Source organism: Acidovorax sp. 56 (assembly GCF_002749705.1).
Classification (GTDB): domain Bacteria; phylum Pseudomonadota; class Gammaproteobacteria; order Burkholderiales; family Burkholderiaceae_C; genus Acidovorax.
Genome location: NZ_PEEV01000001.1, coordinates 912372 through 968967, shown reverse-complemented (window position 1 = coordinate 968967; position 56596 = coordinate 912372). Strand labels below are relative to the sequence as shown.

51 protein-coding genes and 3 pseudogenes (2 of these 54 only partly in view) are annotated in these 56596 nt (G+C 60.4%); 33 read left to right on the top strand and 21 right to left on the bottom strand.

Going from position 1 to position 56596, the window contains the following annotated elements; translation table 11 throughout:
• Both CLU88_RS04185 and CLU88_RS04180 read left to right on the top strand, forming a co-directional pair.
• Nucleotides 1-40, top strand: partial view of a VOC family protein gene (locus CLU88_RS04185; RefSeq protein ID WP_099655514.1) — the end only. 431 nt of this gene lie to the left of the window's left edge; only the last 40 of its 471 coding nucleotides appear in the window; the start codon falls outside the window, past its left edge; its stop codon occupies nucleotides 38-40.
• A gap of 184 nt (nucleotides 41-224) precedes the next feature.
• Nucleotides 225-731, top strand: coding sequence for a YegJ family protein (locus CLU88_RS04180; RefSeq protein WP_158235578.1), 507 nt, complete (start codon nucleotides 225-227; stop codon nucleotides 729-731).
• 124 nt (nucleotides 732-855) lie between these two features.
• On the opposite strand, the gene CLU88_RS22680 is transcribed toward CLU88_RS04180, so the two are convergent.
• A complete protein-coding gene (locus tag CLU88_RS22680; RefSeq protein ID WP_143225943.1) occupies nucleotides 856-1113 on the bottom strand; it encodes a hypothetical protein in 258 nt (85 codons plus the stop codon).
• A 122-nt stretch (nucleotides 1114-1235) separates the two neighbouring features.
• Here CLU88_RS22680 and bioB point away from each other — a divergent pair, with 122 nt between their 5' ends.
• Complete coding sequence (bioB, locus tag CLU88_RS04175; protein WP_369827593.1) at nucleotides 1236-2336, top strand: biotin synthase BioB; 1101 nt, start codon at nucleotides 1236-1238, stop codon at nucleotides 2334-2336.
• Between the two features lie 36 nt (nucleotides 2337-2372).
• Here the strand turns inward: bioB and CLU88_RS04170 are convergent, their stop codons facing one another.
• The 6 genes from CLU88_RS04170 to CLU88_RS04145 form a co-directional block, all read right to left on the bottom strand.
• Nucleotides 2373-3563 carry a two-component system response regulator gene (locus tag CLU88_RS04170; protein ID WP_099655512.1) on the bottom strand — a complete coding sequence of 397 codons (1191 nt, stop codon included), beginning with the start codon at nucleotides 3561-3563 and terminating at the stop codon, nucleotides 2373-2375.
• Nucleotides 3564-3615: 52 nt separating this feature from the next.
• Entirely contained in the window at nucleotides 3616-6654 is a 3039-nt protein-coding gene (locus CLU88_RS04165; protein WP_099655511.1) for a hybrid sensor histidine kinase/response regulator, read from the bottom strand.
• An 18-nt stretch (nucleotides 6655-6672) separates the two neighbouring features.
• The gene (locus CLU88_RS04160) at nucleotides 6673-7209 is read right to left on the bottom strand and encodes a molybdopterin-dependent oxidoreductase (protein WP_099655510.1); all 537 of its coding nucleotides are present in this window, start codon (nucleotides 7207-7209) and stop codon (nucleotides 6673-6675) included.
• A gap of 241 nt (nucleotides 7210-7450) precedes the next feature.
• Nucleotides 7451-7804, bottom strand: a complete 354-nt coding sequence (locus CLU88_RS04155) for a carboxymuconolactone decarboxylase family protein (protein ID WP_099655509.1) — start codon at nucleotides 7802-7804, stop codon at nucleotides 7451-7453.
• A 29-nt stretch (nucleotides 7805-7833) separates the two neighbouring features.
• Complete coding sequence (locus tag CLU88_RS04150) at nucleotides 7834-8025, bottom strand: DUF2892 domain-containing protein (RefSeq protein ID WP_099655508.1); 192 nt, start codon at nucleotides 8023-8025, stop codon at nucleotides 7834-7836.
• A gap of 96 nt (nucleotides 8026-8121) precedes the next feature.
• On the bottom strand, nucleotides 8122-8982 hold the full coding sequence (locus tag CLU88_RS04145) for an MBL fold metallo-hydrolase (RefSeq protein ID WP_099655507.1): 861 nt from the start codon (nucleotides 8980-8982) through the stop codon (nucleotides 8122-8124).
• A 105-nt stretch (nucleotides 8983-9087) separates the two neighbouring features.
• On the opposite strand from CLU88_RS04145, the gene CLU88_RS04140 reads away from it, so the two are divergent.
• The 4 genes from CLU88_RS04140 to CLU88_RS04125 are packed head-to-tail and all read left to right on the top strand — an operon-like array spanning nucleotide 9088 to nucleotide 10692.
• Nucleotides 9088-9438 (top strand): helix-turn-helix transcriptional regulator, encoded by a 351-nt coding sequence (locus tag CLU88_RS04140; protein ID WP_099658638.1) that lies wholly within the window; start codon nucleotides 9088-9090, stop codon nucleotides 9436-9438.
• 2 nt (nucleotides 9439-9440) lie between these two features.
• Entirely contained in the window at nucleotides 9441-9872 is a 432-nt protein-coding gene (locus CLU88_RS04135; protein WP_099655506.1) for a YeeE/YedE family protein, read from the top strand.
• Between the two features lie 33 nt (nucleotides 9873-9905).
• Nucleotides 9906-10346 carry a YeeE/YedE family protein gene (locus CLU88_RS04130; protein WP_099655505.1) on the top strand — a complete coding sequence of 147 codons (441 nt, stop codon included), beginning with the start codon at nucleotides 9906-9908 and terminating at the stop codon, nucleotides 10344-10346.
• 1 nt (nucleotide 10347) lies between these two features.
• Entirely contained in the window at nucleotides 10348-10692 is a 345-nt protein-coding gene (locus tag CLU88_RS04125; RefSeq protein ID WP_099655504.1) for a TIGR01244 family sulfur transferase, read from the top strand.
• Between the two features lie 30 nt (nucleotides 10693-10722).
• Here CLU88_RS04125 and CLU88_RS23490 read toward each other — a convergent pair whose 3' ends face one another.
• Complete coding sequence (locus CLU88_RS23490) at nucleotides 10723-10980, bottom strand: hypothetical protein (RefSeq protein ID WP_199173418.1); 258 nt, start codon at nucleotides 10978-10980, stop codon at nucleotides 10723-10725.
• A 36-nt stretch (nucleotides 10981-11016) separates the two neighbouring features.
• Nucleotides 11017-11178: a hypothetical protein gene (locus CLU88_RS23485; protein WP_199173417.1), complete on the bottom strand. Its 162-nt coding sequence runs from the start codon at nucleotides 11176-11178 to the stop codon at nucleotides 11017-11019.
• Nucleotides 11179-11270: 92 nt separating this feature from the next.
• Here CLU88_RS23485 and CLU88_RS04115 point away from each other — a divergent pair, with 92 nt between their 5' ends.
• The 7 genes from CLU88_RS04115 (at nucleotide 11271) to CLU88_RS04085 (ending at nucleotide 17725) form a co-directional block, all read left to right on the top strand.
• Nucleotides 11271-11888: a TetR/AcrR family transcriptional regulator gene (locus CLU88_RS04115; RefSeq protein WP_099655503.1), complete on the top strand. Its 618-nt coding sequence runs from the start codon at nucleotides 11271-11273 to the stop codon at nucleotides 11886-11888.
• Between the two features lie 97 nt (nucleotides 11889-11985).
• Nucleotides 11986-12987, top strand: a complete 1002-nt coding sequence (locus CLU88_RS04110) for an NADP-dependent oxidoreductase (RefSeq protein ID WP_099655502.1) — start codon at nucleotides 11986-11988, stop codon at nucleotides 12985-12987.
• An 86-nt stretch (nucleotides 12988-13073) separates the two neighbouring features.
• The gene (locus CLU88_RS04105; RefSeq protein ID WP_099655501.1) at nucleotides 13074-13778 is read left to right on the top strand and encodes an SDR family oxidoreductase; all 705 of its coding nucleotides are present in this window, start codon (nucleotides 13074-13076) and stop codon (nucleotides 13776-13778) included.
• Nucleotides 13779-13798: 20 nt separating this feature from the next.
• On the top strand, nucleotides 13799-14782 hold the full coding sequence (locus CLU88_RS04100) for an alpha/beta fold hydrolase (RefSeq protein ID WP_233205367.1): 984 nt from the start codon (nucleotides 13799-13801) through the stop codon (nucleotides 14780-14782).
• A 52-nt stretch (nucleotides 14783-14834) separates the two neighbouring features.
• Nucleotides 14835-15635, top strand: a complete 801-nt coding sequence (locus CLU88_RS04095; RefSeq protein ID WP_099655500.1) for an SDR family oxidoreductase — start codon at nucleotides 14835-14837, stop codon at nucleotides 15633-15635.
• Between the two features lie 63 nt (nucleotides 15636-15698).
• The gene (locus tag CLU88_RS04090; protein WP_099655499.1) at nucleotides 15699-16775 is read left to right on the top strand and encodes an alkene reductase; all 1077 of its coding nucleotides are present in this window, start codon (nucleotides 15699-15701) and stop codon (nucleotides 16773-16775) included.
• A gap of 92 nt (nucleotides 16776-16867) precedes the next feature.
• Complete coding sequence (locus CLU88_RS04085) at nucleotides 16868-17725, top strand: alpha/beta fold hydrolase (protein WP_099655498.1); 858 nt, start codon at nucleotides 16868-16870, stop codon at nucleotides 17723-17725.
• A 277-nt stretch (nucleotides 17726-18002) separates the two neighbouring features.
• Here CLU88_RS04085 and CLU88_RS04080 read toward each other — a convergent pair whose 3' ends face one another.
• Nucleotides 18003-18599 (bottom strand): NADPH-dependent FMN reductase, encoded by a 597-nt coding sequence (locus CLU88_RS04080; RefSeq protein WP_099655497.1) that lies wholly within the window; start codon nucleotides 18597-18599, stop codon nucleotides 18003-18005.
• Nucleotides 18600-18627: 28 nt separating this feature from the next.
• On the opposite strand from CLU88_RS04080, the gene CLU88_RS04075 reads away from it, so the two are divergent.
• The 8 genes from CLU88_RS04075 to CLU88_RS04035 all read left to right on the top strand — a co-directional run bounded on the left by CLU88_RS04075 (nucleotide 18628) and on the right by CLU88_RS04035 (nucleotide 28275).
• On the top strand, nucleotides 18628-19347 hold the full coding sequence (locus CLU88_RS04075) for a GntR family transcriptional regulator (protein ID WP_099655496.1): 720 nt from the start codon (nucleotides 18628-18630) through the stop codon (nucleotides 19345-19347).
• Between the two features lie 349 nt (nucleotides 19348-19696).
• Nucleotides 19697-20557, top strand: a complete 861-nt coding sequence (locus tag CLU88_RS04070; protein ID WP_099655495.1) for a fumarylacetoacetate hydrolase family protein — start codon at nucleotides 19697-19699, stop codon at nucleotides 20555-20557.
• A gap of 96 nt (nucleotides 20558-20653) precedes the next feature.
• Nucleotides 20654-21625: a tripartite tricarboxylate transporter substrate binding protein gene (locus CLU88_RS04065; RefSeq protein ID WP_099658636.1), complete on the top strand. Its 972-nt coding sequence runs from the start codon at nucleotides 20654-20656 to the stop codon at nucleotides 21623-21625.
• A gap of 30 nt (nucleotides 21626-21655) precedes the next feature.
• The gene (locus CLU88_RS04060; RefSeq protein ID WP_099655494.1) at nucleotides 21656-22234 is read left to right on the top strand and encodes an amino acid synthesis family protein; all 579 of its coding nucleotides are present in this window, start codon (nucleotides 21656-21658) and stop codon (nucleotides 22232-22234) included.
• Nucleotides 22235-22266: 32 nt separating this feature from the next.
• Nucleotides 22267-23256 carry a zinc-dependent alcohol dehydrogenase family protein gene (locus tag CLU88_RS04055; RefSeq protein ID WP_233205365.1) on the top strand — a complete coding sequence of 330 codons (990 nt, stop codon included), beginning with the start codon at nucleotides 22267-22269 and terminating at the stop codon, nucleotides 23254-23256.
• Between the two features lie 19 nt (nucleotides 23257-23275).
• Nucleotides 23276-23839, top strand: coding sequence for a VOC family protein (locus tag CLU88_RS04050; protein ID WP_099658634.1), 564 nt, complete (start codon nucleotides 23276-23278; stop codon nucleotides 23837-23839).
• A gap of 253 nt (nucleotides 23840-24092) precedes the next feature.
• Nucleotides 24093-24835, top strand: a protein-coding gene (locus tag CLU88_RS04045) for an IS5 family transposase (RefSeq protein WP_233205570.1) whose coding sequence is annotated in 2 segments (ribosomal slippage) — nucleotides 24093-24405 and nucleotides 24405-24835 — 744 coding nt in all. Because the reading frame shifts where the segments join, the coding sequence is not laid out codon by codon here.
• Between the two features lie 485 nt (nucleotides 24836-25320).
• On the top strand, nucleotides 25321-28275 hold the full coding sequence (locus CLU88_RS04035; protein WP_099655493.1) for a Tn3 family transposase: 2955 nt from the start codon (nucleotides 25321-25323) through the stop codon (nucleotides 28273-28275).
• Nucleotides 28276-28747: 472 nt separating this feature from the next.
• Here the strand turns inward: CLU88_RS04035 and CLU88_RS04030 are convergent, their stop codons facing one another.
• The 3 genes from CLU88_RS04030 to CLU88_RS04020 all read right to left on the bottom strand — a co-directional run bounded on the left by CLU88_RS04030 (nucleotide 28748) and on the right by CLU88_RS04020 (nucleotide 33438).
• Nucleotides 28748-31273 (bottom strand): heavy metal translocating P-type ATPase, encoded by a 2526-nt coding sequence (locus CLU88_RS04030; protein ID WP_369827592.1) that lies wholly within the window; start codon nucleotides 31271-31273, stop codon nucleotides 28748-28750.
• A 144-nt stretch (nucleotides 31274-31417) separates the two neighbouring features.
• Entirely contained in the window at nucleotides 31418-32755 is a 1338-nt protein-coding gene (locus CLU88_RS04025) for a heavy metal sensor histidine kinase (protein ID WP_099655491.1), read from the bottom strand.
• Entirely contained in the window at nucleotides 32752-33438 is a 687-nt protein-coding gene (locus tag CLU88_RS04020; protein ID WP_099655490.1) for a heavy metal response regulator transcription factor, read from the bottom strand. Before CLU88_RS04020 ends, CLU88_RS04025 begins: the two co-directional genes overlap by 4 nt.
• Before the next feature lie 158 nt (nucleotides 33439-33596).
• On the opposite strand from CLU88_RS04020, the gene CLU88_RS04015 reads away from it, so the two are divergent.
• The 8 genes from CLU88_RS04015 (at nucleotide 33597) to CLU88_RS03980 (ending at nucleotide 42157) form a co-directional block, all read left to right on the top strand.
• Nucleotides 33597-33935 carry a DUF4148 domain-containing protein gene (locus CLU88_RS04015; protein WP_099655489.1) on the top strand — a complete coding sequence of 113 codons (339 nt, stop codon included), beginning with the start codon at nucleotides 33597-33599 and terminating at the stop codon, nucleotides 33933-33935.
• Nucleotides 33936-34013: 78 nt separating this feature from the next.
• Nucleotides 34014-34373, top strand: coding sequence for a cation efflux protein, CzcI family (czcI, locus tag CLU88_RS23480; RefSeq protein ID WP_099655488.1), 360 nt, complete (start codon nucleotides 34014-34016; stop codon nucleotides 34371-34373).
• Between the two features lie 156 nt (nucleotides 34374-34529).
• Entirely contained in the window at nucleotides 34530-35885 is a 1356-nt protein-coding gene (locus tag CLU88_RS04005; RefSeq protein WP_099655487.1) for a TolC family protein, read from the top strand.
• A 2-nt stretch (nucleotides 35886-35887) separates the two neighbouring features.
• Nucleotides 35888-37504: an efflux RND transporter periplasmic adaptor subunit gene (locus tag CLU88_RS04000; RefSeq protein WP_099655486.1), complete on the top strand. Its 1617-nt coding sequence runs from the start codon at nucleotides 35888-35890 to the stop codon at nucleotides 37502-37504.
• A gap of 15 nt (nucleotides 37505-37519) precedes the next feature.
• Nucleotides 37520-40708, top strand: a complete 3189-nt coding sequence (locus tag CLU88_RS03995) for a CusA/CzcA family heavy metal efflux RND transporter (protein WP_099655485.1) — start codon at nucleotides 37520-37522, stop codon at nucleotides 40706-40708.
• Between the two features lie 63 nt (nucleotides 40709-40771).
• Nucleotides 40772-41152 carry a hypothetical protein gene (locus tag CLU88_RS03990; RefSeq protein ID WP_099655484.1) on the top strand — a complete coding sequence of 127 codons (381 nt, stop codon included), beginning with the start codon at nucleotides 40772-40774 and terminating at the stop codon, nucleotides 41150-41152.
• A 91-nt stretch (nucleotides 41153-41243) separates the two neighbouring features.
• Nucleotides 41244-41600, top strand: coding sequence for a hypothetical protein (locus CLU88_RS03985; RefSeq protein WP_158235577.1), 357 nt, complete (start codon nucleotides 41244-41246; stop codon nucleotides 41598-41600).
• The gene (locus CLU88_RS03980; protein WP_099655482.1) at nucleotides 41597-42157 is read left to right on the top strand and encodes a hypothetical protein; all 561 of its coding nucleotides are present in this window, start codon (nucleotides 41597-41599) and stop codon (nucleotides 42155-42157) included. Before CLU88_RS03985 ends, CLU88_RS03980 begins: the two co-directional genes overlap by 4 nt.
• A gap of 32 nt (nucleotides 42158-42189) precedes the next feature.
• On the opposite strand, the pseudogene CLU88_RS23205 reads toward CLU88_RS03980, so the two are convergent.
• The 5 genes and pseudogenes from CLU88_RS23205 to CLU88_RS03955 all read right to left on the bottom strand — a co-directional run.
• Nucleotides 42190-42600 (bottom strand): annotated as a pseudogene (locus CLU88_RS23205) (EamA/RhaT family transporter); the annotation flags it as partial.
• A gap of 29 nt (nucleotides 42601-42629) precedes the next feature.
• Nucleotides 42630-45607: pseudogene (locus CLU88_RS03970) on the bottom strand (Tn3 family transposase).
• Nucleotides 45608-45609: 2 nt separating this feature from the next.
• Nucleotides 45610-46167 carry a recombinase family protein gene (locus CLU88_RS03965; RefSeq protein ID WP_004213590.1) on the bottom strand — a complete coding sequence of 186 codons (558 nt, stop codon included), beginning with the start codon at nucleotides 46165-46167 and terminating at the stop codon, nucleotides 45610-45612.
• A 129-nt stretch (nucleotides 46168-46296) separates the two neighbouring features.
• Nucleotides 46297-47376 (bottom strand): signal peptidase II, encoded by a 1080-nt coding sequence (lspA, locus tag CLU88_RS03960; RefSeq protein ID WP_075149163.1) that lies wholly within the window; start codon nucleotides 47374-47376, stop codon nucleotides 46297-46299.
• Nucleotides 47373-49778 (bottom strand): heavy metal translocating P-type ATPase, encoded by a 2406-nt coding sequence (locus CLU88_RS03955; protein ID WP_034375348.1) that lies wholly within the window; start codon nucleotides 49776-49778, stop codon nucleotides 47373-47375. Before CLU88_RS03955 ends, lspA begins: the two co-directional genes overlap by 4 nt.
• Nucleotides 49779-49863: 85 nt before the next feature.
• On the opposite strand from CLU88_RS03955, the gene cadR reads away from it, so the two are divergent.
• The 3 genes from cadR (at nucleotide 49864) to CLU88_RS03940 (ending at nucleotide 51426) form a co-directional block, all read left to right on the top strand.
• The gene (gene cadR / locus CLU88_RS03950) at nucleotides 49864-50304 is read left to right on the top strand and encodes a Cd(II)/Pb(II)-responsive transcriptional regulator (RefSeq protein ID WP_003804130.1); all 441 of its coding nucleotides are present in this window, start codon (nucleotides 49864-49866) and stop codon (nucleotides 50302-50304) included.
• A 284-nt stretch (nucleotides 50305-50588) separates the two neighbouring features.
• Nucleotides 50589-50912 carry a heavy-metal-associated domain-containing protein gene (locus CLU88_RS03945; protein WP_099655481.1) on the top strand — a complete coding sequence of 108 codons (324 nt, stop codon included), beginning with the start codon at nucleotides 50589-50591 and terminating at the stop codon, nucleotides 50910-50912.
• Nucleotides 50913-50931: 19 nt separating this feature from the next.
• Nucleotides 50932-51426: a hypothetical protein gene (locus CLU88_RS03940; protein ID WP_099655480.1), complete on the top strand. Its 495-nt coding sequence runs from the start codon at nucleotides 50932-50934 to the stop codon at nucleotides 51424-51426.
• A gap of 390 nt (nucleotides 51427-51816) precedes the next feature.
• Here CLU88_RS03940 and CLU88_RS03935 read toward each other — a convergent pair whose 3' ends face one another.
• The 3 genes and pseudogenes from CLU88_RS03935 to CLU88_RS03925 all read right to left on the bottom strand — a co-directional run.
• Entirely contained in the window at nucleotides 51817-54966 is a 3150-nt protein-coding gene (locus tag CLU88_RS03935; RefSeq protein ID WP_099655479.1) for an efflux RND transporter permease subunit, read from the bottom strand.
• Nucleotides 54963-56480 (bottom strand): efflux RND transporter periplasmic adaptor subunit, encoded by a 1518-nt coding sequence (locus CLU88_RS03930; protein ID WP_099655478.1) that lies wholly within the window; start codon nucleotides 56478-56480, stop codon nucleotides 54963-54965. The genes CLU88_RS03935 and CLU88_RS03930 overlap by 4 nt, the downstream gene beginning before the upstream one ends.
• Before the next feature lie 12 nt (nucleotides 56481-56492).
• Nucleotides 56493-56596: pseudogene (locus CLU88_RS03925) on the bottom strand (TolC family protein); it runs 1221 nt beyond the window's last position.

Genomic DNA, 56596 nt, shown 5'->3' with positions numbered 1-56596 from the left:
GGTACAGGCGCCTGCGGATGTGATTGCCGCATTGGGCTGAGCCGCTGCGCTGACGGCGCCAAAGCCAACGCCTTGCTGCCTCGCGCAGCAAGGCGTTTTGTTTTGGCGCGCCATCGTGTGCAGTTTTTCACCCTTGGGACCAGGCCGTTCGTGCAGCCCGGGGCACGGCGCTTTGCACCGTTTTACATTCGCAGCTTCTTTGTTCAAGCCTTGTGCGAATGCCCATGAAACTCTCTTTGCTGGCCGTCGGTGCGGTCTCGGTGTTGATGACCTTCTCTTTGCCCACCCAGGCACAAAGCCAGGGGCAGGGGGGCAAGATCAAGGACAAGGTCTACAACATTTCTTCGCAAGACGCGGAAATGGAAGAAGCGATTGGCAAGGCCCGCGCCACGCTGGATGACTTTTTGAAGATCCACGCCAAGCCGCCCGCAGGCGCTGACGGCTTCAAGATCAAGGTGAAGTTCTCAGGGGGCGGCAACGACGAGCACATCTGGGTCACGCCGTTCCAGGTCACTTCCAAAGGCTTCACTGGCACCCTGGCGGGCCAGCCCCGCTATGTCACGCACCTGGAGAACGGGCAGAGCGTGCAGTTCACCCGGGCCGATGTGTCGGACTGGGGCTATGTGCAGGGCGGCAAGCAAAAGGGCAGCTACACCGTGTGCGTCATGTTCAAACACATGCCAGCCGCCGACGCTCAGCGCTACCGCCGCGACTACGGTTTTGAGTGCTGAGCCTGGGCAGAGGGCTGTGTGAGGGGGCATGAGGCCGCTGGGTACAGCCTCTGCCATCTTTTCGCTGCGGTTTTCGCCAATGGGCGGCCATCACGCAGGCATCGCAGGCCAAATCCACCCAACTTCACGTGCAAACCTGCGCTATCTCCCAGTGCTTGCCCTGCGTGTTAACCGCAGTTGGCGCAGGGATGTCTGCAGTTACCGCTGGGTCTTGCAAAGCGGAGCAAGCTGCGTATTCAATTGCATCGAAGTTGGCGTCAACGGCTGTCTTTGTGTTCAGAAAAATCACTGAAATTGCCTGCTGATAAAGCGCCATTTTTCTTGGCACTTTTTGTGACCCTGTGGCGCGCTGCTGCACCTTTTTTCGTTTGAGAATCCGCACTTCATCGCGATGCGTGGCCCAAGCCGTAACCCCCCGCTGGGGCCGCTGACATCGCATCACCCTCATTGCCCGCGTGCCGCTTTGTGCGGCAGGTGCAGGCAGATGCATTGAAGGAGCACCCCATGTCCGGATTCACCCCCCCTACTGCCGCCACGCCACAGGCTGTGCAGTTGCACCGCCGCCCCGCAGCCATGCCGCAGCCTGCAGGCCCCTGGTCGGTCGAGGCCATCCAGGCGCTGCTCGACAAGCCTTTGATGGACCTGCTGTTTGAAGCGCAGACCGTGCACCGCCAGCACTGGCCCGCTGGCGACATTGAGCTGGCCACGCTGCTGTCGGTCAAGACTGGGGGCTGCCCTGAAAACTGCGGCTACTGCCCGCAGGCCGCCGAGTTCGACACCGGCGTGAAGGCCGACAAGCTGATGGAGGTGGATGAGGTGGTGCGCGCCGCCCAGGCCGCCAAGGACGCCGGGGCCACACGCTTTTGCATGGGAGCCGCCTGGCGCGCGCCCAAGGACCGCGACATTGAAAAAGTCAGCGCCCTGATTGGCGCGGTGAAGGGCCTGGGCCTGCAGACCTGCGCCACGCTGGGCATGCTCGAATCGCACCAGGCGCAGGCGCTGAAAGACGCGGGGCTGGATTACTACAACCACAACCTGGACACGGCCCCCGAGTACTACACCGACGTGGTCAGCACCCGTGCCTACCAGGACCGGCTGGACACGCTGCAGAACGTGCGCAGCGCAGGCATCAGCGTGTGCTGCGGCGGCATTGTGGGCATGGGCGAGGCACCCGTGCACCGCGCGGGCCTGATTGCGCAGCTGGCCAACCTGCAGCCGTACCCCGAATCCGTGCCCATCAACAGCCTGGTGCGCGTGCCGGGCACGCCCCTGGCCGACAGTGACCCCATCGACCCGTTTGACTTTGTGCGCGTGATTGCCGTGGCCCGCATCACCATGCCCAAGGCGCGCGTGCGCTTGTCGGCTGGGCGCCAGCAAATGGGCGAAGCCGTGCAGGCGCTGTGCTTCATGGCCGGTGCCAACTCCATCTTTTATGGCGACAAGCTGCTGGTGACGGGCAACCCCGATGTGGATGCCGACGTGCAGCTGCTGGCTAAGCTGGGGCTGAACGGGCACCGCACCCAGGCCCAAGAGGACTGCGTGACGGGCGGCGTGAAGGACGGCGCAGCACACCACGCTGTGCCGTGCGATAGCACCTGCGGCTGAGACACGGCGCGGGGCGGGTGAGACGGCCCGGGCAGACTACTTGCGGGTGTCCAGCACGATGGTTTCGATGGCCTCGGCGGGCAGATCGGCCGCCATGCGGTCGACTTCCTGGTGCAGTGCGGGCTCGCCATCGGCAAAGCGCAAGGCGATGCGCCGAAACTCCTCAGACAGCGTCAAAAAAGCGTCCACCATGTCAGGGTCGAAGTGGCTGCCGCGCCCGTCCTGGATGATCTGCACCGCTTGCTCATGGCTGTAGGCCGGCTTGTACACGCGCACCGAGATCAGTGCGTCGTACACATCGGCCACGGCCATGAGGCGGGCAGACAGTGGAATGGTGTTGCCCACCAGGCCCAGGGGGTAGCCTGAGCCGTCCCATTTTTCCTGGTGGCTGTAGGTGATCTCTTTGGCGTAGCGAAAAAACGGGTTGTCTTGTGTGGTCTCGCGCTCGGCCGACAAGATGGCTTCCAGCCCCAGCGTCGTGTGCGTCTTCATCACTTCAAACTCTTCGGGGGTGAGTGGGCCGGGCTTGAGCAGGATGCGGTCTGGAATGCCCACTTTGCCAATGTCGTGCAGCGGGGCGGACTTGAAGATCATGGCGATGGCCGCTTCGCTCAGCTCTTCTGCAAAGCGCGGGTGGTTTTGCAGCTTGCGCGCCAGCGCCTCTACATAGTGCTGGGTGCGGCGGATGTGGTTGCCGGTTTCGTTGTCGCGGGTTTCGGCCAGTGAGGCCATGGCACGGATGGTCACGTCCTGCAGCTCGGCCACCTGGCGGGTACGGCGGGCCACCTCTTGCTCCAGGTAGTGGTTGTGGTGGGCCAGCAGGTCGCGGGCGCGCTTGAGCTGCAGGTGGTTGCGCACCCGCGCCAGCGTGATGGCGGGGTTGATGGGCTTGGTGATGTAGTCCACCGCGCCCAGTTCCAGACCGGTGGTTTCGTCGTCTGACGCGCTCATGGCGGTGAGGAAGATGACGGGAATGTCTTCGGTCTCGGGGTTGAACTGCAGTCGCCGCAGCACCTCATAGCCGTCCATGTCCGGCATCATGATGTCCAGCAGGATCAGATCGGGCTTGCTCTCGCCCGCCACAATTTGCAGGGCCCGCTCGCCACTGGGGGCCAGTTTGACCTTGTAGTCCGCGCGCAGCAGGCCGCTCATCAGCGAGAGGTTGTCGGGCGTGTCGTCCACGACCAGCACGGTGCATTTGCCGTTGGGTTCGAGTGGGCTGTTCATGGCGGACCTCCTTGTGCGTTGTGGTTATCTATCGTTCAGGCGTTCAGGGTGTTCAAGCAATAGCCTTGGCATCTGCATGGGGCACGGTGCGCAGGGCGGCCAGGGCTTCGACCAGTTGGTAGTTGTCCAGCGCCCGCTCCATCTCGGCATACACGGGCCCCAGGGCCGCGCGCAGGGCGGGGGCCGATTCCTTGAACAGCTCGATGGCGTCTGAGTCGTCGTCGGCCAGCAGTGCGTCCAGCCGCTCCAGCAGCTGCGAGGTGGCTGCGCTGGAGGTTGGTGCTTCTGGCACATCGGCTGGCTCAGCAGCCTCCCGGGGCAGGGCGCTTTGCAAGGCCGCCACCAAAGTGTTGCAGGCGGTTTCGGCTGACTGCAGCAGCGCTTCGATGGTGCTATCGGGCTGGCCCTGGGCCAAGGCCTGTTCGGCTGCCTCGGCCAGTGTTGCCAGTGGGCTGGCTCCGATGGTGCCTGCCGTGCCTTTGAGCGTGTGCATGCTGCGCTGCGCGGCATCGCGCTGCCCCGCCGCCAGTTGGCTGCGCGTGGTGGCAATGGCCGATGCCTGCCCCGCCACAAACTTGCGCAGCAGCGCCACGTAGGCGACCCGTTTATCGAGCACGCGCCGCAGGCCTGCGGCGGTGTCCAGCCCGTGGATGCGCTCTAACGGGTCGTCCGCGGGCGGCTCGGTGGCATCGGTGCTGGGCGGTGCGGGTGTGCCATGTCCTGCGGCCGGGGCTGCAGGTGGCGCTTCGATGGTGCGCGGTGCAATCCAGCGCAGCAGGGTGGCAAACAGCTCGTCTGGGTCGATGGGTTTGGCGATGTGGCCGTTCATGCCCGCCTGCAGGCATTTTTCGCGGTCGGTGCTCATGGCGTTGGCCGTCATGGCCAGCACGGGCAACTGGGCCCAGGCGGGGTTTTCGCGCAGAAGGCGGGTGGCGGTCAGCCCGTCCATCACGGGCATCTGCATGTCCATCAGCACGGCGTCGTAAGCGGTGTGGGCGAGCTTGTCGAGCGCCACCTGGCCGTTGTCTGCCACGTCCACCACGAGGCCTGCGTCGGTCAGCAGGTCTGCCCCCACTTGCTGGTTGAGGTCGTTGTCGTCCACCAGCAAAACCCGGGCGCCCTGGATGGCCTGCAGCACCGACGCACTGCTGTGCGAATGCGGTGCCTGGCGCACCTCGGTGCGCAGGCCGCCCAGGGCCTGCATGGCCGCATCCAGCAACTGCGAGGGGCTGACAGGCTTGGTGAGCATGAGTGCAATGCCGCTGCGCTCCAGCTCTTTGCGGGCCTCTTCGCGCCCATGGGCGGTGACGATGACGGGCACCGGCGGCTGGGGCAGCTGCGCGAGCTGCTGGTGGGTCTCGAACCCGTCCATGCCCGGCATCTTCCAGTCGAGAAAGGCAATTTCAAACGGAGCGCCTGCGGCTGCAGCGCTGCGGGCCAGGGCCACGGCCTCCTGGCCGCTGCGGGCGGTGGTGACGACGAAGCTCATGCGCCCCAGCAGCACCGACAGGATGTGGCGGGCCTGGTCGCTGTCGTCGGCCACCAGAACCCTGCGCCCGCGCAGGTCGGGCGAGGGCAGCAGGGGTTGCTGGCGGGCCTCGCTCAGCCCCAGGCGGGCGGTGAACCAGAAGGTGCTGCCTTGCCCGGGGGCGCTGGTGACGCCCACGGCGCCGCCCATGAGCTCTGCCAGGCTTTTGGAGATGGCCAGCCCCAGGCCGGTGCCGCCGTATTTGCGGGTGGTGGACGAGTCGGCCTGCTCAAACGAGCGAAACAGGCGGGACTGCTGCTCGGGGGTGAGCCCGATGCCGGTGTCTTGCACCTCAAAGCGCAGCACCAGGGTGTTGTCGTCCGCGCTGTCTTGGCGCACGCGCACCACGATCTCGCCCTGGTCGGTGAACTTGACGGCGTTGTTGGCGTAGTTCACCAAGATTTGCCCCAGCCGCAGCGGATCGCCGCGCAGGTTGTCGGGCAGGTCGGGGTCCACGTCAAATATCAACTCCAGCCCTTTGGCGGCGCATTTGTCGCCAATCAGGTTGGCCACGTTGTCCAGCACACCGCGCAGGTCAAAGTCCAGCACTTCCACTTCCAGCTTGCCCGCCTCGATCTTGCTGAAGTCGAGGATGTCGTTGATCAGCCCCAGCAGGTGGTGGCCGGAGCGCTGGATTTTTTGCACGTAGTCGCGCTGGCGCGCCGTCAGCTCGGTGCCCAGCACCAGGTGGCTCATGCCGATGACGGCGTTCATGGGGGTGCGGATTTCATGGCTCATGTTGGCCAGAAAGTCCGACTTCATCTGCGAGGCGTCTTCGGCCTTGGCGCGGGCGATGACCAGCTCTTCCTCGTGCTCGCGCAGGGCTTCGTTGGCCTGCTGCAGTTCGGTGGTGCGCTGGGCCACGCGTGCTTCCAGTGCCTCTTCGTTGCGCTTGAGGGCTTCGACCAACTCGGCCTGTGCCAGCATGGCCTGGGATTTGGCCCGCTCACGCGCCACAAACTGGCCTGCCATGGCAAACGCCAGCAAAAACGTGAGCAGCGCCTGAAAGCTGGTCAGCCCGGTGGTCATCAGCGTCTGGTTCTGCACTTCTTCATTGCGCTGGTCGCCCAGCAGGGCCGACAGGCGCGAGGCATTCAAGGCCAGCTCTTGCACCGTCTCGCGCAGCTCGGCCAGCTGGGTGCGCAACAGGCGCATGTTCTTTTGGCCCGATGGCACGTCCACGCTCTGGCCAAAGTAGTCATCGCCCGCAGCGACGAACTGTTGCAGCGCCCGCAGCGCTTGCCCGTAGATGGGCTCGTTTTGCATCAAGATGCGGGCGCTGCCGCTTTCGAGCGCACTGAAGCGGCTGAGGAACAGGTCGTAGCGCAGTGCCACGGCGTCCAGCGAGGTGCTTTCAGGGTCCAGCACAAACTGGTGCAGCGCGTGGTCCAGGCGCTCGTATTCCACATTGAGCTGCAAAAACGACCACAGCGCATTCACGTCGCCACGGCGCATCACGGCTTCCACGCTGCGGTACTGCTGGTATTGCACCGCCGCAATGGCCACGTAGGCCAGCACCAGGCTGGCGATGATGAGTTTCAGGAAGTGCTTGCTGCGCAGCATGCGGGCCTCCTGATGGCGTTAACGGATGCGCAGCGCGTTGAGCTGCCAGGCGGCGCGGTTGTAGTACAGCTCGGTGCGCAACTCGGCCTTCGTGTCAAAGGGGTAGATGATGAACAGCGGGCCTTTCTCGCGCACGGGCATGGGGCGGTTGTTCATCAGCCGGGCCACGATCACCTCATGCCGATGCACATCGTCCATCGGGATTTCCGTCTTGTAGTCATTGAGCGCCACTGCCGTGATGGCATTGCCCTTGCTGCCCGCAGCGGCCAGCACATCGCGCAGCAGAGGGCCAGTGAAGGTGACGGCGTCGGGGTACCACGGGGTGCGGGTGGTGAAGGTGTGCTGGGGCAGCTTCTCCAGCATGGGCATATCGAACTGCGCTTTGGCCCCCAGGTTGGGCGCGCTGATGTTGCCCTCTACCGTGAGCACCACGGGGCCGGTGGGCTTGTCCAGCGCCTGGGCCACATGGCTTAGCAGCAACAGTGGCGCAGCGCATAACAAAGCGCGCAAGGCCCAGGTGCGCAGCGCGCTGCGTTTGCGGTGGTCGGCAGCCATATGACTCTCTCCCTGTACGTAGCGGCCTTGCTGCCGGGGTGGTGCAAGCTTCTTGGCAATATGTAAGTTATATCAGCCAATTGTTAAACACGTAAGGGGAATTTGCGCGATGGGCCCGTGCGTGGCATCCGGCGCAGGCTCCGCAGCCAGCCACTACCTGGGCGGCGCTAGTGGGGAGATTTGCTGTAAAAATGGTAGCTTCTCACGCTTTATTATCAAGCGCTAGCGCCCATTTTTATGCTCAATGGCTGGCGACTGCGAGCTTGTCCCAAGCCGCCAGGGCTTCGGCGGTGTACATGAGCGAGGGGCCGCCGCCCATGTACACGCACACGCCCAGCATCTCTTCCACCTCTTGGCGGGTGGCACCCAGTTTGAGCAAGGCCTTGACGTGAAAGCCGATGCACCCTGAGCAGCGCTGGCTGACGCCAATGGCCAGTGCAATCAGCTCTTTGTGCTTGGCGCCCAGCGCGCCCTCGGCCATGGCGGCCTGCGCCAGCTGCGAAAAGCCCCGCATGGTGTCGGGCTGGGTCTTGCGGAAGGTGGACAGGCTTTCATTGATGCCTTGCATCAGGCCTGCGTGGTCAAACGTGCTCATGGATGGGCCTTTTCTGTGCTTTTTATGGGTTATTTGTTCAGAGGGCAGGTGTTGATGCCCAGCAGGGTGTACGCCGGGCAAAAGCGGAACAGCCCGGTGGCCAAGGGAATCACGCCCAGCCAGCCCCACCAGCCCACCACCCCCGTTGCGGCCAGCGCAATCAGCACCAGGCCTGCCACGATGCGCAGCGCGCGGTCCACGGTTCCTACATTGAATTTCATGGTTTCTTTCCTCCGGGTTGTCGGGGCGCCTTGGAGGGCGCCCTGGTGATGCCTTTGCAGCACGGCGCTGCAAAGGGTTGCGTGGGGCTGGCGGCGTTACAGGGCGTTCAGCGGAATCTTCAGATAGGCCACGCCGTTGTCCTCGGCCGGGGGCAGGGCGCCCGCGCGGATGTTGACTTGCACGGCTGGCAGGATCAGCGCTGGCATCTCCAGCGAGGCGTCGCGGCGGGTGCGCAGGCTGACAAATTCAGCTTCTGTGACACCGTCGTGCAGGTGGATGTTGTGCGCCCGCTGGTCGGCCACGGTGCATTGCCAGGTAGGCTGACGGCCAGGCGGCGGGTAGTCGTGGCACATGAACAGGCGCGTGTCTGGTGGCAGGCTTAGCAGCTTGCGCACGGATTGGTACAGGTGGTGCGCATTGCCGCCCGGGAAGTCGCAGCGCGCGGTGCCCACATCGGGCATGAACAGGGTGTCGCCCACAAACACCGAATCCCCCACCTGGAAGGCCATGCAGGCCGGGGTGTGCCCGGGCACCGACAGGGCCTGGGCTTGCAGTTTGCCGATGGCAAACACTTCACCGTCCTGGAGCAAGTGGTCGAACTGGCGGCCGTCGGGCTGGAATGCAGGCTCCAGGTGAAAGATGCCTTTGAACACCTTTTGCACCTGTGTGATGGCGGCGCCGATGGCCATTTTTCCGCCCACTTTTCCCCGCAGGTAGTGGGCGGCAGAGAGGTGGTCGGCATGGGCATGGGTTTCCAGAATCCACTGCACCGTGAGCGACTGCTGCGCCACAAAGGCCAGCAGCGCATCGGCTGAGCGGGTGCTGGTGCGGCCCGACTTGGCATCGTAGTCCAGTACCGAATCCACCAGGGCACAGTGGCCGCCGGGTTGGTCGTAGACCACGTAACTCACCGTCCAGGTGGCTGCGTCAAAGAATGCTTTCACGGTGGGGTTCACGTTGAATGCCTCACGTCTTCAATTAAGTTAAAGATAGTATGTTGACTGATATATTGTTTGTCAATAGACTATCGTCAATGAAATTAAAAACCGGAGCCGATGCCCATGACCGCTGAAACCCACGCCACCATGGACCTGGAGACCCTGCGTAGCTCGGCAGATGCCGCTTGCCGCCTGATGAAAGCTCTCTCTAACCCCGACCGCCTGCTGCTGCTGTGCCAATTGACCGAAGGCGAAAAGCGCGTGGGCGAGCTCGAGGCATTGGTGGGCATTGGCCAGCCCACGCTGTCTCAGCAACTGGGGGTGCTGCGGGAAGAGGGCCTTGTCAGCACCCGGCGCGAGGGAAAGAACATTTACTACGCCATTGCCAGCCCCCAGGCGCTGGCGGTGATGGGGGTGCTGTTTGAACAGTTTTGCGCCCCCGCTGCAGCGGCCGCAACCAACGAGGAGGATTGAACATGACCATCGATTGGAGCCATTTCACGCCCTGGATGTCGCTGGCTGGCGGGCTGATGCTGGGCGTGGCCGCCGCCGTGTTCGTGCTCGTCAACGGGCGCATTCTGGGCATCAGCGGCATTGTGGGTGGGCTGCTGCGGCCCCGTGCGGGCGATGTGGGCTGGCGGCTGTCGTTTGTGCTGGGCATGGTGGCCGCACCAGCCTTGTGGTTTGCGCTGGCGGGCTCCGTTGCTGTGCGGGTGGATGCCAGCTGGGCCATGGTGCTGGTTGCGGGTTTGCTGGTGGGCATGGGCACCCGCTACGGGTCGGGCTGCACCAGTGGGCATGGGGTGTGTGGCCTGTCGCGCCTGTCGCCGCGCTCTTTGGTGGCGACCGTGTCGTTCATGGGCGCAGGGTTTGTGGCTGTGTATGTGGTGCGCCATTGGCTGGGCTGATGTCCAGCAGCGCCAAGTTTTGAAAGACTTGAAATGAAAAACCGTCTGTCTGAGTTTTTGGTGGGCCTGCTCTTTGGCCTGGGCTTGATCCTGTCGGGCATGACCGACCCCGGCAAGGTGCTGGGCTTTCTTGATCTGGCGGGGCTGTGGGACCCTTCGTTGGCCTTTGTCATGGGCGGGGCCATTGCCGTAGGTGCTTTTGCATTTGCCGTGGCCAAAAAACGCACCCGCAGCTTTTTGGGAGGGGCCATGCATGTGCCCACCGCGCGGGATATAGACAAGCGCCTGGTGCTGGGCAGCCTGGTGTTTGGCGTGGGCTGGGGGCTGGCGGGCTTTTGCCCGGGCCCAGCCATCGTCTCGGCTGCCGCAGGCCAGCCCAAGGCCATGGCCTTTGTCGCGGCCATGCTGGCAGGCATGTGGCTTTTTGAGGTGTTGGAGCGCCAAGCCCAACGCACTTCCACCAAGGGACATTGAAATGGCGCCTTCCTTCATCGCTGTGACGCAAGACTTTGCCGTGTCACCCCAATTGCAGGCGCAAGACATGGCGCAGGTTGCATCGCAAGGCTACAAAACCGTGGTGAACAATCGCCCGGACGAAGAGGGCGGCCCCGCCCAGCCGCGCAGCGCAGACCTGGCCGGGGCCGCACAAGCAGCGGGCTTGCAATATGTTTATCTGCCTGTGGTGGGCGGGGCCATCACGGCCGAGCAAGCCCAGGCCATGGGTGAGGTGCTGCGCACCATGCCCAGTCCCGTCCTGGCGTTTTGCCGATCCGGGGCGCGGTCCGCCCAGCTGTTCAGCCTGGCGCAGGCCGCGTTTTGAGGGTTTGGTTTGAGTGCGTTGTGGGTGTTTTCAGGCGGTATCATCCTGACGCTCCAACAGCGACGCTGCGGGGTTGCTGCCTGACGCCCTGAAGTAGCCCAGCACGCTCGCCACACTCCGGTGGCCCGTCATGGCAATGGTGTCTGCGAGGGGAATGTTTTGCGTGGTGGCTTCCGTCACAAAGCCCGAGCGCAAAGAATGTGCTGAGTACACATCAGGCAAACCAGCGGCTGTGGCGCGTCGGCGAACAATGTCCCGCACGGACGCTGCGGACAGCGGTGCGCCCACGCTACCGCCTTTCTTGGCCTGCCTGAAGATGGCGCCTTATTGAATGCCCGATGCCTTCAGCCATGCCTGCAGGGCTTCAGCGGCCAGGCCTTCCAGGGGCTTGTAGTTCTCGGGCCGGTCTGCCGCGCTCTGGTTGGTCTTGGAGTGGGTGAGGGCGTAAGTGAACGATGCGGGCCTCGTCTTGCGCAGGCTTTTCATATCGGCTGCCGCCACTTCAGAGCGCCGCCGCCCACCCGTGGATTAGGTTTATATAGAAATCAACAATTTTGCGGATTGTCTTTGTATGATGTATGATGGTCGTCATGCGAAATTCATCCGTTAATTTGCGAGCAGCTGCCAAGGAAGCCTCCCGCGAGCGCATAGTGAATGCTGCCGCCAAAGCCATTCGCCGCAGTGGCTATGACGGAACGGGCGTGGCCGACATCATGAAAGAAGCGGGACTGACGCATGGTGCCTTTTATGCTCACTTTGAGTCCCGTGAAGCCATGCTGGCTGAAGCGGCAGACCGAGCAGGTGCTGAAGCCAACGCTCTCGCCGCGAGCATTGTTGGGGCGGTTCCGTATGATCAGGCACTGCAGGCTCTGATACAGGTGTATCTCTCCAAAGAGCATTTGGTGAACATTGAGACGGGCTGCCCCAATTCAGCTTTGTGCTCTGAAATGCCGCGCCAATCTCCCGAAGTGCGTCTTGCCGCCACGCGCCGCATCAAAGAGATGGTTGATTTGATCGCTCGCCAGTTTCCGGACTGGGGGCAGCCAAGTGCCCACGAACGTGCGCTGGTGACCATGGCTACTTTGGTTGGCACCTTGGTGCTGGCCCGTGCTGTCGATGACGCTGCCTTGTCAGACGCGTGGTGTAACGCCACGCTGAAAAGCTTGGCTTCTGGCAAAACTCAAGTCGAGGGCTGATTTTTTTTGCCATGATATATGATAATCATCATGTGAAATTGCGAGCGGCACACGCCGCCATTTCATACCACTCCCCATTTTGAGAACGGGAAAAACCATGCAAGCATTCATCGTCGAGCGTTATGGAAAAAAGAGCGCATTGAAGCAGGCAGACATGCCAACCCCTGAGTTGCGCGATGACGAGGTTTTGGTTGAGGTGCATGCCGCCGGCGTCAACCTGATCGACTCCAAAATCCGTGGCGGGGAATTCAAGCTCATCCTGCCTTACCGCACGCCTTTTGTCCTGGGCCACGATGTGGCTGGCGTGGTGGCCCGGATTGGTCCCCGTGTACGGCAATTCAAAGTGGGCGACGAGGTGTACTCCAGGCCTGATGACTTGCGCATCGGTACCTTCGCAGAGTTTGTCGCGGTCAAGGAAAGTTCCCTCGCGCTCAAGCCCAAGAATCTCACCATGGAAGAAGCCGCCTCCGTACCCCTTGTGGGATTGACGGTCTGGCAGGCGCTCGTCGAAAAGGCCAAGCTCAAGAAGGGCCAGAAGGTCTTTATCCAAGCGGGATCGGGTGGTGTGGGCACTTTTGCCATCCAATTGGCCAAACAACTGGGCGCTACTGTGGCCACCACCACCAGCACAAGCAACGTGGCTTGGGTGCAAGACCTCGGTGCTGATGTCGTCATCGACTACAAGAAAGAGGATTTCGAAAAGATCCTGAGCGGCTATGACGTCGTCCTGAACAGTCAGGATGGCAAGACACTCGCCAAGTCTTTGAATGTGCTCAGGCCCGGCGGGAAACTCATCACTATTTCCGGCCCCGCTGATCCCGCGTTTGCCGAAGAGATCAAAGCCCCCTGGTTTGTGAAGCAGGTGATAAGTCTTTTGAGCATGGGGGCCCGAAGAATGGCGAAACGTCTCGGTGTGGACTTCTCATTCCTTTTCATGCAGGCCAACGGGAGTCAACTCAAGCAAATCACATCGCTCATCGAATCGGGTGCCATTCGTCCGGTTGTTGACAAGGTGTTTGCGTTTGCCGCCACCAACGATGCCTTGGCCTATGTCGAAAGTGGACGGGCCAAAGGCAAGGTCGTGATCAAAGTTCGTTAAGCCGTGGCTGCTGCCAATCGCAGCGGCTCGCTTTTTTGTATGACGACCATCATATGAACTACCCATACAACCCCAGGAGTTTCCCCATGAAGATCGAAAATTCAGTTGTTCTTGTCACCGGTGCCAACCGCGGAATCGGTTTGGCCTTTGCACAAGCGTTGCTCGCCCGTGGTGCGCGCAAGGTCTACGCTGGCGCACGCAATCCAGCGACCGTGACACAGGCAGGTGTCACAGCATTGCAACTCGACGTCACCAACCCCGCTGACATCGCTGCTGCCGCCAAAAAAACATCTGACGTCACGCTGGTGATCAACAACGCGGGTGTTGCCCAACCCGGCGGTTTTCTGGCGCACGACAGTGAAGCCGTGACACGTCGCATCTTTGAGACCAATGTGTTTGGCATGCTGAACATGAGCAAGGCCTTTGCGCCGGTGCTCAAGGCCAACGGCGGTGGAGCCTTGCTCAACGTGCTGTCCGTTGCATCGTGGGTCAACGATGGGGGCCTAGCTGCCTACTCGGCAAGCAAGTCGGCTGCTTGGTCCATGACCAACGCACTGCGCCACGAACTGGCAAGCCAGCACACCCAGGTATTGGGCTTGCACATGGCCTACGTGGACACCGACCTCACGCGTGGTTTTGACGTACCCAAGACCAGCCCTGAGGACATCGTGCAGCGTGCATTGGACGGCTTGGAAGCAGGTGCAGACGAAGTGCTGGCGGACGCCCTGACCCAGCAAGTTCACCAAGCCCTGACGGCACCGCGCCCGTTCTACCTGCCCCAGTCCCATTGAGCGAGCCAAGGAATCCGATCATGAAAATGGATGCAATCCACCCGATGTGGAGGGCCGCGCTTGCTGGCCTCGCCATGGCGTCAGCCCTCCTTTCAGGCGCAGTTGCCGCAGCAGAGGAGGTTCCCCTGCAAACGCCCCAGTCCCTTCAGGCACCAGCCCTAACGCCCGGTGTTACCTGGAAGACGGTGCCCACGCAAACCATCAGCGCCAACGGCATCAGCTTCGCATACCGGGAGCTGGGTCAGCACAACGGCGGAACACCGGTGGTGTTTTTGGTCCATCTCGCAGCCGTGCTGGACAACTGGGATCCCCGGATCATGGACGGCATTGCGGCGAAGCGCCATGTGATCGCCTTTGACAACCGGGGTGTTGGTGCCTCCGCGGGCTCACCATCAAATTCCATTGAGCAAATGGCAGACGACGCCATCACCTTCATACAAGCCAAAGGGCTCGATCAGGTGGACCTCTTCGGCTTCTCGATGGGCGGCATGATCGCCCAGGAAATGGTGCTGAAGCAGCCGCAACTGATCCGCAAAATGATTCTTGCAGGCACAGGCCCTGCCGGCGGTGAAGGCATCAGCACGGTGGCTGGCGTTGCCAACTACGACATTCTTCGGGGCCTGCTGACGGGTCAAGACCCGAAGCAATACCTTTTCTTTACCCGCACTCCCAATGGCATCGAAGCAGGCAAAGCCTTTTTGACGCGATTGAATGAACGCACTGACAACCGGGACACGGAAATCAGCGTAGCGGCCTACATCGCGCAATTGCAGGCCCTGAGTGCGTGGGGCCAAAAGCAGCCCGCTGACCTGTCTGTGGTCAAGCAAGCTGTGCTGGTGGTCAACGGAGACCATGACCGGATGGTGCCGACCACCAACACACACGACCTGGCTCGGCGGCTTCCGCACAGCACCGCAATCATTTATCCCGATGCGGGCCATGGCGGCATCTTCCAGTTCCATACCGACTTTGTTCCAAGCGCGCTGGCGTTCCTTGCCCAGTAATTCAGCCAAGCGCATCCCTCAAACCAATCACCTCACTTCATCAGAGAGCTATATGACAAATTCCCAATCCTCAAAAACCGCCCTCATCACGGGTGCCTCTTCTGGCATCGGCGCCGTCTACGCAGACCGCCTGGCGGCGCGTGGCTACAACCTCATCCTGGTCGCCCGACGCGCAGACCGCCTGGAAGCCCTGTGTGCGCAGCTGTCAAATGCGCACGGCGTCAAGGCCGAACCCGTCGTGGCAGATTTGACCCTCGATCAGGATGTGGCGCGCATCGAGACACTGCTGGCCAGCCGTAGAGACATACAAGTCCTGGTGAACAACGCCGGTATTGCACGCCTGGCCCCTGCTGCCCAGACATCTGCGAACGACGCGCAGGCCCAGATTGCCCTGAACATCACCGCTCTGACGCGCCTGACCCAAGCGGCCGTGCCAGCCTTTGTGGCAAGAAAGCAGGGCTTGATCATCAACATCGCGTCCGTCCTTGCCATCCACTCGATGGCCATCAGCGCCATCTACAGCGGTACCAAGGCCTTTGTATTGCAATACAGCCGAGGCCTGCAACAAGAACTGGCCGACACCGGGGTAAAAGTTCAACTGGTGTTGCCCGCATCCACGGCCACCGAGCTCTGGGATCTGTCGGGCGTCCCGCTGGCAGCCCTCAACAAGAGCACCTTGATGACGACCGAAAACATGGTGGGTGCGGCGCTGGCGGGCCTGGACCAGGGCGAAACGATCACTTGGCCATCGGTCGCCGATGCCAGTCTCTGGGACAAGTACGACGCCGCGCGTTCCGAACTGTTCGCAAGCACACAAGCGGGGATGCCGGCGCCTCGTTACCAGATCGCTTGATTCCAGCCAGCTCGAACTGAGCGTTACTGTGCGCCCCCTTTTCCATCTCCCCCAAGACAACCTATGCTTTTCGAATCCTTCCAACTTCGTTCCATTCCGCTGAAAAATCGCGTTGTGATGTCGCCATTGACGCGCAGCCGTGCTGGCAGTGACAACACGCCCAGTGACCTGATGGCCGCCTACTACGCCCAGCGTGCGAGTTCCGGTCTCATCATCACGGAAGGAACCTCACCATCGCCCAATGGCTTGGGTTATGTCCGCATACCCGGTCTGTTCAATGATGCCCAGGTACAAGGCTGGAAGCTGGTGACCGACGCGGTGCATGCCAAGGGCGGCAAGATCGTCGTGCAGTTGATGCATACCGGCCGGGTGTCCCACCAAGCCAACCTGCCTGCTGGTGCGGAGGTGCTTGGACCTTCGCCAGAAACCTGCCCGGGCGAAATGTGGACTGATACCCAAGGTGTCCAGCCGCACACGCCGCCTCGCGCCATGACAGAAGAGGACATCCGCAAGGTCATTGGCGAGTACGCTCGCGCCGCGCGCCTGGCGATCCAAGCCGGTTTTGACGGCGTTGAGTTGCACGCTGCCAATGGCTATTTCCTCGAACAATTCCTGAACGCCAACATCAACCATCGCACCGATGGCTACGGTGGCACGGCTGAAGGGCGCAACCGTCTGGTGCTTGAAGTTGCGAGCGCGGCTGTGAACGAGATTGGCGCTGAGCGTGTCGGAATCCGCTTGTCGCCCCACGGCGTGGTCAATAGCGCCGGTGCATTCGATGGTGTGGACGAGCAGTACTTGGCGCTGGTGAAGCAACTCTCCACACTCGGTCTCATGTACGTTCACGTCCTTGACCATTCCGCCATGGGCGCCCCGCCCGTGCCAGCGAAGCTGAAGGCCGATCTGCGGGCAGCGTTTAACGGCCCCTTCATTCTCGCTGGTGGGTTCAACAAAGCCAGCGCAGAACAGGCGTTGAGCCAAGGCCTTGCGGACCTGATCGCCATGGGCAGGCCATTCATTGCCAACCCTGATCTGGTCGAGCGCATGCTCCAGGATGCTCCGTTGAATGCTCCGAGCCCAGACACGTTCTACACGCCAGGCGCCAAGGGTTACACGGACTATCCGACGCTCGCGGCTTGAGCATCAGGCATCCCCAACCAGGCTCGCGGGCTCCGTTGCTCTGGGGCCTTTGCTGATGTGAAGGAGAACGATGTGAACCTCTGGGAGTCGTCATGAGCAATTTGAGCCCAGATGTCTCTTCGCAAGCATCCTATGCACAGACCGAGACCCGATGGATTGATGTGGGAGGAACCACCTTCGCCTATCGCGATTTTGGTTCGCGTAACGGCACTCCATTGATCTTGCTGAATCGCTGGGGGGCTGTGCTGGACGACTTCAATTCCACCATTGTCCAGGGGCTAGCCCGGTTCCATCGAGTCGTCGCACTTGACTACCGTGGAGTCGGTGCATCGGGCGGGATTGCCAGGGTGAGCGTAGACAAAATGGCCGATGACGCCATTTTGCTCATCCGTGCTATGGGCTTCGATCGAGTCGATCTGCTTGGATTTTCGCTTGGTGGTTTTGTAGCGCAGGACATTGCGCTGAAAGCTCCAACCCTGGTGCGCAAACTTGTGCTCTCTGATACTGCACCTGCTGGTGGCCAGGGGAGTGATCGCGTGGGCGCCATCTCTTGGCCCTTGATATTGAAGGGGTTCCTGGCCTTGCGCGATCCAACGCCTCAACTCTTCTCGCCTGCCAATGGCCGCCAAGCCGCAAGCGTCTTCCTCAGAAGACTAAAAGAGCGAAAAGCTGGTCTCGACAAAGAGCCAAGGCCTCGTGCAATTTTTCGCCAAATTAAAGCGATGAAGGCCTGGGGCCAGCAAGCATCGCAAGACCTCTCCAGACTGAGGATGCCCGTGCTGATTGTCAAATGCGAGAACGACATCTTGGTGCCGATTGCACTGAGTTACGAAATGGCCCGCCGTATTCCCCATGCGCAACTCATAAGCTGCCGAGATGTCGGGCATGGGAGCCCAATTCAGCACCATGAATACTTTGTGCGCAAAACTCTAGCATTCCTTGGGTCATGAGCTATTGGTGGATAACTCTGCAGTAAAGCATCTTTAACTATGAAATTGCTCTGGCTGTTGGCGAGTGCCAGACTAACCAACCTTGTTCAAGTCTGCTGACCGATACCTGGACGCGCCAGGTTCAAAGAGCGGTGTGTCTATCCACGGTGACTAAAGCCCATGCGCACCGCCAGGGACGGATTCCTTTGCCGACGCGGGGCTAGGCAAACACCACATCGCTCCCCTTAACTTTTTGCCTTGACGCCGGTTGTCGCCACACCCCTTATTTGCGATTCAACTACTCAACTTTGTGCAAGCGTGCAGCGATCCAACGGATCTCCTCAACCAGCTCTTGCAACGCAGTCTGAATGATGTCCAAGGTAGGCTTGTCTATGAGCTGGCCGTCCTGCATACGCGTAGCCACTCCGGCGATGGCAATATGCTGGCGCACCAAGGGGCGCGCCAGCGTGGCCGTCAAAGCATCACGAATCTGAGCCTGCGCGCGTACACCGCCCGCCGTACCTGGTGACGCAGTCATGATGAGCGCTGGCTTGCCTTTGAGAGGAGATGCGAATCCCGGGCGCGAAGCCCAGTCAATTGCGTTCTTCAGTACCCCGGGCATGCCGTAGTTGTACTCAGGCGAGCATAGAACCAAACCATCTGCACCCCCAATTGCACTTTTGAGTCGCGCTACCGCTGGAGGTGGTTGCTCCCCATCCAGATCAGCGTTGTACATAGGGACCTCGTCGAGAGGGAATAACTCCAGCGTGACTTCGGGCGGGAGCAGTGGTTTTAGGCTGTGCAAGACCGCCGTGCAATGCGATGCGCGGCGGATGCTGCCTGAGATTGCCAAGAGGCGAATTGGACGTGTCGTTTGATGGGCGTTCACTGACATTGACTCCTTCTTTCAATGTCTGTAGTTTATGCATAAAATTAAAAACATGTACAAAATTGATGCATCCCCCCGCACCCCGCCCTTGGTGGATCAGGCCTTCGCACAGCTGCGCAGGGATGTGCTGAATGGCACCTACGGCCCAGGTGCCAAGCTCAAGCTCGATGAGCTACAAACTGCTTACGGCTTTTCTAGCAGCCCTTTGCGGGAGGCACTGAGCCGCCTTGCACAAGAGGGGCTGATACGGGCTGACGAGCGCCGAGGCTTTCGTGTGACGGTGATTTCAGCGGAGGACTTGGCTGACATCACGCGCATGCGTGTCATGCTCGACTTGCAGGCGCTGCGCGAATCCATCGTTCATGGTGACGATGCATGGGAGGCACATGTTGTGGGCGCTTTTCACCGCTTAGAAAAGGTGGAAGGGCGACTCAGCGGAGGACCTGTCGTGCTGGACCAGGAGTGGACAGATGTGCACACGGCTTTTCATATGGCGTTGATCTCCGCCAGTCCATCAGATCGCCTGCGCACATGGAGTGCCAGCCTCTTTGATCAGGCGGAACGCTATCGGCGGTTTTCTGCACGCTTTCGCAAGACCTTTAAGCACAAATCCAGCGAGCACCGCAAACTCATGGATGCCACTTTACGGCGCGATGCTGACACCGCCTGTACTTTGTTGGAAGAGCACATCTTGAGCACGGAGCGCAATGTGCTGGCCGTGTTGAGCAAAGTAGAGGTTGAGCAAGGAAGCTGAGTGTTGCCACGCTCGTGCAACCCATTTTTTTCAAGGCATGGTGATTCTCCCTCGCTGAGGCTCACCTATCGTCTCATTCATTAACGCGCGCGCCTCGCGCAGTGCATAGCCCGCCAGCCTCGCGCCTGCGGGCTTTTTTGTTTCTAGGCGGCTCCTTTGTTTAGCCGTACTGGCACGGTCTGTAGGCCACAGCACAAGTTCCCTAAATCTGCTCGGTACAAACCACTATGCATGAAATATATTTTGTGCATAAAAATAACTTCACGCATTAATTTCAATGCTGTGGATTGGCAGATTCCAGCCTCCCGCTTTCATCAACGCTTCTTTCCATCCCTCTCCAAGGAAACCCATGAAACTGATGTCCTACTCGATTGCTGGCCGTGAAACCTGGGGCGTCGTCCTCGGCGACGGCGTCGCGGAACTGGCCGCTCGCACCGGCTATGTCACGCTGACCGATTTCATTGCCAGCAGGGACTTTGCGCGCCGCGATGCTTTGGTTGCAGGGCTTAAGGTCGATGCGCACCTGGCTGAAGTGACGTTCCTGCCGGTGATTCCCCGGCCCGAGAAGATCGTCTGTGCGGTGCGCAACTACATGGATCACCACCAAGAAGTCCTCGCAGCTGGCATGCAGCGCGAGCTGTCCGAGCAACCCCCTATCTTTTTGCGTGTGTGGCGTTCGCAGATCCCCCATCAAGGCCCCATCGTCCGCCCACGCGTTTCGGAATCGCTGGACTGGGAAGGCGAGCTGGCCGTGGTGATCGGCAAGGAAGGCCGCGATATCAGCGAGGCCGATGCGTGGGCGCACATAGCAGGTTACAGCTGCTACAACGATGCCAGCGTGCGCGAGTGGCAGTTCCATGCCAAGCAGATCGCGTCCGGTAAAAACTTTGAATCTACCGGCGCCTTCGGCCCTTGGATGGTGACTGCAGACGAGATCACGCCAGGCCGGGAGCTCAAGCTGGAAACACGTTTGAATGGTGTCGTGGTGCAGTCCAGCCACACGGGGCACATGATCTTCTCCATCCCTCGCCTGATCGCCTATGCCTCCACTATCTTTACGCTGGTTCCCGGCGACGTGGTCATCACCGGCACTCCAGCCGGTGTGGGCTGGAGCAAAAAGCCGCCGCAGTTCATGAAGCCAGGTGACGTCGTGGAGGTTGAGATCGAAGCGATCGGCGTGCTGCGCAATCCAGTGGTTGCACAGAGCTAACCACTGCTGTCCCTACTCACCGATTCGATCTTCCATCCAGACCATGCAAGGGTAGAGCCAGGCCCCATGCGGCCGCCGCCCACGGAGACAAACACCATGCACAGAAGACATGCCCTAGCGGCCTGCGGTATGGCCGTCCTCGGATGGCAAGCTCGGCCTGCCTTGGCCCAGGCTTACCCTGAGCGAGCCATCAAGCTTTACCAGGGCTTCGCCCCCGGCGGCAACGCCGATGCAATCGCCCGCTCCATGGGAATAGAAATGGGCAAGGCCTTGGGCCAGCCCGTGGTGGTGGAGGCGCAGTCTGGGGCAGGCGGAACGATCGCAGCCAATACGGTTGCGCGTGCAAAGCCTGATGGCTATACGCTGCTGCTGGCAACCGGAGGGCATGCAGTGGCCGGAGCTTTGTACAACACGCTTCCCTACAGGTCGGTGGCAGATTTTGAGATGGTGTCCACCATCACGTTTTTTCCATTCTTAGTGGTTGTTAACGCCAATTCGAAGATCCAGAGCTTGCGCGAAGTCATCGCAAATGCGCAGGCTGCAGCGGGATCTGTCGGGTATGGCACGGCGGGAGTGGGCTCCACCCACCATCTGGCGGGCGAGCTACTGGCCAAGATGGCACGGGTCAGCCTGCTGCATGTTCCCTATCGGGGCGACGCGGCCGCCATCACCGCCTTGCTGGCGGGTGACGTGCCCTTCATCATTGCTCCACCCACTGCGGTGCTGACCAACATTCAGGCGGGCAAGCTTCGCGCCATTGCAACCACCGGCCCTCAACGCTGGCCAGGCCTGCCAAACGTTCCTACCGTTGCGGAGCAGGGCGTGACGGGCTATGACGTGCGCTCGTGGGCTGGTCTGCTCGCTCCAGCCGGAACGCCCCGCACGGTCGTCGACCGCCTCAATGCCGAAGTTCTTCGGGCGCTCCAGGCGCCTGCGGTGCGACAGCGCCTGGAAGATATGGGAGGCGAGGCACGCGGCAGCACACCCGAAGAGATGAAAGCCATGGTGGGCCACGAGATCGAAAAGTGGCAGCAGGTAGTTGCCGATGCCAAGATACCAAAACAGTAAGCAATCTCAACTTATCAAAGGAATTTTTGCATGTCTTTGATCGCTATCCGCAAGCGCAGTCTGACTGTTGAAACGATTTACCACGAAGGGGGCCCGCAGGCAGACACTCCGCTGCGCGTCGCCTCTGCCTGCGCTGTGATTCGCAATCCCTATGCGGGCCGTTACGAGCCTGACCTGTTGCCCTTCATGGCAGAACTGCGCAGCTTGGGAACGATGCTGGCCGAGGAACTGGTGACGACCCTCGGCAAGGAGAACGTACAGGCCTACAGCAAGGCCGCCATCGTTGGGGTCAATGGAGAGTTGGAGCATGGGGCGGTATGGCACGAGGCTGGTGGCTGGGCGATGCGCCAAGTGCTGGGCGAGCCCAAAGCCATCGTACCTGCAGCCAAGGCCGTGGCCGCCACGGGCTATCGACTGATGGTGCCGCTGCACTATATCCATGCCGCCTATGTACGCAGCCATTTCAACAGTGCCGAGGTGGGTATCCAGGACGCGCCGCGCCCCGATGAGATCCTCTTTGCGCTCGTAATGGCTGATGGCGGGCGCATCCATTCGCGCCTTGGCGGCCTGACGCGCGAGCAGGTTTCTGTGCATGATGGTCAGCGCTGAGGTGCGATATGGCGATGTCTTCCGATAACCGAATGAAGGCCATACAACTGCAAGTCACGGGTGGTCCGGAGGTTCTGTCGCTGGTGGACCTGCCCGTGCCTCAACCTGGCCCCGGTCAAGTGCGCGTTCGCGCGCATGCCATCGGTGCAGGCGGTCCTGATGTGCTGATCCGCAATGGCACCTACAAATGGATGCCTCCACTGCCTGCCGTGCCCGGCAACGAGCTAGCTGGGGTGGTAGACGCAGTAGGCCCAGGCGTGACACGCCTGTCTGTGGGTGATCGTGTGCTGGTCAGTGCACGCGAATTGCCTCAGCGGGGTGGCTGCTATGTGCAGGCCATCTGCGTGCCCGAGGCTGTGCCATTCATATTGCCGCAGAGCATTGCGTTCGAGGACGCTGTCAGTTTGGGTAATTTCCAGCTTGCGCTGGCGCTTTTGGCCAGCAACGGCAATCTGCCTGCGCGGGCCATCCTGGTCCCCGGCGCAGCAGGTGGGGTCGCCACTGCGCTGGCCCAGGTGGCTCGCTCGCGCGGCCTGCGGGTGATTGGCACGGCATCAACCCCCGAAAAACGCCAGTTCGCTCTGGAAAACGGAGTCACAGACCTAGTCGATGGCGACGTACAGGCCCTGCCACAACGGGTCATGGATCTCACAGAGGGGGGTGGCGTCGATCTGGCATTTGACCATGTAGGCGCAGCGCTTTTCATCGCTTGCCTGCGATCGCTCGCACCCTCAGGCATGGCGGTGTCGTACAACATCCTTGCAGGCCCACCGTCGAACGACGTATTCGACGAGCTGCGCAAGCTGCTTGCCAAGAGTCTCGCTATACGCACGTTCTCTATCCACGCAGTGGACGCCGATGCGGCTCTACGACGCGGGCTGATGGAGCAGGCGATCGCGCTCATGGCCAGTGGCCAGGTGCGTGCGCCGCGCGCCATGCGTATGCCATTGGCACAGGCCCGTCATGCCCATGAGTTGTTGGACAGCGGAAGCACGCTGGGCAAGCTGGTTCTCATCCCTTGAATTCATGGAGTCGGACATCGTGAACGCACCCTACATCGCCAACCTCGCTCACTGCGGCATCTTTTGTCGCAACCTGGATGTGATGAAGGATTTCTATACTGGCGTGTTCGATATGCAGGAGACCGATCGAGGGGAGGGGGTGACCTTCCGTTTTCAAATCGTTTTTCTGAGCGGGCGTGGCGATCAGCACCACCAACTTGCATTGGCAGGAGGGCGCGGGGCAGATGCCCCCAGCACCGTGATGCAACTGTCTTTTAAGGTCCAGACTATCGATCACCTGCGCGAGGCGCGTCGCCGTGCGTTGGCACTGGGCGCCACTAAGATGCGCGGGTTGAATCACGGCAATGCGATATCCATCTACTGCATGGATCCGGAAGACAACACCGTGGAGGTCTATCTGGACACTCCTTGGTATGTGAGCCAGCCCCATGGTGACCCTTTGGATCTGGACCTGGACGACGAAGCCATCTGGGCCCAGACAGAGCGCGTGGTGCGCTCGGACCCCAGCTTCATGCTGGCATCTGAGTGGGCCGAAAGATTTGCTGCACGAAATGCAGCCTTGAAGGCTGTGACACTACGGTGAAGATGTAACGCTACGGCTTGTGCGTAGTGCTGCGCTACGGCTGGCCTATGGATGTAAACAACTGTCGCGATTTCATGGTGCGATCATCGAAGGCCTATCCCGCCCTCGCATTGCAGTCACGGCATTGACTTCACGCCCTCACGCTGCATTCAGTGCGGCCTCTGTAGCTAGGGCGTGTCATCAATCAAAGCCCCTACATAGTTGAAAGATTCGGCCTCAAGCCCATGTAGAGGCCGTGAGTAAAAGATAGGCCCTGCTTGATGCCCAATGGGAACTCATCAAGCACCTTCTACCCGGTCAGGCGGGCCTGCCTGGCGCTAGAGCCAAAGACAACCGACTGTTCGTTGATGCCGTGCTGTACCGCTACCGCGCAGGCATCCCCTGGCGTGACCTGCCAGCCCACTTTGGTGATTTTCGAGTCTTGCACACCCGTCACTCGCGTTGGAGTCGAACGGGCTTGTGGCAACGCCTGTTTGAAGCCTTGGCGCAGGATGCGGACAACGAGTACGCGATGATCGATGCCACCATCGTGCGTGCCCACCAGCAAAACGCTGGGGCAAAAGAGGGGATCCAGACAGGCAAGCCCTCGGACGCAGCAAAGGCGGGCTGAGCACAAAGATCCACGCCACGGTTGACGCGCTGGGCAATCCGATAGGCTTTGTCCTGACACATGGACAAGCCCATGACCTCTGGGGTGCAGATGTGATTCTCAAGGGCACGCCCGCGCAGGCGGTTATTGCAGACAAGGCCTATGACGCCCATGCCCGGCTGATCGGACCGCTACTGGACAAAGGCAAGACCGTGGTGATTCCTTCGCGGGGCACGAACAAGCAGCAGCGCGAATATGACCACGATCTAAATATGGCGCGGCATCTGATAGAGAACTTCTTTGCACGCCTGAAGCAATACCGAGGCATTGCCACTCGCTACGACAAGACCGCCTGCAAGTTCCTTGGGGCTATTCACTTGGCTGCGTCCATGGTGTGGCTGGCCTGAGAGGCTGTAATCCTAGGGATTTATCTGGCTTTGAATGATGACACGCCCTAGACACCATCGAGGCCATCCTTTCATGCAACGCTAACTGTGTTTCGGCAAAAGACTTCGTTTTGGTAGGGTTCAAGTACCTTAGCCTTTTTGACAAGCGCGACAATTTGAAGCGCTCCAGTTCCGGGGAGACTGAACTCTATCGGGATGAGTGGATGCTTCGGATGCGCTGCATGGGCTCATGCCCATGCAAGCAGCCGGGGCGTCCAATCGTCCGATTTCACTCCAACCCTTCGGGGAAGTGGCTTACCGGGCGGTCTGCGTTGTTGCAACGCTTGCCAATAGCACGGGCTATTGGCAAGCGCTGCGCCTAACAGCCCATCCCGGCAGGGGTGATCTCGGTTTTGCAGCCAAATCGGAATCCTGCGTCAAAAAACTCCTTAGCGACAACAACTTAGCAGCGTTTTATAGTGTCTCCTGCATTGGGGAGGACGCTGATGTCGAGCTACCGGTACAGATTCGTCGGCTACGAGAAACTTCCATCGGGCCTGAACGCTGACGATGTGCAGTTGCACTGCCGCCTGCCTGACCGTTTGGTCAAGGAGATTCGGGATAGCAACTATGCAAAGCGCTACTATCTCGGGCTTGCTGTCCAGCTTTCTTTCCTTGCCCTAACTGGTAGGAATCCAGACAGCAAACTCAGAATGCCAACCGCAATGCTGCGCATGTTGTGTGAGCAACTTGGCATCCACGCCAATACCACCGCGATAGGGTCTCTCAAGGCGCTGTACCAGAACGCAGATCGCACTCTCGCCAACCATCGGGCCTGGGTTCGAGAGAAGCTTGGCTTAGCGGCCTACGACACAAGCGCCGAAGAGCGTTTGCGAGCAGCACTTTCTCAGCAAGCCATCGATGCCGCTTCGGTGGATGAGGTCTTCAACTCTGCCGAGCAATGGCTTTTCGACAACAAGATTGTCCTGCCCGGCAAGCGCCACCTTCAAGACCTCGCTCGGTCGGCCTTCCGGGTGGTCGAGGAATTGGCGCTGACCACCATTCGCGCCGCAGTGACCCCAGTGCGCCTTCGCGCGATCCTAAAGGTCATGCACGAGGAGAGCATGGCGCCTGGGATTTCAGTCCTTGAGTGGCTCAAGCAATCAGCAGGCAAACACAGCTTAAAGGCCCTCAAGGAGGTCAACACGCGTATAGACGCCCTGAAGGCGCTCGGCGTCCATTTGTGGAAGCTAGAAGGACTTTCCATCGGACGCATCCACGCCTTCACCCAAGCGGTGGTGAACCGACCGCCCTCGGAGACCGCGCGCCGAATCGAAGACACCCGCTCTGTAGAGATAGTGTGTTTTCTCAAGCATCTGCTGGGCGAACTCAGCGACGAAGCTATTTTTCGCAACAACCGGCATACCAGCGACATCGTTCGTTCGGGAACCAAACGCGTGCAAGCAAAACAGGCGCAACGGGCTCATGAGTACCGCTGCTCTATCGAATCGATGCGGGACATAGCGGCCAACACTGACATGAACGCCGAGGAGCGCCTTGCAGCCATCATGGCTCTTGCTGAGGATGTCTTGGGGCTCCCTCCTGTCAGCCATGCTGAGGTTGTGAGGGAAACCCTGACGGAACAAACGACGAGGGTTCGTACTGTACTCAACGGGATGACGTGCCTGGATCTGCAAGCGGATCCAGCGCATCCTGACTGCAAGCTCCTTGCCGCTCTACAGAAATTGAAAGCGGCTGGGGCCAAGGAGCTGCCAACGGAATTTGACACATCACTGGTCGATTCGAAATGGCGGCCCTTGCTGGAAGTACCTGACCGCGTAGCAGCTCTTCAGGCTTTTGAGGGGTGCGCGTTGCTGCGCATTCGTAAGGGGCTGCTCGGGGGAAGCCTCTACGTCAATCACAGTGCCACCTATCAAAGCAAAGAGAGTCTCTTAATCCCCCAGGAAGAATGGGATCGAAATAAGGAAGCTCTTTGCGAAGCCTACGGCCTGGAGCTAGACCCAAGAAGGGCTCTCGATCTTCAATACGAATTGCTGCGGGCGGGTCTTGCAGATGTTGAGGCCGGACTAGAGAAAGGGTTGCTCGAAATCGATGAAGGCGGTTCCGTCAGGATCCCGGCCATCAGGGCCATGGAGGAAGAGCCAGAGCTGCGCCGCACGAACCAGTTCTTGAGCGAAACCATTGGCACGACGCAGTTGCCAGACATCATCTTGGAGATCGACAGTCGCACCCAGATCAGCACGACGCTGCTGGGGCGTCAGCCTGAGACTGCCCAGGAGCTTGTTGCCCTGTATGCAGGCTTGCTAGCCCACGGCACCGAGATCGACGCAAAAGCTGCCGCTTCCATGATTCCAGGCGTTCCTGTGAGTCACGTTTCTGCCGCCATGCGCATGCTGGAAGCACCTGGTCGCCTGCGGGCGGCCAACGACAGCGTAGTCGCGTTTCAGCAGCGTTTCCCAATCGTGAATCTCTGGAGCGACGGGACAAAAGCCTCTTCGGACATGATGGCACTGGACGCTACCCGTCACCTGTCTATTGCCCGAACCGATCCTCGTAGAAAGACCGCTGCCGCAGGTATCTACACCCACATTCTTGGCAGCTACCCCGTCATCTTCGATCAACCTATCGTGTTGATGACGCGCCAGGATGCTCCCGCTGTGCATGGGATTGACGCATACAACTCCAACAGTGAGGACCGCATCAAAGTCGATCTTCTTGCCGTTGATACACACGGCTATACCTATTCCGGCATGAGTGTGGCCAAGCTGCTCAGATTCGATCTGTGCCCGCAATTGGCGGGCCTACCAGACCGCAAAATCTGGACGCCCCGCTCGATCAAGGTGCCCGACGCCCTGGAGAAAGTTGCAATTCCCACGATTACCGAAAAAGCCATCCGTGATGGTTGGGATCAGACAATGCGGCTCATTGCCTCGATCAAATCCGGACGCGTCAGTGTGGCCTGGGCACTGGCTCGCCACGGGAGCGCGGCTGCTGGAGATGACGTGCGCCGCTGCCTGGATCAGTATGGACGCCTGCTTCGCTCCGTATTTCTGTGTGACTACTTCACCAACGATACCTTCAGGCGGGAGATCCACACTCTTCTCAATCGTGGCGAATCGGTTCACTTGCTACAACGCGCCATCTACTATGGTCGCGTTGCTGCTGAGCGCGGCCGGCGCCGCGACGAACTCAGATCCATATCTGGTGCTCACGCACTACTGACCAATATGGTGATCGGCTGGAACACCATGAAGCTGCAGGAAACTGTGGATCGGTTGAAGTCCGGTGGTCAACCCATCGAGGAAAACGTGCTGCGGCGCATCGGCCCTGTGCACTTCGGGCACATCAATTTTCGGGGCCTGATGAGCTTTAGCGTGGACCGGTATGCGAGCGTGCTCCTTCGAGAGCACGCAGCGCCAAAACGGGCCCGAGCCAGTTGAGCCCAAACGACATTGCATTTCCAATTTCAATTTTTTCTTTGCAAAATCGGAAAGCTGTTCTATACGAATCAATGACTTAGCGTTTCTGGCCATTTCGCTTTTTCATTTATTTCGTGCAAAACCGGAAAGTAGAGTTAGAGCCGGACGTTCGAAATGCACCGCCGAAACGATCTCTTTCCTACAGGCCACACCATCGATAACTAGGCGCTACACGGTGCCGGTGGTCGCTTCGTCGCCTGTGATAGACCTTAGGTCACGGGCCGAGTGTGGCGGGCAGTTAGGTCGGCTGGAGTTGGCGCTCAACTTGCAATGCGCCACAGTCATGTGCTGACACTCGGCTTTGCCCACATTGGGCAAGAGATTACCCGGACCTGGTGGCGCAAGAGGTCTCCAAAACCAAGAAATGAAAGCGGGACATTCAAGTAAGCGCTCCGCAAGCCCACCGGTGGACTTGGCGCGCGCTGACCAACGCTCAGTGGGAATGCGCATGCTCCTTGGTTTCTGAGCGGCTTGGCTTGGCGGCTGGCTCCACCCGTGTACCGCGAAGCAGACGCAGTCCGTTGGCTACCACCAGCAAGCTCGCTCCCATGTCCGCGAAGACCGCCATCCACATGGTGGCCGTGCCAACGACCGCCATCACCAGGAAGACGCTCTTGATGCCCAGCGCCAGGGTGATGTTCTGCCAGAGAATGGCGTGGGTGCGCTTGGATAGACGCACTGTCTCGGCGACGCGCTGCAGGTCATCGTTCATGATGACCACATCGGCCGCTTCCATGGCCGTGTCGGTTCCCGCTGCACCCATTGCAAAACCGATGTCGGCCTGCGCCAGCGCCGGCGCATCATTGATGCCATCGCCGGTCATTCCGGTAGCGCCATAGCGCTTTTGCATTTCCTTGATGGCGTCGAGTTTGGCTTCGGGCAGCAGATCGCCACGGGCATCATCAATGCCGGCCTGCGCCGCGATGGCTTTTGCAGTGGCCGTGTTGTCGCCGGTCAGCATCACCGAGGTCACACCCAGTGCCTTGAGATCGACGATGGCCTGTTTCGATGTCTCACGGATAGTGTCCGCTACCGCGAACAGTGCCAGGACGCGCGAATCGTCCGCCAGGAGGGTGACCGTGCGGCCTTGTTTTTCGTGGGTGGCCAGCTCCGCCTCCAGCTCAGGACCGCACAGTCCTTGCTCATGGATCAGACGGTGATTGCCCAGCATCAAGCGCACACCATTGACCATGCCTTCGACGCCGCGCCCAGGCAAGGCCTTGAAACTTTCTGCTTCTGGACCCTTTACATCCAAGCCCTGGACAATCGCCTTGGAAACCGGGTGGTCGGAACGAGCCGCCAGGCTGGCAGCCATCTGCTGGACTGCTGCCTCGTCACCGGCTCCCCACACCTTCCACTTCACCAGCTTGGGTTTGCCTTCGGTGATGGTGCCGGTCTTGTCCAGCGCCACCGCCTTCAGAAGCCGGGCATCTTCCAAGTAGGTTCCGCCCTTGATCAAGATCCCACGGCGCGCTCCTGCGGCCAATCCGCTGACCACCGTGACCGGCGTGGAAATGACCAGAGCGCATGGGCAGGCGATCACCAGCAGGACCAGGGCCTTGTAGAGCGCCTCCAGCCAGGTAAGTCCCATCAGGAAAGGAGTGAGGACCGCCACCGCCACGGCAATGGCGAAGACTGCGGGGGTGTAGATGGATGCGAACCGATCCACAAAGCGCTGCGTTGGTGCACGCGTGCCTTGCGCCTGCTCAACCGCTTGGATGATCCTGGCGAGGGTGGTGTTGCTGGACAAGGCTGTGACCTCGAACTCCAGCTCACCAGTCTCGTTGATCGTGCCGGCGAACACCTGGTCGCCAGGTGCCTTGTCCACGGGGATGCTCTCGCCAGTCACGGGGGCCTGGTTGATGGCGCCATTGCCCTTGGTCACCTTACCGTCCAGCGGCACGCGTTCGCCCGGCTTGATGCGCACGGTCGCTCCAATGGCCACCGAAGCCACCGGTGTAGCGGTCCACGCTCCGTTGGTGCCCAGTACCAAAGCCTCTTCGGGCGCCAGTTCCAGCAAGCCCTTGATAGCGTTTCGGGCCCGGTCCACTGCCTTGGCTTCGATGAGCTCCGCAATCGCGTACAAAGCCATCACCATCGCGGCTTCTGGCCACTGACCAATGAGGAATGCGCCGGTGACGGCCACCGACATCAGCGCATTGATGTTCAGCTTGCCGCGCAGCAGCGCCGCAATGCCTTTTTTGTAGGTGTCGATGCCGGCCAGCCAGATAGCCAGAGCGGCAATCGCCATGCCGGCCACTTTCCAGGCCATCTGGTCGGGCGCGAAGAACGAAAGTACCTCAGCCCCTGTGGCGAACACCAGCGCGGCCACCAAACGGGAGATGCCGCCTGCAAAACCATGCCCATGGTCGTCGCCTTCGGCGGATCCAGCCGCGTGTCCGCCCTCAGTTTCGCCAGCGCCTGCAACTGGCTGCGGATCGAAGCCCGCTTTGCGAATGGCGTCTAGCGCCAACGGGTAGGTGCCTTCGTCGGCATCGATCTTCAGCGTCCGCGCGCCGAGCTGAAAACCCAGAGAGCGGATCCCATCCAGAGGCTCCAGCGCCCGACGAATCTCCGCCTCCTCGGCGCTACAGTCCATGGTCGCAATGCGAAACACCCGGCCTTGGCTACCCTGGGTGTTTGCCGCAGTGACCACGGGCTGTGGATCGAAACCCGCCTTGCGGATGGCATCGAGCGCAAGGGGCAAGGCGCGATCCTCCGCATCGATCCTCAGCGTGCGCGCGCCGAGCTGGAAACCCAACGAGCGGATTCCCTCAAGCGGTTCAAGAGCCCGCCGGATCTCCGACTCTTCGGCACTGCAGTCCATGGTGGCGATTCGGAACAGCTTGCCCTGGCCCGGGCTGCTTGTGGCTGCAGGGACCACTGCTGCGGTACTGGAACAGCCCGAGGTGCAGCAGGTGTCAACAGTGGTGGGAGGTGTGCTTGTTTCTGATTTCATAGCCCAATTGGAAACCTTGAAGTGGCTTTAAAGTCAAGCAGCAAAAAGAATATGACTGCTTTGTGCTGGGTAAATCGGATTTCTGAACGGTCCGTACCCAGTCGCAGGGGCACAGGATCGACCCCACCCCGTTGAAAACCACCATCAAATCGGGCGAATTTCGATTCCCACATTCGTCACCCCGTTTTCTGACGATGCCACTGGCGTGCCCTGGTGCATGCGTGCAATAGCGCCCACTATTGCTAACCCGAGGCCATGGTTGCTTTGCCCGTGGCTGCGAGCAGGATCTGCACGGAAGAATCGGTCAAAAAGCTGCGGGAGTAGCTGGGGATCGATCGTGCTGCCGTAGTTGGTGACACTGATCAGCACACGACCCTCATCGGTGGTTCTGAGGTTGATCTGGACGATTGAGCCAGAGCTCGCGTATCGAGTGGCGTTGCCGAGCAAGTTCGACAGGGCCCGGCGCAGCAACGGCACGTCGAAGGCGCCATGCGCATCACCAACCACTTTAGCTGTGAGAGCTGCCTCGGACAGCGCGGCCTCGTGGTAGTCCAGTACGTCAGCAGCCACTGATGCAAGGCTCGCCACGGGCGCGCGGCGCGCTCCCACACCCCGATCCGCCTGGGACAGGAACAGCATGTCATTGACGATGCCGGTCAGGCGGTGCAACTCCTCCAAGTTGGACGCTAGCACCTCGCGCATATCCGCCCGCTCAGGGCGCAGCAAAGCCAATTCATTGTTGGCAATGAGCGTGGCCAAAGGCGTGCACAACTCATGCGCCACGTCCGCATTGAAGCCCTCCATTTGTAAATACGCCTTCTCAATGCGCGCCAGAAGCGCGTTGAACTGGTCGATCAGAGGCACGAGCTCAAGGGGCTGCTCAGCGCTATCGAGCCGTTGATGCAGATTATCAGCCGACACTGCGCGCGTCTGGCTGGCCAGTCTTCGAACGGGCGCCAAGCCTAGATTGACCAGGGAAAATCCGCCCAGTGACACCACGATGCTCCCACCGATGGCGGCCACCAGCAAGGTGACTGCAAGCCGGTGCAGCAATTGGTTGTCGGTTTGGATGTCCAGCGACAGCTTGACGCTCAAACCCTTTGATGGCGTTTGGCCTGTGGTCTGTGGCACCTCAAACTGCCTTTGGCGCCACACCGTCTTCGCAGTCTCGTTTCGTGTACGGACGTAGAGGACAAACCCATCGGCCTGCGCAACCTCTAGCGACAGATCTCCGTGCCCCACCAAGAAATCATCAAGTTTGTGCGCAAGGCCTTCCGAGTCCCCGTGCTCCTTGCCGTCCAGCAGCAGGTGCCGAATGACGTTTTCCTTTTGCGCTAGCGTTTCCTCTTGCCGATCTCGAAAATTGAATTCGGTCACCAGATACACGGCTAGACAAACCAGCCCGAGCCCGGCAAAGCTCTGCAGTGCCAGCCACCACGACAATCGCTGGCGCAATGAGCGATGCCGGACCAGCGTAGTCATTCTTTGCGCTCCTCCATGACGTATCCCATGCCACGGATGGTGTGCAGCAGTGCTGTGTCAAAGGGTACGTCGATCTTGGTGCGCAGACGCCGGATCGCGACTTCAACAACATTGGTATCGCTGTCGAAGTTCATGTCCCAAACCTGTTCAGCAATCTCCGTTCGAGAGAGAACTTCGCCCTTTCTTCTCAGAAACAATGTCAGCAGCAGAAACTCCTTGGCAGTCAGGTCCAAGCGCTGACCGCCTCGGGACGCCTTACGCCGGACCAGGTCGACCTCAAGGTCGGCCAACCGCAGCTGCGTGGGCTCAACCGTATCCCTTGAACCGTGGGTACGTCTGAGCAGAACCTGGATGCGGGCGCTCAACTCGGAAAATGCGAAGGGCTTGACCAAATAGTCGTCAGCGCCTGTCTGAAGGCCTAGTACCCGATCCTCGACACTAACCCTGGCCGTCAGCATCAAGACGGGAGTCTGCTTCGTCTTGCGAAAGGCCGCCAGCAGGCTGAAGCCATCGATCCCAGGGAGCATTGCATCTAGTACCAGCAGGTCGTGCCCGCCTTCAAGGGCCATGTGCAGGCCGTCCACACCGTTGTGGGCGACATCCACCACATAGCCGACCTCTCCGAGACCCTTTCGGAGGTACTCGGCCAGCTTGACTTCATCTTCAATGAGCAGAATTTTCATGAGGTCATTCTCGAAGAATGCGACCTGTTCGCAGATTACGAATTTGTCATCTGGCTGTTGGCGTCTTGTTGTGGGCCAATTTCTAAAGTTCCCTCTGTGTCGAAAGGCATAGCTGCTGGCATATCGCCGACGGCTTACTTGAATCAAGGGACAAAACAATGAACATTCGCAAACCCCTCGCGCTCTCCCTGATCGCCCTCGCCATTACGGCCCCAGGCCTAGCATCTGCCTCCTCGCTGTATCACGCTGCTGACGGAGAGGTTGGCGTGACCACCCATCCCGATCACGTGCAAAGCACGGTGTCACGTGATGACGTGCTTCGGTCTGTTGAGATTGCGCGCAAGGACGGTTCATTGGCGGCCCTTTCGCGCGGCGGATCCCTGCCTATCAAAGCCACTAGCTCCCCCAAGACCCGTGAGCAGGTGCGGCAGGAATACCTGAACATGTCTGCAGAAGAGAAGCAGCAGATCAAGGAACTGTACGGCACGGGGGGCTAATTCGGGACAGTGCCGAGTTCATCCGTGCTCCGAGAGACGTCACGCGAAGCTCTCTTTGCCCCATGCTAGACTCAAAAAATGTATCGCTTGATAGCTGTTTTCATGCTCGCTTTGCTCCCGTTCCAGTTCAGCTGGTCAGCGGTCGCTGCGTACTGCGCGCATGAGAGCTCGACCGCCCAGGCGCAACACGTGGGGCATCACGAACACGAACACGATGTCAAAAGCGAAGTCGGCCAAGTGGATAAAACTGACCGAGGCGCGGACATGTCCGATATCGACTGTTCGGTTTGCCACGGAGCTGGTATCGGGGCCCTCAACTGGTCCTGTGCCAAGCAAAGCATCTCCCACGACCGTCGAGTGGGTTCGCCGCTTGGCGAGCGCCTGGCTGCTGTAACGCCCACTCCTCCTGATCGCCCTCAGTGGCCCGTCCTCGCCTGATCGGCGGGGCATCTCTCCTTCTTTTTGGTCAGTCTTGTCCGCCCTAGGCGGACGCAGTTGTGCGTGTCATGAATGCAATGACTGACGAGTTGCCAGGCAGCTGTACGGTTGCCAGTCCGCCGATTCCTTCGTGTTTTGAAACCACTGGAGAATCCGATGTTCAAGGGTCTTTACCTTCAAGAAACCCGGCGCGCATGGCGTGGCCACCCAAAATTCAGGCTTGCGGCAGGAGCCGCAGCCATATTGCTTACGGCCTCGGGCGGAGCCCTTGCTCAAGGCGTGTCCCAAAGGCCAGCCGCCGAAGAGAGATCCGCTCAAACGGCTGCAGGGCTACCTGGTGAGCCACTGTCTCTGGTCCAAGCCATCGAACTGGCTTTGGAGGGAAATCCGGAAGTGGCGGCAGCGACGCGCCAATTCGAGGCAACCGAAGGGCAAGTTCTTCAAGGACGCTCTCGCCCCAATCCCGAGCTCGCATACTCCCTGGAAGACGCGCGTTCCCAGACACGTACGCAAAGTTGGCAACTCAACCTGCCAGTGGAGTTGGGTGGAAAGCGAGCGGCTCGTACCAAGGCCGCCGAAAAATCCCGCGAACAAGCGCAAGCCCAACTCGCTGAGCTCAAGGCCACCGTGCGGGCCAATGTCGCTGCAGCTTACTTTGATGTTCTGACTGCGCAGGAAAGACTGGCGCTCGCTAGAGACAGCGCTGCGCTGGCCAAGTCGTCAACGGACACTGTCGCCAAGCGCGTTGCAGCCGGCAAGGTGTCACCCGTAGAAGAGTCCAAGGCCCGGGTTGCCGAAGCCGGCGTGCGCGTTGAACTGGCCCAGGCCGCAAGTGAACAACGCAATGCCCTGTCTCGCCTTTTCGCGCTGTTGGGACGGATCGATGCGCCGTACACCGTCCTGGAGGGCAAGGCCGAGAACCTGCCCTCGGTCCCGAGCCTCGTCGATCTCCAGCCCCTGATTGCTTCTTCGCCAGGCGTGGTACTTGCGCGAATCGAGGTGGATCGGCGCAAGGCCTTGACCGACCTGGAACAAAGCAAGCGCGTCCCCGATGTCACCGTCAGCGTCGGCATGCAGCGCAGCAACGAGACGCAGCGCAACGTCCTTCTTTTCGGGGTCTCTGTGCCTCTTCCCGTCTTCGACCGCAACCAAGGCAACCTCCTGGAGGCGCTGAAACTTGAGGACAAGGCCCGCGATGAGCTGCAAGCAGCCACCGTGCGCCTGCACAGCGAAGTGGCGCAGGCACGAGAGCGCCTTTCCACGATCACCGCAGAGGTTCAGTCACTGCAGCAGGAAGTTCTGCCCGGTGCGAAGTCGGCCTATGACGCCGCCACCATTGGGTTCGAGAACGGTAAGTTCAATTTCCTGGAAGTGCTCGATGCCCAACGCACTTACTTCACCGCCAAATCCCAGTACCTCAAAGCCCTTGGCGAAGCACACCGTGCAGCGGCTGATATCGACCGCCTGCTCGGGGCCAGCATGGTTTCCGGCCTGATCGCAACGCAACACTGAGCATGACCATGAACATGAACTCCAGCAAATCCACCATCAGTAAAAAACACCTGATCGCCATTGCAGTAGTCCTCGCACTAGGGGTCGGCGCGGGAACCTTCATCTTGCAAGGTGGCGGCAAGCCCAAAGCTGCGACCGCCGAGGGCGATGGCCACGGGCATGGCAGCCATACTGAAGCGAAGGGACACGGCGACGGTGAACACCATGGCAAGGGTGGCGAAAAGGGCCACGACGATGACAAGGGGCATGCCGATGGTGAACACCATGAAAAGAGCGAAGCCAAGGGACCACATGGCGGTACCGTGTTCAAGGAAGGCGACTTCAGCTTGGAAGCATTGTTGTCTGAAGACGGTGGCGAGCCTCGACTGCGAATCTGGCTGTCCGACAAAGATAAACCGCTGCCCCTGAATGCTGCAACGGTCACGGCAACTGTGACCCGCCCGACAGATGAAAAGCAGAAACTGACGTTTGCCGCTGAAAAAGACAGTCTTGTCAGCCGGGAGATCGTTGCTGAACCCCATGCGTTCGACATAGAGATCATTGCGCAGACTGCCACAGAGCCTTTCATGTTCGTGATGAGCAAGGAAGAAGGAAAGATCGAACTGACCGATGCCCAGATAAAGGCTGCATCCATCAGCCTGGACAATGCGGTCAAAGCCAACATCAAGACGGCCTTGCTTCTTCCCGGCGAGATACGCTTGAACGAAGACCGCACGTCTCACGTTGTTCCCCGGCTTGCGGGAGTCGTGGAAAGCGTCAATGCCAGCTTGGGCCAAGTGGTCAAGAAAGGGCAAGTTTTGGCGGTGATCGCGAGCCCGACTGCTTCCGAGCAACGCAGCGAGCTGCAGACGGCCCAAAAGCGCTTAACGCTGGCCAAAACCACCTACGAGCGAGAGAAAAAGCTGTGGGAGCAGAAGGTGTCTGCCGAACAGGACTATCTGCAGGCCAAGCAGGCCTTGAGCGAAGCGGAGGTTGCCGTCGCCAACGCCCATCAGAAGCTGAGCGCCATGGGGTTGTCCGCCTCGTCAGTGTCTGGTCTCAATCGCATAGAGCTGCGTGCGCCCTTTGACGGCATCGTCATCGAGAAGCACCTGAGTCTCGGCGAGGCGGTGAAGGAAGATGCTGCGGTTTTCACCATCTCGGACCTATCCCAGGTGTGGGCCGAGATCAACGTTCCGGCAAAAGACCTACCAGCGGTGCGTGTGGGCGAGAAGGTCACGATCAAGGCCACCGCCTTTGACGCCTCCGCTACAGGCACTGTCGCTTTTGTAGGAGCGCTCATTGGCGAGCAAACCCGCACGGCAAAAGCCCGCGTGGTTCTTGGCAACCCTAAGGGCGCTTGGCGCCCCGGCCTGTTCGTCAATGTCGAGGTGGTGTCCGAAGAGACGGCTGCGCCTGTAACCATCTCAGCAGACGCCGTCCAAAACGTTGGGGAAAAGCCGGTGGTCTTTCTCAGAGTCGACGGCGGCTTTATCGCCCAACCCGTGAAGCTGGGCCGAAGCGATGGCAAGCGGGTCGAAGTCCTCTCGGGTCTCAAAGCCGGCATGCCCTACGCCTCGACCGGCAGCTTCGTGGTGAAGTCTGAACTCGGCAAGGGATCTGCCGAACACACGCACTGATCGCGGAGCGCATACATGTTTGAAAAACTCATTCGATTCTCGATCGAGCAGCGATGGCTGGTGTTGTTGGCGGCGTTGGGCATGGCGGCCCTTGGCGTCTTCAGCTACCAAAAACTGCCCATCGATGCGGTCCCTGACATCACAAACGTCCAGGTTCAGATCAACACCCAGGCCGCAGGCTACTCGCCTTTGGAGACTGAGCAGCGGGTTACATACCCCATCGAGACGGTCATGGCTGGCCTGCCAAACCTGGAGCAGACCAGGTCGCTTTCGCGATACGGTCTGTCGCAGGTGACCGTCATTTTTAAAGACGGAACCGACATCTATTTTGCTCGGCAGCTCGTCAACGAGCGTATCCAGGAGGCGCGCGACAAGCTGCCTGCCGGCATCACGCCAGCGCTGGGGCCCATCTCGACCGGGCTGGGCGAAATCTATCTCTGGACTGTCGAAACCAAGGACGGGGCGAAGAAGCCCGATGGCTCACCCTATACCGCAACAGACCTGCGCGAGATTCAGGACTGGATCATCAAGCCACAGCTGCGAAATGTTCCTGGCGTGACCGAGATCAATTCCATTGGCGGCTTTGCCAAGGAATACCAGATCGCGCCCATCCCTGAACGACTGGCATCCCTGGGCGTGACGTTGCAGGACGTGGTCACTGCGCTGGACCGCAATAACGGCAACGTGGGCGCGGGCTATATCGAAAAGCGCGGCGAGCAGTACCTCATTCGCGCACCCGGCCAAGTCAAATCCCTGGAAGACATTGGCAACGTGATCCTGAGCAGCGCCAACGGTGTCCCTGTGCGCGTGCGCGACGTGGCTGAGGTGGGCATTGGCCGAGAGCTGCGCACCGGTGCAGCAACCGATAACGGGCGCGAAGTGGTCCTCGGCACGGTGTTCATGCTGATCGGCGAGAACAGCCGGACTGTCTCGCAGGCGGTGGACAAGAAGATGTTGGAAGTCAACAAGAGCCTCCCAGACGGAGTACACGCGGTGACGGTCTACGACCGTACCGTGCTTGTTGACAAAGCCATCAGTACGGTGAAGAAGAACCTGCTGGAAGGCGCAGTTCTCGTGATCGTGATCCTGTTCCTCTTTCTGGGCAACATCCGCGCCGCAATCATCACGGCAATGGTCATCCCCTTGTCGATGCTCTTCACCTTCACGGGTATGGTCCAGTACAAGGTGAGCGCCAACCTGATGAGCCTGGGGGCGCTGGACTTCGGCATCATCATCGACGGCGCTGTCGTGATCGTGGAGAACTGCGTGCGGCGACTTGCCCACGCTCAGGCGCACCACGGCCGGCCGCTGACCCGGGCCGAGCGCTTTCATGAAGTGTTTCTGGCCTCCCAGGAGTCACGCCGCCCATTGCTGTTCGGACAGCTCATCATCATGGTGGTGTACCTGCCCATCTTCGCGCTGACAGGCGTTGAAGGGAAGATGTTCCACCCCATGGCATTCACGGTGGTCGCGGCACTGCTGGGCGCCATGATTCTGTCGGTGACATTCGTCCCCGCAGCGGTGGCCCTGTTCATCGGCAATCGGGTCAGCGAGAAGGAAAACTTCCTGCTGGGCCATGCCAAGCGCTTGTATGGTCCACTGCTCGACCGTGTCATGGCCGCCAAGGCGGTCGTACTGACCGCAGCTGCAGTTGCTGTGGTCTTGTGCGGGTTGATCGCCACGCGCATGGGCAGCGAATTTGTGCCCAATCTCAATGAAGGCGACTTTGCGATCCAGGCGCTGCGCATCCCGGGTACCAGCCTTTCCCAGTCAGTCCAAATGCAGCAGCAGATTGAAAGGACCTTGAAAGAGAAGTTCCCCGAGATCGAGCGCATCTTCGCCAGAACCGGTACTGCGGAGATTGCCTCGGACCCCATGCCGCCGAACATTTCGGACGGGTACATCATGCTCAAGCCAATGGCCGAATGGCCCGAACCTCGAAAAACCCGCGACGAACTACTCGCGGCGATTCAGGAAGTCATCGGGAAAATCCCGGGCAACAACTATGAGTTCTCCCAGCCCATTCAGCTGCGCTTTAACGAGCTGATCTCCGGGGTGCGCAGTGACGTAGCCGTGAAGATCTTCGGTGACGACATGGATGTCCTGAACAAGTCCGCAGAAGAAGTCTCCGCAATGCTGCAGAAGATTCAGGGCTCCTCTGAGGTGAAGGTTGAGCAGACGACGGGGCTTCCGATGCTCACCGTGAATATCGACCGCCAGAAGGCTGCTCGCTATGGTCTGAACGTTGCCGACATTCAAGACACTGTGGCCACCGCTATCGGTGGACGCGAGGCCGGCACTATGTTCGAAGGCGACCGCAGATTCGACATCCTGGTTCGTCTGCCTGAATCCCTGCGCAACGATCTCGAAGGGATGAAGCGCCTTCCTATCCCGCTGCCGCGTTCTGCCAATGGGACAGAGGCCAAAACGAACTTCATCCCGCTGGGCGAGGTAGCAACATTCGAGCTTGCTCCTGGCCCCAACCAGGTGAGTCGAGAGAACGGCAAGCGCCGCATCGTCGTGAGCACCAACGTGCGCGGGCGCGATGTGGGCTCTTTCGTCGCAGAGGCTGAGAAAGGCCTGGCCCAGATCAAGATTCCTACCGGCTATTGGACGAGCTGGGGCGGAACCTTCGAGAACTTGCAGTCGGCCACGCAGCGCCTGCAGGTCGTCGTGCCGGTGTCCCTGCTGCTGGTTTTCGTGCTGCTATTCGCTATGTTCGGCAACGTCAAGGATGGTCTGCTGGTCTTCACTGGCATCCCATTCGCTTTGACGGGGGGCATCCTGGCGCTTTGGCTTCGCGACATTCCGATGTCTATCTCTGCGGCTGTCGGCTTCATCGCGCTTTCTGGGGTGGCCGTGCTCAATGGTCTGGTGATGATTTCGTACATCCGCAGCTTGAGGGAAGGCGGCGTTGGTCTTGACGAAGCAATCCGTGACGGCGCGCTCACCCGGCTACGGCCGGTTCTGATGACTGCCCTGGTGGCCTCGCTGGGCTTCATTCCAATGGCCATTGCGACAGGCACCGGCGCTGAAGTCCAGCGTCCCCTGGCCACCGTGGTGATCGGCGGAATTCTCTCGTCCACGCTGCTCACGCTTCTCGTGCTGCCGATTCTTTACCGTCTGGCCCACCGGCCCGATGAGGAAGATGAGGACGTGTCCGCTGAGCCCTCGCATCCCCCAGACGTGTCCGCGTCCGCGTAGTTGAAACGGTCCCGCTCGCTGATCGTGGGACCGTCCCTTTTCTCCAACCCCAAAGGAACTGTCATGAAACTCTCCCAACTTATTCTCGCCCTGTCAGTGTCGATCTCGGGCGCAGCCTTCGCTGCGGACAATCACGGTCACGACCTAAAGCCGATGCACGGTGGTGCTGTTGCAGAAGCCAAGGAGGTCGAGTACGAATTCGTTGCTAGCGCCGACAAACTGCAGCTCTATATGCGCGACCACGGGAAGCCCGTTGCTGTGACGGGGATGACCGCCAAGGTCACTCTGCTGGCTGGCAGCGAGAAGCAGGAAGTTCAGCTCCAGGTCAGCGACGGCAAGCTGGAAGCGTCGGGCAGCTTCAAGGTTCCCGCAGGTACCAAAGCCGTTGTCGCCGTCTCAAAGGCCGGCAAGTCGGTTGCCTCCGTCCGCTTCACGCTGAAGTAGTACACGAAGGCCGGCTGGGTGGATCGCCTTCGCAACGCCTCCAGAAGTGATCCCACTTTCCGAAGTCCGTTCACGTCAAAGCAGCTGACCTGTGCTGGAGGCCAAAAAAGGAGCGATCCATGTCAATGCAGGCGGCACAGGTCGCGCTCTTTGCCAAGCTGTTTTGGATTTGGATCGGCTTGTTGACCTCCGTGTTTGTGTTTTGGAGGCTGCGGCGTATCTGGCTCAAACGCCACCCGCCAATGGCGGTGAGAGTCAAGTACAGCCGACGCTTGACCAAGAGACTGAGGGATCGACAGGCAATGCGTTTGAAATACCGAAATACACCGAAATCGCGGCACCGCCAGATGCAATCCAAGGAGGCAGACCGTGGGTAAAAGTGACGGAGTCGCTGACAAACCTGCAGTCGCTGATCAACAACCTCCACAGCAAAGAATCAGATCCATGACAAAAATTCCTCCACATTCAGGCACCCGCCGCCTCTGCGTGATCCTGACTTCTGTGCTGGTTGCTAGCTTGCTGGCGGGTTGTGCCACCCCTACTGGGGCCGATCCTTCCGCCGAAGCGCCATACTGTTACAAGACCAGTAAGGGCAGAGTAGTCGCGTGCACTCGGGTACCCGCCCCCAGCCTGAATGCCGACGCTCAGGCGAAGCGCTTTACTCCCGATCCGAATGCGCTCACCGTCTACGTCGTACGGCGCAACTGGGGAGATGGCGGGCGGTTTGTGAAGATCAGCGCGGATAACGAAATGGCCGCCGAGACTCTCCCCAACACGATGGTGCGCTTCAAGTTGAAGCCAGGAACGCATACGTTCACCTTGGATTTCGAAGGAGAGCGTCAAGTCGCAACCGTGGATGGCAAAGCTGGTGACCTACGATTTCTTCGGATCGATGGAACGGTTTGGGCATGGAAGAGCACGTTTGTATGGGCGACTGACGGCGAGGATGCTATTCGGGAAAGGGCTTACAAGGCTCGCCTGGTCGCCGACCTGACGGTCAAGTGACCTCGGGGGAGCAGACAAAAAATCCCTGGGGTTCAGTGAACGTGTTGATGGTGCACGTCAGGAGCATGGGGATGAGCGTGGGTCATAGGTTCATGGGTGTGCTTGTGACTGTGGCTGCCCTTTGGCATCACAAAGTGCACATGTGAATGGTGCCCATCGTCGTGCCGGTGGGCATGCTCATGCTCAAGCACTTCGTGTGTGTGCTCGTGACCATGGCTTTCCGCCAAGTGCAGTACCACTCCCGCCAGCATCAATACCCCGCCCAGCAGCATCAACCATCCCGCAGAGCGGTCCCCGAAACCGAAGGCCACGGCAGCACCGATGAAGGGCGCGAAAGCAAACACCGAGCCTGTGCGCGCCGCGCCAAACGCCCGCTGGGCAAGAAGGTAAAAGCGCAGACTCAGGCCGTAGCCAGTGGCTCCCACGGCGAGAAGTCCTAGGGATCGTCTCAGAAAACGGAAAATAAAGCACGTTAAGCCGGTGGCAGTGGTCGCAACGGTCTGAACTTGCCTGCGCCGACCTTGGTGCTGCTGCGCCAGAGGTAATCGCCGGTCAGATTGATGTGTTCCCACCCCAGCGGTGACAGGTATTGAAACAGCGTCTCGTCTACCGGTTTGCCGTGCCCGTTCAAAGCATTGGTTGCCCGTTCCAGATAGGCCGTGTTCCAAAGCACGATGGCCGCCGTTACCAGATTGAGGCCGCTGGCCCGGTAGCGTTGTTGCTCAAAACTGCGGTCGCGGATTTCGCCCAGTCGGTTGAAGAACACCGCCCTGGCCAGCGCGTTGCGCGCCTCGCCTTTGTTGAGTCCGGCCTGCACGCGGCGGCGCAGCTCCACGCTTTGCAGCCAATCCAGTATGAACAGCGTGCGCTCAATGCGCCCCAGCTCGCGCAGTGCAACGGCCAGTCCGTTCTGACGCGGATAGCTGCCGAGCTTGCGCAACATCAGCGAGGCCGTCACCGTACCCTGCTTGATCGAAGTGGCGAACCGCAAGATTTCATCCCAATGGGCGCGTATCTGCTTGATGTTCAGCCGGTCGCTGCTAATCACCGGCTTGAGCGCGTCATAGGCGGCATCGCCCTTTGGGATGAATAGCTTGGTGTCGCCCAGGTCTCGGATACGTGGCGCGAATCGGAAGCCCAGTAGGTGCATCAGGCCGAAGACATGATCGGTAAAGCCCGCTGTGTCGGTGTAGTGCTCCTCGATCCGCAAGTCCGACTCGTGGTACAGCAGGCCATCGAGCACATAGGTTGAATCACGCACGCCGACGTTGACTACCTTGGTGCTGAAGGGCGCGTACTGGTCGGAGATATGGGTATAAAACGTCCGGCCTGGACTGCTTCCATACTTCGGGTTGATATGCCCGGTGCTCTCCGCTTTGCTGCCGGTTCTGAAATTTTGGCCATCCGACGATGACGTGGTGCCATCGCCCCAGTTTCCGGCAAAGGATTGCCGGAACTGCGCGTTGACCAGTTCGGCCAGCGCCGTTGAGTACGTTTCATCCCGGATGTGCCAGGCTTGCAGCCACGACAGCTTGGCGTAAGTCGTGCCTGGGCAGGACTCGGCCATCTTGGTTAGCCCGAGATTGATGCCATCAGCCAGGATCGTCGTCAGCAGCAAGGTTTTGTCCTTGGCCGTGTCGCCGGTCTTCAGATGCGTGAAATGCCGGGTGAAGCCTGTCCACTCATCAACTTCCATCAGCAGTTCGGTAATCTTGACGTGTGGCAGCAGCATCGCCGACTGGTCGATTAGGGCTTGTGCGGTCTCCGGCACCGCCGCGTCCAGCGGCGTGATCTTCAGGCCGGACTCGGTAATGATGGCATCCGGCAGATCATTGGCCGCCGCCATGCGGTTGACGGTGGCAAGCTGCTGTTCCAGCAATGCCAGTCGGTCGTGCAAATACTGATCGCAATCGGTGGCCACTGCCAGCGACAATTCGTTGGCCAGCTTCAGAGTAGCGAACTTCTCGGCCGGCACCAGGTACTCATCAAAGTCCTTGAACTGGCGCGAACCCTGCACCCAGACATCGCCTGATCGCAGCGCGTTCTTTAGCTCTGACAGGGCGCACAGCTCGTAGTAGCGCCGGTCAATGCCATCGTCCGTGAGCACCAGTTTCGCCCAGCGTGGCTTGATGAATGCGGTCGGCGCGTCGGCGCGTCGGCGGGCACCTTGCGGGCGTTGTCGCTGTTCATGCCGCGAAGCACCTCGATGGCATCGAGTACGCCCTTGGCGGCTGGTGCCGCCCGTAACTTAAGTACGTCCAGGAACTGCGGCGCGTAGCGGCGCAACGTGGCGTAGCTTTCACCGATGCGATGCAGAAAGTCGAAGCTCTCCGGCTGCGCGAGCTTTTGCGCCTCCGTGACGCTGGCGGCGAAGGTATCCCACGGCATTACGGCCTCGATGGCGGCGAACGGATCGCCGCCGCTCTGTTTGGCTTCCAGCAAGGCTTGGCCGATGCGGCCATACATCCGCACCTTGTCATTGATCGCCTTGCCGGAAGCCTGAAACTGCTGCTGATGCTTGTTCTTGGCGGCGTTGAATAGTTTGCCAATGATGCGGTCGTGCAGGTCGATGATTTCGTCGGTGACGGTGGCCATACCTTCAATGGCCAGCGAAACCAGAGTGGCATAGCGTCGTTGCATCTCGAACTTTGCCAGATCGGCAGGCGTCATCTGCCCACCCTCACGGGCGATCTTGAGCAGGCGGTTCTGGTGAACTTGTCGCTCGATGCCTGCGGGAAGGTCAAGCGCCTGCCAAGCCTTGAGGCGCTCGATGTGTTCAAGCATATGCCGAGAGTTCGGCTTGACGGGCGACTGGCGCAGCCATGCCAGCCACGTCAATTTGCTGCCGTCCTTGCGCTTGAGAAGTTCGTCCAGGCGCTGACGGTGGAGCGATAACAAAGAATCGGTCAACGCCGCGTAAATACGCCGGTTGGCACGGGTGATGGCCTCGGCGCTCGCGCGCTCGATGGCATTCATGGCGGGCAGGATGATGCTCTGCCGCCGCAGGTTTTCGACAAGGGTGCTGGCCAGCACAATCCCTTTATCGGTCTGCAAGGCCAGCTCGGTCAATGTATGCACGGCTTGCCGGTAGTGACTCATGGTGAAGGGCTTGAACCCGAACACCGTTTGCAGCTCGACCAAGTGCTCCCGCCGCGTCTGCTCGCGCTGGCCGTAATCGTTCCAACTTTCCACCGGCACCTTGAGTTGTGCGGCCACCATGCGCAACAGGGGCGGAAACGGAGGCTCATCGATGCCCAAGAAGATGCCAGGGAATCGCAAGTAGCAAAGCTGCACGGCGAAGCCCAATCGATTCGCAGCGCCGCGACGCTGGCGGATCACCGATAGGTCGGTTTCGTTGAACGTGTAGTGCCGTATCAGTTCGTCTTTGGCATCTGGTAGTGCCAGCAGGCTTTCGCGCTCGGTGGCGGACAGGATTGAGCGGCGCGGCATGATCAGTCTTCCCGCAGGTACTGGTACAAGGTTTCGCGACTGATGCCGAAGTCACGGGCCACCAAGGTTTTTTGATCGCCTGCCGCGACTCGCTGTTTCAACTTGGCAATTTGTTCGCTGTTCAGCGATTTCTTTCGTCCCCGGTAGGCACCGCGCTGCTTGGCCAGCACGATTCCCTCGCGCTGGCGTTCGCGGATCAGTGCGCGCTCGAACTCCGCAAAAGCCCCCATGACCGACAGCATCAAATTGGCCATCGGTGAGTCATCGCCGGTGAACGCCAGCCCTTCTTTGACAAACTCCATCCGCACGCCCCGTTGTGTCAGCCCCTGAACGATGCGGCGCAGGTCATCGAGATTGCGTGCCAACCTGTCCATGCTGTGCACCACCACGGTGTCGCCCTCGCGCACAAAGGCCAGCAGCCTTTCAAGTTCGGGACGTTGCGTGTCCTTGCCGGAAGCCTTATCGGTGAATACCTTACCGACTTCGATTTGCTCCAGTTGCCGATCAGGGTTCTGGTCGAAGCTGCTGACGCGGATATAGCCAATGCGTTGACCTTGCAAGGTGCCTCCAAAGGTAAAAGTGTCAGGATGAAATCCATTACCCTTGGCGGCTTGTGTCAATAAATACAAACTACAACTCTATTCTGACGTGCTTTGCGCCAAGCATCTGACATCAGGTTAGGGTATAGCTTAACCGGACACCTCGGCCTCTGTGCCTTTACTGCTTTTCGGTACAACCGTCAAGAACAGGCAGAGCGCTCCGATAGTTATCGCCACATCAGCGAGGTTGAAGGCGGGCCAGTGCGCAAGTCGCCAATGGAAGTCAAGGAAATCAACAACCTGTCCACGCAGCACACGATCCGCGACATTGCCCAGCGCACCGCCGAGGATCAGGCTGTATCCCATCGCTTCGAGACGGGGCAATTGCTGGCACAGCATGCGTCCCAGCCAAGCAGAAACGACCAGGCCCAGCGTGATGAAAAAGTAACGTTGCCAGCCGCCAGCGTTCGCCAGAAAGCTGAATGCCGCGCCGGGATTCAGGACATGGACGAAGTTGAAGAAGGGCGTGACTTCGACCTGTTCACCGTAGGCAAACGTGCGGGTGATGGCGAACTTTGCGAGCTGATCGGTCATGACAGCACTGGCGGCCACTGCGAACCAGACCCAAGTCGATGTGCGGCGAGCCGATTGCCACACAGGGACGGCCAGCGGCATCAGCCACCCGGCGAGCGCCGTGCAACTCAATCCAAGTACCCACCCCGCCAGCACATCGGCAGGAAAGTGCATTCCGGCTGCGATGCGTGACCAACCGACCAATGCGGCGTACAACACCAAGCCGATGCGGCCACGACGGCCTATCAAAGGCCAGAGCGCGCCGACCACCAGCGCGGCATAGGTGGCATGCCCGCTGGGCAGGCTGTAGTGTCGTTCGATGCCCCCGATAACGCGCACCATGTCGCCAAAAACGGCAGGCGGGCGTGGAAAGTCGATCCATAGCTTCAAGATGGTGGCGACGAGAAATGCCAACGCAAAGGCCACGCTAAAGACTCTGAGTCTGTACCGGATGGCATCGGCCCGCGTTGGGTCAGGTGCCGACTTTGACCATCCCCACATCGCCAAGAGCATCAGTGGTGCAGTCCAGTAGTTGCCTATCACAAGGTTGAAGAACGATGCCAGCGGTTCCAGCGCTGCAGGTGTGCTCATGTTGATGGCTTGGAACAACGCGATGTTCAGACCACCCCAGTCGTAGAGAAAGAATTTCCAGCTCATTTGCGCAACAGCCTCAAGCCATTGCCAACGACGAGCAAGCTGGCCCCCATATCAGCAAACACCGCCATCCACATGGTCGCTTGACCCGTGAAGGTCAGCACCAGAAATACTGCCTTGATGCCAAGGGCCAGCACAATGTTTTGCATCAGCACCTGCGCCGTCGCACGCGACAGGCGCACGAAGGTCGGAATCTTGCGCAGGTTGTCGTCCATCAGGGCCACGTCGGCGGTCTCGATTGCGGTATCTGTGCCAGCCGCTCCCATTGCAAAGCCGATGTCCGCACGCGCCAAGGCCGGGGCATCGTTGATGCCATCACCGACCATGCCAACCTTGCCGCTTCGGGCCAGTTGCTCCACTTCGCGCAATTTGTCATCTGGGAGTAGGTTGCCTTGCGCACGGTCGATTCCGGCTTGTGCGGCAATGGCCTGTGCCGTATGGGGGTTGTCGCCGGTCAGCATCATGGTGTTGATGCCCAGTGCGTGCAGCTCGGCGATGGCGGTCCTGCTGCTGTCCTTGATGGTGTCCGCTACGGCGAATAAGGCATGTACCGCCTTTGCGCCTACCAACATCACGACGGTCTTGCCAGCGGTTTCCAGCGCAGCGATGCGCTGCTCCAGCTCTGGTGTGCACTGCCCCAGCTCTTCGAGCATCCGGTGGTTGCCCAGATGGTAGGTCGCACCGTTGATTTGGCCTTGCACACCCCGACCGGGCAGCGCGTTGAATTCGGCCACGTCGAGCAAGGCAACCCCGTCCGTCTGCGCGGCCTGTGCCACCGCCTTGGATACAGGATGGTCCGAGCGGGCCGCCAGACTGGCAGCGATGCTGCGGCTGTCCGAGGCGAGTGCATTGCCCCATGTGACAAAGTCGGTCTGTGCGGGCTTGCCGTGCGTGATCGTGCCGGTCTTGTCCAGAGCCAGCCAGCGCAGCTTGCGGCCTTCTTCCAGATAGACGCCACCTTTGATGAGAATGCCGTGGCGGGCGGCGGCGGCCAGGCCGCTGACGATGCTGACCGGTGTAGAGATCACCAGTGCGCACGGGCAGGCGACCACCAGCAGAACCAATGCACGGTAGATCCAGTCGAGCCATGCCGCACCCATGAACAGCGGCGGCAACAACGCGACGGCGATGGCAACGCCGAATACAACGGGGGTGTACCAGCGGGCGAACTGATCGACAAAACGCTGAGTCGGCGCACGACTACCTTGCGCAGCCTCTACCGCGTGAATGATCCGGGCCAAAGTGGAGTTGTTGGCCAAGGCGGTGACGCGGTACTCGAACGAGCCGGATTCGTTGATCGTGCCAGCGAACACCGAATCACCGGGGGATTTTTCGACCGGGAGGCTTTCACCCGTGATCGGGGCTTGGTTGACGGCAGAGCGGCCTTCCAGCACCTCACCATCAAGGGCGATGCGCTCACCTGGTTTGACCCGGACGCGGGCGCCGATGGTGATTTGCTTGGCGCCCACCTCGCGCCATGTGCCGTCAGCCTGCTGTACCGTGGCCTGTTCCGGGGTCAGGTCGAGCAGGCCACGGATAGCGTTACGAGCGCGATCCAGCGATTTGGCTTCGATTACCTCGGCCAGCGCGAACAGTACCATCACCATTGCCGCTTCGGGCCAGTGGCCGATCAACATGGCACCCGTGACCGCAATCGACATGAGGGCGTTCATGTTGAGATTACGGTTCTTGAGCGCAATCCACCCCTTCTTGTAGGTGGAGAGGCCACCCGTGAAGACCGCGACAAGCGCCAGAACGACAACCGACCAGTGATTGCCGTTGTGGAGCCAGTAGACCGCCTCGGCCGCCGATGCAGTGACCAAGGAGATGCCCAGCGGCCACCAGTTGGTCGGCGTGGTCACAGGGGCGGCGGATGGAGATGCGACCTCTGCCGTGTCCACGACCTGCGCCTCGAATCCAAGCGCTTGCAGTGCCACGAGCACGTCTGGCAGAACCTGGTTCGCATGGCGTACCGACAGCGTGCGCTGCATCAGGTTGAAATCGAGATCAGCAACACCGGCCACGGTGCCGAGCTTGTTGCGGATCAACGTCTCTTCGGTCGGGCAATCCATCTTGGCAATGGACAGCTTGGTCGTCTGCTCGGCCGACGCCTGATCCATGCGCACAGCTTGCATGCCGATGGCCTTCAGCGCCTGCTCGACGGGAGACAACGAAGGCAATTCGTGTCGCACGGCCAAGGTACGTTGCATCAGGTTGAATTCAAGACCCGCCACCCCCGCCAGACCGGCCAGTTTGCTTCGGATCAGCGCCTCTTCGGTCGGGCAATCCATGTTCTCGATGCGGTACACCGCTTGAGCCGATCCGGTTGCCAGCGGGGCCGGTGCCGTGGGTTGGATGATCGGCTCAGTCGTGCAGCCACACCCCTTTGAAGCGCATTCGCTCATGAGTAACTCCTGAAAATCTTCTATTCAGCCTCCATTAAAATCTCTATAGTCACTATAGAGTCAAGTGATAATTGGAGATTGATGCATGGAAATCAGAATTGGCGACCTCGCCAAGCGCTCTGGGTGCGAGGTCGTGACCATCCGCTACTACGAGAAGGAAGGGCTACTGCCGAAGCCAGCGCGAAGCGGTGGCAACTTCCGGCTGTACGGTGAGGCGCACATTGAGCGCTTGCAATTCATCCGTCATTGCCGTTCGCTCGACATGACGTTGAGCGAGATTCGCGCATTGCTGGGTCTGCGAGACAACCCGATGCAGGACTGTGGGGAGGTCAACACGCTGCTGGAGGCCCATATTCAACAGGTGGAAATGCGTGTGTCCGCGCTGTTGCAGTTAAAACGGCACTTGGTTGATTTGCGCGAGAAGTGTTCTGGCTCTCGATCTGTAGAGGCGTGCGGCATTTTGCAAGGGTTGGGCAATTGCAATTGCCATGGTGAAAGTGCCACGAACAGTCAAACATCTGGGTAAGTAAGGGCTTAGCGTGCTTTATTTTCCGTTTTCTGAGGCGACCCCGGTTAGTTCGAGGCACACAGGGTAGCTCATGGCCTGGGAGCGCACTCAGACCTCTTCGGCTGCCTGGGCTGACCCAATCTTGACCGCCAGTTAGTTAGCTTTGCATCGGCACCTCTGATAAGTCACTGTGCGACTGCAGCGTTTGATTTCGCGGTGCGCCGGATTCTCGTGACGGGACTTGACCTTCTCATCATGGCAAGGTTCATAGTCAAACCGTGAATCAACCAAAGGAGGCTCACATGGTCCATTTCAATGTTCCTGATATGACGTGCGGGGGCTGCGCCGAGCGCATTCGTCGTGCAATAGCGCAGGCCCCAATGCTGGCGGGCGTCGAAGTAGCAATCGATGTGGCCGCGCGGCAGGTCCGCGTTCCTGGGCAAGCCGAAGACGACACTGTGCAGCTTGTCCGCTCCGCAATTGCGCGTGCCGGATACAAAGCAGACGCAGTGGTGGCCACATCACCGCACCGAACATCCGGTGGCTGCTGCTGTGCGTCTCGGCCCACAACCTCGGTTGACGTGAATCAAGACACTGCGAGCCGTACGTTGTCATGCTGCAGTTGAACCAACAAGGAGACCAATCATGCGTCTGAATATCGTCGCTGGGCTGTTGACAACCCTTTTCGTGGCGGGCGGTGCCGTCGCGCAATCTCCTAAACCTGCGGACGAACACGCAGGCCACCACCCCGGTGATGCGCAGAGCGGTGGCGTAGCTACCCAGTCTGCCCCAGCAGCTACTACCCCGCCAGCACCCGACGCCTTTGATCGTCAGATGAAGGCGATGCAGGAAATGCACAAAAAAATGCAGGCTGCCAAGACTCCCGCCGAACGTTCTGCTCTGATGGACGAGCACATGAAGCTCATGCAGTCCGGCACGGCCATGATGGGTGCTGGTAATTCTGGTGGCACGGGTATGGGGATGATGCAGCAAGGGGCGCAGGCCAAACCTGCCGCACCTGCCGCCTCTGGAACCTCGGGCATGATGGGCATGCACGCTCAAATGGAGCGCCGCATGGCCATGATGGAACAGATGATGCAAATGATGGTGGACCGCCAAGCGGCCATGCCATCCAAATAGCCCCCGCGAGCGTCCTGAGGGGCGCTCGCCACAAAATCTCATTGAGATTCTGTAGATCGCCTTCCTGAATCAACCAGCGTAAGGCGCATTAAGCCCTCAGCCCGTTGCTGCAGCCCCCAAGCACGACGCACATCAGAAGTGGGAATGCGTTCGGTTCTTTTGTATCAATGGTTGATCGATAGCTCAACTGGATGCCATTGACAGCGGCGACGGTGCTTTTACCGGGTCTTCAGTTTTCAACAACAGGGTTGCGCCGCTGACCCAGTAGCGCCGCTTTGAGCGCCACACAGGCCATTAGGTCAGTTCGATTGAGGCGGCATTGCCTAACATCGCCACCCAGCCTCTCGATTGGCAAACTCGGTGCCCCCAAGGGGGCGCCCCAAGCCAGCTTCACGAAGCATCAGTGTCCAGCTGATCGTGTTTACTCGGCCTTCGCATCAGCACATAGGCCGCAGGAATCACGAACAAGGACAGCAGCGGCGCCGTCACCATGCCGCCCAGCATGGGGGCCGCGATGCGGCTCATGACCTCCGAGCCTGTCCCGCTGCTCCACACGATGGGCACCAGGCCCGCCAGGATGACAGCCACGGTCATGGCCTTGGGGCGCACGCGCAGCACGGCACCTTCGCGGATCGCGTCCAGCAGCTCTTCCAGCGTAGGCTGCCTGCCGTCTGGGCATCTCTCGGCCAGTGCGTGCTTGAGGTAGATGAGCATGACCACCCCGAACTCTGCCGCGACCCCCGCCAGGGCGATGAAGCCCACACCGGTGGCGATCGAGAGGTTGTAGTTCATCAGGTACAGGAACCAGATGCCCCCAGTGAGCGCAAATGGCAGCGTCGCCATGATCAGTCCCGCCTCCCCCATGCGCGAGAAGGTCAGATACAACAGCACGAAGATGATCAGCAAGGTGGCAGGCACCACCACTTTGAGGCGGGCATTGGCCCGCTCCAGGTACTCGAACTGGCCCGAGTAGGTGATGCTGACCCCGGGCTCCAGCTTGATCTGGCGGCTCACCGCATCGCGCAGGTCATTGGCCACCGATGACAGATCGCGCCCCCGCACATCGACATACACCCAGCCCGATGGGCGGGCGTTCTCGCTCTTGAGCATGGGTGGTCCATCGGTGATAGAAACGCTGGCCACCGTGCCCAGCGTGATTTGCTGACCCATGGGGGTGGAGAGAGGCAACTGGGCCAGGCGTTCTGGGGAATCTCTCCACTCTCGCGGATAGCGTAGGTTGATCGGGAAGCGGGCCAGGCCCTCGACCGTTTCCGAGACGTTTTCACCACCGATGGCCCCGGAGACCACGGCCTGGATTTCGGACACGTTCAGCCCGTAGCGCCCTGCGGCCGTGCGATCGATGCGGACATCGACATAGCGCCCCCCCGTCAGGCGCTCTGCCAAAGACGAAGTCACTCCCGGAATGCCCTTGGCGACCTGCTCGACCTGGGCAGCGATCCCGTCGATCACCTTCAGGTCGTTGCCGGTCACCTTGACCCCGATGGGACTCTTGATGCCGGTGGCCAGCATGTCGATCCGGTTGCGAATGGGCGGAATCCAGATGTTTGACAGGCCAGGAATCTTGACGGCCTTGTCCAGCTCCTCGATCAGACCCTCGGGCGTCATTCCTGGACGCCATTGGTCTCTGGGCTTGAGCTTCACCGTGGTCTCGAACATTTCCAGCGGTGCCGGATCCGTGGCGGTCTCCGCGCGGCCCGCCTTGCCGAAGACGCGCTCGACCTCGGGCACCGTCTTGATCATCCGGTTGCTCAGTTGCAGCAGTTCGGTGGCCCGCTGCGCCGACAGACCCGGAAGCGCCGACGGCATGTACAGCAGATCACCTTCGTCCAGCCTGGGCAGGAACTCGCCCCCCAGCCGCGAGAGGGGCCAGATCGTGGTCGTCAGCGCCAGCACGGCGATGACCAGTGTGGATTTGGGGCGGTGCAGAACCCATTCCAGGCAAGGTCGGTACACGGCAATCAGCGCGCGCGTGATCGGGTTTTTCTGCTCGTCAGGGATACGCCCTCGGATCCAGTAGCCCATGAGGACGGGGATCAGCGTGACCGAGAGAGCCGCTGCTGCGGCCATCGCATAGGTCTTGGTAAACGCCAGCGGTCCGAACAGGCGACCTTCCTGTGCTTCCAGCGTGAAAACGGGCACGAAGGACAAGGTGATGATAAGCAGCGAGAAGAACAGCGCGGGGCCCACCTCCTCGGCAGCTTCAGTGATCACCTTCCAGCGCTCTTCCCCCACCAGTTGGCGGTCTGGATGCTTGCGCTGCCAGGCCTCCAGCTTCTTGTGGGCGTTCTCGATCATCACCACGGCCGCATCGACCATGGCGCCCACGGCAATCGCAATCCCGCCCAGGGACATGATGTTGGCGTTGATGCCCTGGTAGCGCATCACCAGAAACGCCGCCATGATCCCCAGAGGCAGAGAAATGATGGCGACCAGCGCGGAGCGCAGGTGCCAGAGGAACAAGACACAGACCACAGCCACCACGATGAACTCCTCGATGAGTTTGGTGGTGAGGTTCTGGATCGCCCGCTCAATGAGTGCGCTGCGGTCGTAGGTGGTCACGATCTCAACGCCCTGGGGCAGGCTGCTTTGCAGCTCACTGAGCTTGGCCTTGACGGCTTTTATGGTTTCCTGGGCATTCTTGCCCGAGCGCAGGACCACCACGCCACCGGCCACTTCCCCCTCGCCGTCGAGTTCAGCGATACCGCGCCGCATCTCCGGACCGATCTGGAGTGTGGCGACATCACCCAAGCGCACGGGAATCCCGGCGCGCGACACCAGCGGGATGGCCCGGAAGTCGTCCAGCGTCTTGAGGTAGCCGCTGGCGCGCACCATGTACTCGGCTCCGGACAACTCCAGCACCGACCCGCCCGTTTCCTGGTTGGCGCCCAGGATGGCCTCGCGCACCTGCCCCTGGGTCAGCCCTTGGGCTGCGAGCTTGATCGGATCAAGCACCACCTGGTACTGCTTGACCATGCCGCCCACCGACGCCACTTCCGCGACATTGGGCAGGCTCTTGAGTTCGAATTTCAGGAACCAGTCCTGCAGGGCCCGCAGCTGGGCGAGATCGTTCTTGCCGGTGCGGTCCACCAGCGCATATTGGTAGATCCAGCCGACCCCGGTGGCGTCGGGGCCGAGCGACGATTTGGCCGTGGCGGGTAGTCGTCCCTGCACCTGATTCATGTACTCCAGCACGCGGGAACGCGCCCAGTACAGGTCCGTACCGTCCTCGAACAGGATGTAGACGAAGGAGTCGCCAAAGAAAGAGAAGCCGCGCACTGTCTTGGCACCCGGGACGGACAGCATGGTGGTGGCCAGTGGGTAGGTCACCTGGTTTTCCACGATCTGCGGCGCCTGGCCGGGATAGGCGGTGCGGATGATGACCTGGACATCCGACAAATCGGGAAGCGCGTCCACGGGGGTGCTGCGCACACCCCACACGCCCCAGGCCGTGAGCATCACGGTCGCCAGCAGAACCAGGAATCGGTTCGCCACCGACCAGCGGATCAGTCGCGCGATCATGGCTTGATCCTTTCCACGGCGATGATCACGAAGTCCTTGCCTTGCTGCTGGAAGGTGAACTTGACCTGCTGCTCGGGTTTCAGGGCCTTGGCCAGCTCCGGGTTTGCCAGCTTGAATGGCATGGTCATGCCGGGCCACTTCAGTTCAGGCACGGCCTCATGGGTAAGGGTCAGCTCGGTTGGCGTGACCTCATCGACCACCCCTCGCACCGTAAAGCTCTTCGATGCCGGAGCAGCAGTCTTTGAAGACCCCTGTTCGTTGATCGGCTGTACGCCGCTGCTTGGAGGCTGTGTGGGCATGATGCCTCGCAGGCTGGCTTCCGAGTCGATCAGGAACTGTGCCGAGGCGACCACCTGTTGCCCTGCGGTGAGGCCGCTTTGAATGACGAGGCGGTCATCGATTTCCGCACCGAGTTGCACCTGGACGGGGTGGTACTTTCCAGGACTGTCCACCACGTAGACCAACGCCCGCTTGCCGGTGCGGATCACCGCTTCGCTGGGCACCAGCAGCGCTGGTTGTGTACGTCCAGCCAGGACGATCTGTCCGGACATGCCCGCCTTCAGGCGCTGGGTGGGGTTGGGAAGCTCCAGGCGCACGCGCACTGTGCGGGTGTCCCGGTTGGCCTCCGGCAGGATGCTCACAACCCGGGCTTTAAGGGTTTCGCCCGGAAACGCGGCCAGTCGGACCTGGGCGTCTTGTCCCAATTGCAAGGGACCACTTTGCGCTTCGGGAACTGCAGCCTCGATCCAGACGCTGGCCAGGCCGTTCACGCGCACCAGGCTGGCACCCGCAGAGACCGTCATGCCCTGGCGCACCATCAGTTCGGCCACCATCCCTGCTAGTGGGAAGGTCACCGTGTAGCGGCCCTGAGGTTCGCCCGTGCGCTCCACCTGGGCCACGAGCGAGGCAGGCATGCCCAGCAGTGACAGCCGCTGGCGCGAAGCTGCCGTTAGCGATTCGTCCTTGAGCGCCCGGACCGCGAGAAACTCGCGCTGCGCAGCCACCCACTCAGGCAGCAGAAGATCCACCAATGGCGCGCCTGCGGCCACCACGTCGCCCGGGGCCCGGGCATAGACGCGTTCCACGAAGCCGCCCGAGCGGGCCTGGACGATGCTCACATCCCGGTCATTGAGCTGGACCGTGCCCAGCACGTCCACATCGGACCCAATGTCTCGCTGCTCTACCAGGGCGGTGCGCAGGCCGAGGGCTTGCACGGCCTGGGCCGAGACGCTCAGGCCGGAGCTTTCCTGAGTGTCCTCATCCGCATACTTGGGTACCAAGGCCATGTCCATGTAGGGGGACTTGCCTGGCTTGTCGAACTTCTGCGTCGGCGACATCGGGTCGTACCAGTACAGCACCTTGCGGTCGGCTTTTGCTGCTTCTGTCGATGCGGGACTGGCTCCCAGTGCGCGGTTGTTCGCGGTGCGCCATTGGGAGACGCCCCAGCCGAGGGCGATGCCAGCAGCCACCAGTGCCACGGCCACAGCGGTCTTCTTGAAAACGGTATTGGTCATGTGGTTCTCCCTTCAGTCGGCAATCAGGCTGTTCAGGCGGGCAATCACGGTGTCCCGCTGTGCCTGCAGATCAATGAGCCGCCAGTGCGTCTCCCGCACTTGGGCCCGAGCCGCCA

What these genes read in the sequence shown, in the direction of transcription:
- CLU88_RS04180 (WP_158235578.1), top strand. Translation starts at nt 225, where the DNA reads ATGAAACTCTCTTTGCTGGCCGTCGGTGCGGTCTCGGTGTTGATGACC.
- bioB (WP_369827593.1), top strand. Translation starts at nt 1,236, where the DNA reads ATGTCCGGATTCACCCCCCCTACTGCCGCCACGCCACAGGCTGTGCAG.
- CLU88_RS04170 (WP_099655512.1), bottom strand. Translation starts at nt 3,563, where the DNA reads ATGAACAGCCCACTCGAACCCAACGGCAAATGCACCGTGCTGGTCGTG.
- CLU88_RS04165 (WP_099655511.1), bottom strand. Translation starts at nt 6,654, where the DNA reads ATGCTGCGCAGCAAGCACTTCCTGAAACTCATCATCGCCAGCCTGGTG.
- CLU88_RS04160 (WP_099655510.1), bottom strand. Translation starts at nt 7,209, where the DNA reads ATGGCTGCCGACCACCGCAAACGCAGCGCGCTGCGCACCTGGGCCTTG.
- CLU88_RS04155 (WP_099655509.1), bottom strand. Translation starts at nt 7,804, where the DNA reads ATGAGCACGTTTGACCACGCAGGCCTGATGCAAGGCATCAATGAAAGC.
- CLU88_RS04150 (WP_099655508.1), bottom strand. Translation starts at nt 8,025, where the DNA reads ATGAAATTCAATGTAGGAACCGTGGACCGCGCGCTGCGCATCGTGGCA.
- CLU88_RS04140 (WP_099658638.1), top strand. Translation starts at nt 9,088, where the DNA reads ATGACCGCTGAAACCCACGCCACCATGGACCTGGAGACCCTGCGTAGC.
- CLU88_RS04135 (WP_099655506.1), top strand. Translation starts at nt 9,441, where the DNA reads ATGACCATCGATTGGAGCCATTTCACGCCCTGGATGTCGCTGGCTGGC.
- CLU88_RS04130 (WP_099655505.1), top strand. Translation starts at nt 9,906, where the DNA reads ATGAAAAACCGTCTGTCTGAGTTTTTGGTGGGCCTGCTCTTTGGCCTG.
- CLU88_RS04125 (WP_099655504.1), top strand. Translation starts at nt 10,348, where the DNA reads ATGGCGCCTTCCTTCATCGCTGTGACGCAAGACTTTGCCGTGTCACCC.
- CLU88_RS23485 (WP_199173417.1), bottom strand. Translation starts at nt 11,178, where the DNA reads ATGAAAAGCCTGCGCAAGACGAGGCCCGCATCGTTCACTTACGCCCTC.
- CLU88_RS04115 (WP_099655503.1), top strand. Translation starts at nt 11,271, where the DNA reads ATGATGGTCGTCATGCGAAATTCATCCGTTAATTTGCGAGCAGCTGCC.
- CLU88_RS04110 (WP_099655502.1), top strand. Translation starts at nt 11,986, where the DNA reads ATGCAAGCATTCATCGTCGAGCGTTATGGAAAAAAGAGCGCATTGAAG.
- CLU88_RS04105 (WP_099655501.1), top strand. Translation starts at nt 13,074, where the DNA reads ATGAAGATCGAAAATTCAGTTGTTCTTGTCACCGGTGCCAACCGCGGA.
- CLU88_RS04100 (WP_233205367.1), top strand. Translation starts at nt 13,799, where the DNA reads ATGAAAATGGATGCAATCCACCCGATGTGGAGGGCCGCGCTTGCTGGC.
- CLU88_RS04095 (WP_099655500.1), top strand. Translation starts at nt 14,835, where the DNA reads ATGACAAATTCCCAATCCTCAAAAACCGCCCTCATCACGGGTGCCTCT.
- CLU88_RS04090 (WP_099655499.1), top strand. Translation starts at nt 15,699, where the DNA reads ATGCTTTTCGAATCCTTCCAACTTCGTTCCATTCCGCTGAAAAATCGC.
- CLU88_RS04085 (WP_099655498.1), top strand. Translation starts at nt 16,868, where the DNA reads ATGAGCAATTTGAGCCCAGATGTCTCTTCGCAAGCATCCTATGCACAG.
- CLU88_RS04080 (WP_099655497.1), bottom strand. Translation starts at nt 18,599, where the DNA reads ATGTCAGTGAACGCCCATCAAACGACACGTCCAATTCGCCTCTTGGCA.
- CLU88_RS04075 (WP_099655496.1), top strand. Translation starts at nt 18,628, where the DNA reads ATGCATAAAATTAAAAACATGTACAAAATTGATGCATCCCCCCGCACC.
- CLU88_RS04070 (WP_099655495.1), top strand. Translation starts at nt 19,697, where the DNA reads ATGAAACTGATGTCCTACTCGATTGCTGGCCGTGAAACCTGGGGCGTC.
- CLU88_RS04065 (WP_099658636.1), top strand. Translation starts at nt 20,654, where the DNA reads ATGCACAGAAGACATGCCCTAGCGGCCTGCGGTATGGCCGTCCTCGGA.
- CLU88_RS04060 (WP_099655494.1), top strand. Translation starts at nt 21,656, where the DNA reads ATGTCTTTGATCGCTATCCGCAAGCGCAGTCTGACTGTTGAAACGATT.
- CLU88_RS04055 (WP_233205365.1), top strand. Translation starts at nt 22,267, where the DNA reads ATGAAGGCCATACAACTGCAAGTCACGGGTGGTCCGGAGGTTCTGTCG.
- CLU88_RS04035 (WP_099655493.1), top strand. Translation starts at nt 25,321, where the DNA reads ATGTCGAGCTACCGGTACAGATTCGTCGGCTACGAGAAACTTCCATCG.
- CLU88_RS04030 (WP_369827592.1), bottom strand. Translation starts at nt 31,273, where the DNA reads ATGAAATCAGAAACAAGCACACCTCCCACCACTGTTGACACCTGCTGC.
- CLU88_RS04025 (WP_099655491.1), bottom strand. Translation starts at nt 32,755, where the DNA reads ATGACTACGCTGGTCCGGCATCGCTCATTGCGCCAGCGATTGTCGTGG.
- CLU88_RS04020 (WP_099655490.1), bottom strand. Translation starts at nt 33,438, where the DNA reads ATGAAAATTCTGCTCATTGAAGATGAAGTCAAGCTGGCCGAGTACCTC.
- CLU88_RS04015 (WP_099655489.1), top strand. Translation starts at nt 33,597, where the DNA reads ATGAACATTCGCAAACCCCTCGCGCTCTCCCTGATCGCCCTCGCCATT.
- czcI (WP_099655488.1), top strand. Translation starts at nt 34,014, where the DNA reads ATGTATCGCTTGATAGCTGTTTTCATGCTCGCTTTGCTCCCGTTCCAG.
- CLU88_RS04005 (WP_099655487.1), top strand. Translation starts at nt 34,530, where the DNA reads ATGTTCAAGGGTCTTTACCTTCAAGAAACCCGGCGCGCATGGCGTGGC.
- CLU88_RS04000 (WP_099655486.1), top strand. Translation starts at nt 35,888, where the DNA reads ATGACCATGAACATGAACTCCAGCAAATCCACCATCAGTAAAAAACAC.
- CLU88_RS03995 (WP_099655485.1), top strand. Translation starts at nt 37,520, where the DNA reads ATGTTTGAAAAACTCATTCGATTCTCGATCGAGCAGCGATGGCTGGTG.
- CLU88_RS03990 (WP_099655484.1), top strand. Translation starts at nt 40,772, where the DNA reads ATGAAACTCTCCCAACTTATTCTCGCCCTGTCAGTGTCGATCTCGGGC.
- CLU88_RS03980 (WP_099655482.1), top strand. Translation starts at nt 41,597, where the DNA reads ATGACAAAAATTCCTCCACATTCAGGCACCCGCCGCCTCTGCGTGATC.
- lspA (WP_075149163.1), bottom strand. Translation starts at nt 47,376, where the DNA reads ATGAGCTGGAAATTCTTTCTCTACGACTGGGGTGGTCTGAACATCGCG.
- CLU88_RS03955 (WP_034375348.1), bottom strand. Translation starts at nt 49,778, where the DNA reads ATGAGCGAATGCGCTTCAAAGGGGTGTGGCTGCACGACTGAGCCGATC.
- cadR (WP_003804130.1), top strand. Translation starts at nt 49,864, where the DNA reads ATGGAAATCAGAATTGGCGACCTCGCCAAGCGCTCTGGGTGCGAGGTC.
- CLU88_RS03945 (WP_099655481.1), top strand. Translation starts at nt 50,589, where the DNA reads ATGGTCCATTTCAATGTTCCTGATATGACGTGCGGGGGCTGCGCCGAG.
- CLU88_RS03940 (WP_099655480.1), top strand. Translation starts at nt 50,932, where the DNA reads ATGCGTCTGAATATCGTCGCTGGGCTGTTGACAACCCTTTTCGTGGCG.
- CLU88_RS03935 (WP_099655479.1), bottom strand. Translation starts at nt 54,966, where the DNA reads ATGATCGCGCGACTGATCCGCTGGTCGGTGGCGAACCGATTCCTGGTT.
- CLU88_RS03930 (WP_099655478.1), bottom strand. Translation starts at nt 56,480, where the DNA reads ATGACCAATACCGTTTTCAAGAAGACCGCTGTGGCCGTGGCACTGGTG.